Annotated in this window: 34 protein-coding genes (2 of these 34 running past the window's edge); 15 read left to right on the top strand and 19 right to left on the bottom strand. The window is 70.7% G+C overall.

Annotation, left to right across the window (positions count from 1 at the left end; translation table 11 throughout):
• The 10 genes from ACH4FH_RS06420 to ACH4FH_RS06375 form a co-directional block, all read right to left on the bottom strand.
• Window positions 1-263, bottom strand: partial view of an FAD-dependent monooxygenase gene (locus tag ACH4FH_RS06420; protein ID WP_398554788.1) — the beginning only. The gene continues 2,134 nt to the left of window position 1, outside the view; the window shows 263 of its 2,397 coding nt (coding positions 1-263); the start codon lies at window positions 261-263; the stop codon falls past the left edge of the window.
• A 65-nt stretch (window positions 264-328) separates the two neighbouring features.
• A complete protein-coding gene (locus ACH4FH_RS06415; protein ID WP_398554590.1) occupies window positions 329-1,156 on the bottom strand; it encodes an enoyl-CoA hydratase family protein in 828 nt (275 codons plus the stop codon).
• Window positions 1,157-1,979: 823 nt separating this feature from the next.
• Window positions 1,980-3,467 (bottom strand): amino acid permease, encoded by a 1,488-nt coding sequence (locus ACH4FH_RS06410; protein ID WP_398554589.1) that lies wholly within the window; start codon window positions 3,465-3,467, stop codon window positions 1,980-1,982.
• 350 nt (window positions 3,468-3,817) lie between these two features.
• Window positions 3,818-4,822 carry an ornithine carbamoyltransferase gene (gene argF, locus ACH4FH_RS06405; RefSeq protein ID WP_398554588.1) on the bottom strand — a complete coding sequence of 335 codons (1,005 nt, stop codon included), beginning with the start codon at window positions 4,820-4,822 and terminating at the stop codon, window positions 3,818-3,820.
• Window positions 4,823-5,311: 489 nt separating this feature from the next.
• On the bottom strand, window positions 5,312-6,565 hold the full coding sequence (locus ACH4FH_RS06400; protein ID WP_398554587.1) for an arginine deiminase: 1,254 nt from the start codon (window positions 6,563-6,565) through the stop codon (window positions 5,312-5,314).
• A gap of 778 nt (window positions 6,566-7,343) precedes the next feature.
• Window positions 7,344-8,267, bottom strand: a complete 924-nt coding sequence (locus ACH4FH_RS06395; RefSeq protein WP_398554586.1) for an LLM class F420-dependent oxidoreductase — start codon at window positions 8,265-8,267, stop codon at window positions 7,344-7,346.
• A 611-nt stretch (window positions 8,268-8,878) separates the two neighbouring features.
• Entirely contained in the window at window positions 8,879-9,334 is a 456-nt protein-coding gene (locus ACH4FH_RS06390) for a DUF6099 family protein (RefSeq protein WP_398554585.1), read from the bottom strand.
• 670 nt (window positions 9,335-10,004) lie between these two features.
• A complete protein-coding gene (locus ACH4FH_RS06385) occupies window positions 10,005-10,376 on the bottom strand; it encodes a nucleotide pyrophosphohydrolase (RefSeq protein ID WP_398554584.1) in 372 nt (123 codons plus the stop codon).
• Window positions 10,373-12,073, bottom strand: a complete 1,701-nt coding sequence (locus ACH4FH_RS06380; RefSeq protein ID WP_398554583.1) for a biotin transporter BioY — start codon at window positions 12,071-12,073, stop codon at window positions 10,373-10,375. Before ACH4FH_RS06380 ends, ACH4FH_RS06385 begins: the two co-directional genes overlap by 4 nt.
• 55 nt (window positions 12,074-12,128) lie before the next feature.
• Entirely contained in the window at window positions 12,129-12,521 is a 393-nt protein-coding gene (locus ACH4FH_RS06375; protein WP_398554582.1) for a cell division protein SepF, read from the bottom strand.
• 221 nt (window positions 12,522-12,742) lie between these two features.
• Between ACH4FH_RS06375 and ACH4FH_RS06370 the strand changes: the two genes are divergently transcribed.
• Window positions 12,743-13,900: a magnesium and cobalt transport protein CorA gene (locus ACH4FH_RS06370; protein ID WP_398554581.1), complete on the top strand. Its 1,158-nt coding sequence runs from the start codon at window positions 12,743-12,745 to the stop codon at window positions 13,898-13,900.
• 960 nt (window positions 13,901-14,860) lie between these two features.
• Here ACH4FH_RS06370 and ACH4FH_RS06365 read toward each other — a convergent pair.
• On the bottom strand, window positions 14,861-15,856 hold the full coding sequence (locus ACH4FH_RS06365; RefSeq protein WP_398554580.1) for a LuxR C-terminal-related transcriptional regulator: 996 nt from the start codon (window positions 15,854-15,856) through the stop codon (window positions 14,861-14,863).
• Window positions 15,857-15,992: 136 nt separating this feature from the next.
• Here ACH4FH_RS06365 and ACH4FH_RS06360 point away from each other — a divergent pair, with 136 nt between their 5' ends.
• The 3 genes from ACH4FH_RS06360 to ACH4FH_RS06350 all read left to right on the top strand — a co-directional run bounded on the left by ACH4FH_RS06360 (window position 15,993) and on the right by ACH4FH_RS06350 (window position 18,816).
• Window positions 15,993-16,391, top strand: a complete 399-nt coding sequence (locus ACH4FH_RS06360; RefSeq protein ID WP_398554579.1) for a hypothetical protein — start codon at window positions 15,993-15,995, stop codon at window positions 16,389-16,391.
• Window positions 16,392-16,429: 38 nt separating this feature from the next.
• A complete protein-coding gene (locus tag ACH4FH_RS06355) occupies window positions 16,430-16,654 on the top strand; it encodes a hypothetical protein (protein WP_398554578.1) in 225 nt (74 codons plus the stop codon).
• A gap of 113 nt (window positions 16,655-16,767) precedes the next feature.
• Window positions 16,768-18,816, top strand: coding sequence for a BTAD domain-containing putative transcriptional regulator (locus ACH4FH_RS06350; protein WP_398554577.1), 2,049 nt, complete (start codon window positions 16,768-16,770; stop codon window positions 18,814-18,816).
• 17 nt (window positions 18,817-18,833) lie between these two features.
• On the opposite strand, the gene ACH4FH_RS06345 is transcribed toward ACH4FH_RS06350, so the two are convergent.
• On the bottom strand, window positions 18,834-19,883 hold the full coding sequence (locus ACH4FH_RS06345) for an LLM class F420-dependent oxidoreductase (RefSeq protein WP_398554576.1): 1,050 nt from the start codon (window positions 19,881-19,883) through the stop codon (window positions 18,834-18,836).
• A 14-nt stretch (window positions 19,884-19,897) separates the two neighbouring features.
• On the bottom strand, window positions 19,898-21,541 hold the full coding sequence (locus ACH4FH_RS06340; RefSeq protein ID WP_398554575.1) for an AMP-binding protein: 1,644 nt from the start codon (window positions 21,539-21,541) through the stop codon (window positions 19,898-19,900).
• Window positions 21,542-21,705: 164 nt separating this feature from the next.
• On the opposite strand from ACH4FH_RS06340, the gene ACH4FH_RS06335 reads away from it, so the two are divergent.
• The gene (locus tag ACH4FH_RS06335) at window positions 21,706-22,851 is read left to right on the top strand and encodes a CaiB/BaiF CoA transferase family protein (RefSeq protein WP_398554574.1); all 1,146 of its coding nucleotides are present in this window, start codon (window positions 21,706-21,708) and stop codon (window positions 22,849-22,851) included.
• A 72-nt stretch (window positions 22,852-22,923) separates the two neighbouring features.
• Here the strand turns inward: ACH4FH_RS06335 and ACH4FH_RS06330 are convergent, their stop codons facing one another.
• The 5 genes from ACH4FH_RS06330 to ACH4FH_RS06310 form a co-directional block, all read right to left on the bottom strand.
• Window positions 22,924-23,955 carry an ornithine cyclodeaminase gene (locus ACH4FH_RS06330; protein WP_398554573.1) on the bottom strand — a complete coding sequence of 344 codons (1,032 nt, stop codon included), beginning with the start codon at window positions 23,953-23,955 and terminating at the stop codon, window positions 22,924-22,926.
• Window positions 23,952-25,001 (bottom strand): cysteine synthase family protein, encoded by a 1,050-nt coding sequence (locus tag ACH4FH_RS06325; RefSeq protein WP_398554572.1) that lies wholly within the window; start codon window positions 24,999-25,001, stop codon window positions 23,952-23,954. The genes ACH4FH_RS06330 and ACH4FH_RS06325 overlap by 4 nt, the downstream gene beginning before the upstream one ends.
• A gap of 6 nt (window positions 25,002-25,007) precedes the next feature.
• On the bottom strand, window positions 25,008-25,910 hold the full coding sequence (locus tag ACH4FH_RS06320; protein WP_398554571.1) for an oxygenase MpaB family protein: 903 nt from the start codon (window positions 25,908-25,910) through the stop codon (window positions 25,008-25,010).
• A 46-nt stretch (window positions 25,911-25,956) separates the two neighbouring features.
• Window positions 25,957-26,979: a hypothetical protein gene (locus ACH4FH_RS06315; RefSeq protein ID WP_398554570.1), complete on the bottom strand. Its 1,023-nt coding sequence runs from the start codon at window positions 26,977-26,979 to the stop codon at window positions 25,957-25,959.
• 88 nt (window positions 26,980-27,067) lie between these two features.
• The gene (locus ACH4FH_RS06310) at window positions 27,068-28,498 is read right to left on the bottom strand and encodes an aldehyde dehydrogenase family protein (RefSeq protein ID WP_398554569.1); all 1,431 of its coding nucleotides are present in this window, start codon (window positions 28,496-28,498) and stop codon (window positions 27,068-27,070) included.
• A gap of 266 nt (window positions 28,499-28,764) precedes the next feature.
• On the opposite strand from ACH4FH_RS06310, the gene ACH4FH_RS06305 reads away from it, so the two are divergent.
• From ACH4FH_RS06305 to ACH4FH_RS06270, 8 genes are read left to right on the top strand one after another with little or no spacing between them, the layout of a single operon-like run.
• Window positions 28,765-29,541, top strand: a complete 777-nt coding sequence (locus tag ACH4FH_RS06305; RefSeq protein ID WP_398554568.1) for a thioesterase II family protein — start codon at window positions 28,765-28,767, stop codon at window positions 29,539-29,541.
• Entirely contained in the window at window positions 29,538-29,825 is a 288-nt protein-coding gene (locus tag ACH4FH_RS06300; protein WP_398554567.1) for a phosphopantetheine-binding protein, read from the top strand. The genes ACH4FH_RS06305 and ACH4FH_RS06300 overlap by 4 nt, the downstream gene beginning before the upstream one ends.
• Window positions 29,822-31,207: a TrpB-like pyridoxal phosphate-dependent enzyme gene (locus ACH4FH_RS06295; protein WP_398554566.1), complete on the top strand. Its 1,386-nt coding sequence runs from the start codon at window positions 29,822-29,824 to the stop codon at window positions 31,205-31,207. Before ACH4FH_RS06300 ends, ACH4FH_RS06295 begins: the two co-directional genes overlap by 4 nt.
• Window positions 31,204-32,409 (top strand): acyl-CoA dehydrogenase family protein, encoded by a 1,206-nt coding sequence (locus ACH4FH_RS06290; RefSeq protein WP_398554565.1) that lies wholly within the window; start codon window positions 31,204-31,206, stop codon window positions 32,407-32,409. The genes ACH4FH_RS06295 and ACH4FH_RS06290 overlap by 4 nt, the downstream gene beginning before the upstream one ends.
• The gene (locus ACH4FH_RS06285) at window positions 32,393-34,015 is read left to right on the top strand and encodes an amino acid adenylation domain-containing protein (protein WP_398554564.1); all 1,623 of its coding nucleotides are present in this window, start codon (window positions 32,393-32,395) and stop codon (window positions 34,013-34,015) included. The genes ACH4FH_RS06290 and ACH4FH_RS06285 overlap by 17 nt, the downstream gene beginning before the upstream one ends.
• The gene (locus ACH4FH_RS06280; protein ID WP_398554563.1) at window positions 33,997-34,815 is read left to right on the top strand and encodes an alpha/beta hydrolase; all 819 of its coding nucleotides are present in this window, start codon (window positions 33,997-33,999) and stop codon (window positions 34,813-34,815) included. The genes ACH4FH_RS06285 and ACH4FH_RS06280 overlap by 19 nt, the downstream gene beginning before the upstream one ends.
• Window positions 34,816-34,823: 8 nt before the next feature.
• The gene (locus ACH4FH_RS06275; RefSeq protein ID WP_398554562.1) at window positions 34,824-35,678 is read left to right on the top strand and encodes an enoyl-CoA hydratase/isomerase family protein; all 855 of its coding nucleotides are present in this window, start codon (window positions 34,824-34,826) and stop codon (window positions 35,676-35,678) included.
• Complete coding sequence (locus ACH4FH_RS06270; RefSeq protein ID WP_398554561.1) at window positions 35,675-36,613, top strand: TauD/TfdA family dioxygenase; 939 nt, start codon at window positions 35,675-35,677, stop codon at window positions 36,611-36,613. The genes ACH4FH_RS06275 and ACH4FH_RS06270 overlap by 4 nt, the downstream gene beginning before the upstream one ends.
• 76 nt (window positions 36,614-36,689) lie before the next feature.
• Here ACH4FH_RS06270 and ACH4FH_RS06265 read toward each other — a convergent pair whose 3' ends face one another.
• Complete coding sequence (locus ACH4FH_RS06265; protein WP_398554560.1) at window positions 36,690-37,754, bottom strand: polyprenyl synthetase family protein; 1,065 nt, start codon at window positions 37,752-37,754, stop codon at window positions 36,690-36,692.
• A gap of 303 nt (window positions 37,755-38,057) precedes the next feature.
• On the opposite strand from ACH4FH_RS06265, the gene ACH4FH_RS06260 reads away from it, so the two are divergent.
• Both ACH4FH_RS06260 and ACH4FH_RS06255 read left to right on the top strand, forming a co-directional pair.
• Window positions 38,058-52,301: an amino acid adenylation domain-containing protein gene (locus tag ACH4FH_RS06260; protein WP_398554559.1), complete on the top strand. Its 14,244-nt coding sequence runs from the start codon at window positions 38,058-38,060 to the stop codon at window positions 52,299-52,301.
• Window position 52,302: 1 nt separating this feature from the next.
• Window positions 52,303-57,671 carry the beginning of a non-ribosomal peptide synthase/polyketide synthase gene (locus tag ACH4FH_RS06255; RefSeq protein WP_398554558.1) on the top strand. It continues 12,727 nt past the right edge of the window, so only the first 5,369 of its 18,096 coding nucleotides appear in the window; it begins with the start codon at window positions 52,303-52,305; the stop codon falls past the right edge of the window.

The following is a 57,671-nucleotide window of genomic DNA, read 5'->3' as shown; positions in this document are numbered from 1 at the left end:
CCGCCGGAGGTCAGGGTGCGGCCACGGTGCACGATGTCGATGTCGTCCCAGCGGACGAACTCCTCCTGCAGCGCACGGTAGATGACCGGGTCGGCGTGCTCGATACCGCCGAGGGTCTCGTCGGAGAGCACGACGCCGAAGCCGAAGGTGTCGTCGGGGGCGTTGCGCTCCCAGACCGTGATCTCGCGGGCCGGGTCGAGGCGCTTGAGCAGGGCTGCGGCGTAGAGCCCGCCGGGGCCGCCCCCCAGGATGGCGACCTTCAGCGCGGACCGGCCATGCTCGCCAGGCCCTGCGGGCGTCCGCCGCTCCTCGGTCGGCGCGGACACCCTTATTTCCCCTGCCACTTGGGCGCCCGCTTCTCAGTGAACGCGGCGTGGAACTCGGCGTAGTCGGCGCTGTTCATCAGCAGCGCCTGCGTGGCGGCGTCCATCTCCACCGCCGCGGCCAGCGGCATGTCGAGTTCGGCGGTGAGCAGCGCCTTGGTCTGGGCGTACGCGAGCGCGGGCCCGTCGGCGAGCCGCCGGGCGAGTGCCGCGGCCGCCTCGTCGGCCTGCCCCTCCTCCGCCAACTCGCTGATCAGACCGAGTCGTTCGGCTTCCGGTGCGCGCACGGCCTCGCCGAGCATCAGCAGCCGGGTGGCATGCCCGAGCCCGATGACGCGGGGCAGGAGATAGGCCGCACCCATGTCGCCGCCGGAGAGCCCCACCTTGGTGAAGAGGAAGGCGAACCGTGCCGAGGGGTCGGCCACCCGGAAGTCCGCGGCCAGCGCCAGCACCGCCCCCGCCCCGGCCGCCACACCGTGCACGGCCGCGATCACCGGAAAGGGGCACTCGCGGAGCGCGCGGACGACCTGGCCGGTCATCCGGTTGAAGTCGAGCAGCCGGTCCGTGTCCATCCCGAGCGTGGCGCCGATGATCTCCTCGACGTCACCGCCGGAGCAGAACCCGCGGCCCTCCCCGCCGAGGACAAGGGCACGGGCCGAGCGTTCCCTGGACAACTCCGCGAGCAGATCGCGGAGGTCGGCGTATGCCTCGAAGGTGAGCGCATTGAGCTTCTCCGGACGCGCCAGGGTGACGGTCACGATGCCGTCGTCCCTGGTCACACGGATGTGCTCCCATGCGCTTGTGCTGCGGGCGGATCCTGCGAACGGGCTCATTGGGCTGCCTGCCCCCTTCAGCCGGACGGCTGGTGCCTGTGTGTGGCTGCGATGCCTGGGCTTTCCCGTACGAGCCGGCGCGTGCCGTGCCACCGGCTCCTGCTGCCCTTCGAAGTTATCACTGGTTCGTGACTGTCGTCACGAGAGCGCGATATCGCGAGGGGTGAAGGGTCGCGGGTGGGAGTCGCGGGTGCGAGGTGGCGGGTGCGAGGTGGCGGGTGGGCGTGGGGCAGGCGGGCCGTGGGGGCTGAGGGGGGCGTGGGGCGCGTACGGGCACGCTCGGTGGGCCGGGTTGCGGTGATGGGGGCAGGGCCGGAGGCCCGGGGGCTCGGCGCACCCGGGTAGGGCGGAGGCGGGTGTGGCTGCCCTTGATGGTGGGCGGGAGCCCACCGGGCCCGCCACCTGCCCGTTGGTGCCTATGCACGGGGCCCTGCGCCGAGTGCGGCGGCGGGCGGCGGGCGGCGGGCGGCGGGCGGCGGGCGGCCCATCGTTTCCTGCAAGGAGAACGGCTACGCCCCGCCCGTGCGGTCCGGCTCCGTGTTCGGGGCGGTGACGCCGGGGGCGGTGCGGTCCGGGCGGTCAGGCAGGGGCACGGTGAGGGCCTGGGCGGCGCGGGTCAGGCGCTCGAATCGCTGCGGGCAGACGGTGCCGGACCGGCCCGCCCCCAACGTCCGATCCAACCCCGCCGATCGGCTGATCGGTCGGCCAACCGACCGACCGAGGGACCGAGGGACCGAGGGACCGACGGACCGACGGACCGACGGACCGTTCCCGCGCTCCCTCCCTCAGACCTCCCGGCCCGTCGAACCAGCTGCGGGTGCGGCTACAGCTGGGCCGGGACCGGGGCGACGCCACTTGGCTGGTCCACGGACTCATCGCCGTCTCCCACCGTTTCCGCGGGCTGAGCGCCCAGGCGCGAGTGGCGGCGTCCGTAGAGGGTGTAGACGAGTGCGCCGACGACCAGGAAGGCGGCGAACTGGAGCCAGGTCTCCAGGCCGGTGCCGTAGATCAGGTAGACGCAGAAGGCGATGCCGAGCACCGGGCTGAGCGGGTAGAGCGGGACCCGGAAGCGGCGCGGGAGAGCCGGGCGGGTACGGCGGAGCACCATCACGCTGACATTGACCACGGCCATGACCGCCAGCGTCCCGATCGTCGTCAGGTTCATCACGACGTCCAGGGGGACGACCGCGGCCGGGACCGCGAAGACGACCGCGACGATCCAGGTATTGGCGACGGGGGTGGAGGTCCGGGGCGAGATCCGCTCGAAGACCCGGGGGATCAGGCCGTCCCGGGACATCGACATCAGGATGCGGGTCTGGCCGTACATGACGGCCAGCACTACGGAGGCGATGGCGACCACCGCGCCGAAGGCGATCACGCCGCCGCCGAGGGCCGAGCCGGTGACCCTGTTGACGATCAGCGAGAGGGCGGCGGGCTGGTCGGCGACCTGGTCGGAGGAGAGCGCGCCGATGGCGGCGACCGCGACCAGGCTGTACAGAACGGTGACCACCCCGATGCAGATCATGATCGCGAGGGGGATATTGCGCCGCGGGTTCTTGACCTCTTCACCGGCCGTGGTGATCGCGTCGAAGCCGATGTAGGAGAAGAACGCGAGCGAGGCGCCGGAGGTGATGCCGGCGACGCTCTCCGGTGCGAACGGAGAGAGATTGCCGTCCCGGAAGGCGCTGAAGGCGATCACGCAGAACACCGCCAGGATCCCGATCTTGAGCACCGCCATCGCGGCTGTCGCGCGGGCGCTCTCCCGGATTCCGCGGACAAGGAGGAGCGCGGCGAGCAGCATCACGATGACCGCCGGGATGTTGACGATGCCGCCGTCACCGGGCGGGTTGGACAGCGCCGCCGGCAGCTCCCAGCCGATGAGGCTGCCCAGCAGCTCGTTCACGTACTGGCCCCAGCCGACGGCGACCGCCGAGACGGAGATGCCGTATTCGAGCAGCAGGCACCAGCCGACGAGGAAGGCGGTGCGCTCGCCGAGAGTCGCGTACGCGTAGGAGTAGGAACTGCCGGAAACCGGTATCGCGCCGCCCAGCTCCGCGAAGGAGAAGGCGGTGAAAACGCAGGTGATGGCCGCCAGTACGAAGGAGACGATGACGGCGGGACCGGCCTCGGCGACGGTGTCGGACAGTCCGACGAAGATGCCGGTGCCGACGATGGCGCCGACGCCGAAGCACACGAGCTGGAACAAGCCCATGCTGCGCTTGAGGCCGTTACCTTCGAGATCCGCGCCGGATTCGGCGACGAGGATGTCGGGGGACTTGATGCGCAGTCCGGACGGACCTGAAGAACGCATGGGGTGTTCGCTTTCTGGTGGCGCGGGGCGCGCACGGCCGGGGGTGGGGCCGCACACGGGTCGGGGCCCGGACCGGTGGGTCCGAACCCCGTGAGCGAATCGATGGTAGCCGCTTTGCCTGCATGATCGCCCATTTGTGCGTATGGGTATGCGGCGTGACGTCCCCTACGCCGGGTGGCGTGTACCGCTGGCCCCTCGCCCAGCTGCCATCACTCCCCGACCAGTGCCACTCCCCGACTGCCGCCGCACACCCCTCCGACCGAAGACTCCAGACACACGGCGGCCAGGGCGCACGGCGGGATACGTCAGCCCGACCCGACGCTCACCCGCCCGGCCAGACGGCAGGGCAGCTAGCCGGCCAACGTCGCGACGAGCACGGCCTTGATCGTGTGCATCCGGTTCTCCGCCTCGTCGAAGACGACGGAGTGCGCGGACTCGAAGACCTCGTCGGTGACCTCGAGCGACGACAGTCCGTACCGCTCGTGGATCTCGCGGCCGACCGCAGTACCCAGGTCGTGGTAGGCGGGCAGGCAGTGCAGGAACTTGACCTCCGGCTTGCCGGTGGCACGCAGCACGTCCATCGTCACCGCGTAGGGAACGAGCAGCGCGATCCGCTCGTCCCACACCTCCTTGGGCTCACCCATGGAGACCCAGACGTCGGTGGTGACGAAGTCCGCGCCACGCACACCCTCGGCGACATCGGCCGTGACGGTGATGCGGGCACCGCTCTTCTCGGCAAGCGCCCGCGCCTGCTCGACGACCGCTTCTTCGGGCCACAGCTGCTGCGGCGCCACGATCCGGACATCCATACCGAGCAGCGCGCCGGTGATCAGGTAGGAATTGCCCATGTTGTTGCGGGCGTCGCCGAGGTAGGCGAAGGCGGTCTCCTTCAGGGGCCGGCCCTGACCGTGCTCGACCATGGTCAGCACGTCGGCGAGCATCTGCGTCGGGTGCCACTCGTCGGTCAACCCGTTGAAGACGGGCACGCCGGCATGCGCCGCAAGCTCCTCCACGTCCGCCTGGCGACTCCCCCGGAACTCGATGCCGTCGAACATCCTGCCCAGCACCCGGGCAGTGTCCTTCACCGACTCCTTGTGCCCGATCTGCGAGCCGGACGGGTCGAGGTAGGTGGTGGATGCCCCCTGGTCCGCCGCCGCGACCTCGAAGGAGCAGCGGGTCCTGGTCGAGGTCTTCTCGAAGATCAGGGCGATGTTCTTGCCCTTCAGGCGGGCGACCTCGGTTCCGGCGCGCTTGGCCGCCTTCAGCTCGGCAGCCAGGTCGATGAGTCGGCGGAATTCCTCGGCGCTGAAGTCCAGCTCCTTGAGGAAGTGGCGGCCCGTGAGGTCTATCGCCATGAGGGGCTCCTGGTTCGCGGCTGTCGGGGGACGGTCCTTAACCCTGGAAGTATATACAAGCCAATGCATCTCTATACGGAGCAGCCCACCCGCAGCCTCTCCCCGGTCCCGGCAGCTCCGGGCTGACACGCCTCCGCATTCATCCTTGCCGCAACGCCCCAGAGCCCAAAACGCATCGGCCTCACCGCCACCCGGAAGGCAACCCGCAGGCCGGCTCCGTTCCGGTACGTCCTGCCGGAACGGATGACGTACCGGAACGGAGCGGCTGGCACCGCAAGGAGCCACGCCCCAGAAACAAGCCGGAACAGGCCCGGACGGCAGCCACCGACCACCCCGGGCCTGTTCCGTGCCGACCTAACGGCAGGTACCGGGTGCCGGGTCGGCTGTGAGCGTGCGCGTGAGCCGTCGACTGTGGGCTGTCGCATCTCGGGGACCAGGCAGTGCCGCTCCTGGACAGACCCCGCCCCTGCCCCTGCCCTGCCCCCGCTCCTATCCCCGCCCCGCTCCCGGTCCCGCTCCGGGCACCGCATCCCGCTCCACCGGGCAGCTCATACAGCGCGGCCCACCACGTCCCCGACCCAGCTCGCTCCCCGGAATCGTGATCACCTCGATGCCGCGCTTGCGCAGGAAGGTATTCGTGGTGACATTCCGCTCGTACGCCACCACCACGCCCGGCTCCACCGCCAGCACGTTGCAGCCGTCGTCCCACTGCTCACGCTCCGCGGAGTGCACATCCTGCGTCGCGGTCAGGACCCGGATGTCGGCCAGGCCGAGAGCTGCCGCTATGGCGCGGTGCATGTGCTCCGGCGGATGGTCGGTGACCTTCAGGTCCTGGTCGCCCGAGCCCGGCTCGATGGTGTACGAGCGCAACATCCCCAGCCCGGCGTACTGCGTGAAGGTATCTCCGTCGATCATGGTCATGACGGTGTCCAGGTGCATGAACGCACGGCGCTTAGGCATGTCCAGCGCCACGATGCACCGCGCGGACCCCGCCGCGAACAACCCGCGCGCCAGCAGTTCCACGGCCTGCGGAGTGGTCCGCTCGCTCATGCCGATCAACACCGCACCACTGCCGAGCACCAGGACGTCCCCGCCCTCGATCGTGGAGGGGAAGTCGGCCTGACCCTCCGACCAGACGTGGAAATCCTCGCCGAGGAACAACGGGTGGTGCCGGTAGATCGCCTCGTAATGCACCGTCTCACGCTGCCGAGCCGGCCAGCGCATCGGATTGATCGACACTCCGTCATAGATCCACGCCGAGGTGTCGCGGGTGAAGAGGTGGTTGGGCAACGGCCCCAGCAAAAAGTCGTCCAGGTCCATCACATGGAAGCGAACCGAGGTCGGCTCGGGGTAGCGCTCCAGGAATTCCCGCTTGGTCATCCCACCGACCAGCGCCTCGACGAGTTCGGGCACAGGCAGCTCGTCGAAGGCCGTCCGCAGATGGTCGGTGGCCAGCGGACCGTACTCCTTCTCGTCGAAGACCCGGTCCAGGACAAGGTTCCGCGCCTCCGGGATCTCCAGGCTCTCGGCCAGCAGATCCCCGAAGAGGTGCACTTCCACGCCCCGGTCCCGGAGCACGTCCGCGAACCCGTCGTGCTCGGCCCGCGCCCGGCGCACCCACAGCACGTCGTCGAAGAGCAACGCATCCTTGTTCGACGGCGTCAGCCGCTTCAGCTCCAGATCGGGGCGGTGCAGAATGACGCGGCGCAGCCGCCCGGCCTCGGAGTCGACTTGGAATCCCATCTCCCCATCTTGGCCGTTTCCACGCCCGCGCGAGCGTCGTCACGGGATGTCGAAAGATCTCGGCACAATCCGAGACCGGAAACCGGCACACCAGGTGCCCAGCCCCGGAAACCGACACAGGGCACAAGCGGCCACGGTCAGCCCCTACATCGCGCCAACCGCAACCAATGGCAGCCGCCGCCCACGCCCATTGCCATTGCCCCCGGCGTCCACGCCCCTCGCTCCGCCTCTCCCAGAGCACGAGCACGAGCACGAGACGCTAGGCCACCGCGAACAGCCCCCACCTGACTTTCAGCCCTGGCCCCCGCCCCGACCCACACCCGCCGCGCACCCGCCCGCACCAATCCACTCGCTGCCCGGCACCGCTCGTTCAGCCCGGCCCGCCCGCGTCCCCTCGTCTTCCGGCCCCGGGTGCCGGCCTGCGGTCCGCCACGCCCAATGGCACTGCGCCCGGGCAATGCTGCGCGGAGATCGCGATGCAGACCACATACACGCCGCACAGCGTCGAGCACCACTACGCATGATCGAGGTGCTTGTTCAGCAGGGCGCCGAGGCCGATCCGCGGAAGGGCGGCGCTGCCGCTTCCGGCCTCGGCGGCTACCCGTGCCCCCGAGCCCGTCCGATGCCGCCAGCCCGGAAAAAGAGCTTTCGGCAGCGTCGCCCATACGTCACCCGGCCCCGACCGAGACCCCAAGCCGGAGCCGGAGCCGGAGCAACTCATAGTCATGCTCATCAAAAGGAGGGGAGACGAACCCCTACTCCCTATTGGTCTCTGCCGTCAGCTCAGCTGGGACTGCACGCGCGAGGAGATCAGCTCCAAGTGGTCCAGGTCGTCGAGGTCGAGCACCTGGAGGTAGAAGCGGGACGCACCGACGGAGGCGTACCGTTCGATCTTGTCGACGACCTCGGCGGGAGAGCCCGCCAGACCGTTGGCCTTGAGTTCTTCCACCTCCCGTCCGATGGCTGCGGCCCGCCGCGCCACCTCGGCGTCGTCCTTACCGACGCAGACCACAAGGGCGTTGGAGTACACCAGGTCGTCACCCTTTCGCCCGGCGACTTCGGCAGCCGCACGCACCCGGCCGAACTGGCGCTCGGTGTCTTCCAGGGAGGCGAAGGGGATGTTGAACTCGTCGGCGTACTGCGCCGCCAGTCGTGGCGTACGCGTCGCGCCGTGGCCTCCGACCAGCACCGGCACCTTGCCCTGGGCAGGCTTGGGGAGCGCGGGCGACTGCTCAAGCTGGTAGTGGATGCCGTCGTAGCTGAACTCCTTTCCTGCCTCGGTCGCCCACAGGCCGGTGACGATCGCCAGCTGTTCTTCCAGCCGTGCGAACTTCTCCTTCGGGAACGGGATGCCGTACGCCCTGTGTTCGTCTTCGAACCAGCCCGCTCCGAGGCCCAGCTCCACCCGCCCACCGGACATCTGGTCGACCTGCGCGACCTGGATGGCCAGCACCCCCGGGAGACGGAAGGTCCCCGCCGTCATGAGGGTGCCGAGGCGGATGCGCTTGGTCTCTCGGGCGAGACCGGCAAGCGTGATCCAGGCATCCGTCGGGCCGGGCAAGCCGTCCGCGTTGCCCATCGGCAGATAGTGGTCGGAGCGGAAGAAAGCGTCGAAGCCGAGATCCTCGGTGGCTTTGGCGACGGTAAGAAGGGTGTCGTAGGAGGCCCCCTGCTGAGGCTCCGTGAAAATTCGTAGATCCATGCCTCCATCCTGCACGCTCAACGGCATACCAACCGTGAGGCCGCGTCGATCACTGGGTTGGGTCATTCAATAGGCCCTGGAAAGCGGCCAATTACTTGCGCCGCGCGGGGTGGGGTTGGGTGAAGCGGGGTGGAGTGGGGTGGGGTGGGGTGGATTGTGGTCGGCAGCTATTTGGGGAGGCGACTGTATGGACTGGGGGAGATAGCCCCAGCCTGTAGAGGTGGGTGACCACGGGGGGGGCTGCGCCTGCGCAGATCAGCGGTCCGGGGCGAGTGCGGGCGGAGAGTCCCGGCCGAGGGATCGATCTGCCGTGGATTCGAGCATCTCCGTGAGCTCTGTCGGCTCTGTGCGGGGGGGGCGGGGGCCGTCGCCGCCTCCGGAGTCCCTGCTCATCTCGTGAGCATTCGTGATGAGTTGGCGGTGGCGAGAGTTACCGCTCGCAAGTCGCAGCCGGGGCCTGAGGCCGTAATGGCGCCTGCCTGAACGTCGTGGTCACGCACCGCTCGGGTGGCCGGAGGGCGAGTAGCTTCGTGCCGGAGTGGACGGACTCCGAAGTGTCACCGCGCATGGCACCCCACACCTACGTGGCGGCTGCGAGATTGCGCATGGCGTCACGCGGGGTCCCGGTCTCGCAACTCCAGTTTTTCGAGTATTCCGGTCACCCGGTCTCTCGATTCATCGGCCGTATCCATGGCCTCGACGCAGGTCCAGTACATCCCCTCCTCGTCAGCCGAGCACACTACGTTCACCAGCGCTTCGCACACTTCTCTCAGCAGTAGGCACAGCCCCGTCAAAGCGGCCTTGACGTCCCGCACTTCGGACAGCTGAGCCGCCCTCAGCCCTCCGGTTGCCGACACCGGGCACAGCAGTCCCCCGCTGAACCGCCCGCCCGCGTCGCCCAACCCTCGCGCTCTGGACCGCACTTCGTACGGCCCGAATATCGCGATATGGCTGCCGATCGCCTCGGCTAAAGCTTGCGCCTGCCACGCCTCGACAATCACGTCCTGGACCGTGTTCGCCTGCGCCAGACCGCGCCGACTGGCCGCGATGATCCGCACCGCGTCCATCCGCGCCCCCTCCTTCCACCCTCACTCGCGTCCGCCCTACACCTTGTCATTACCCAGAGTGAGGGCTGGCAGCCGAAAACACCAGAGAATTTCGCAAATCTGTGGACAAGCAAGGCGATGTGGAAAGATCCATGACTCCGGAGCGTAACCAATGGCCTGCCGGAGAGCACTCCAAGCGCACAGGCCACTCTGGCTCCATGTGCCCCGCTACCACTCGACGGCACACACGCCCCGTAAGGCACTACCGGCGCGCCGATGACTGCTATCCCTCCGCGCAGCCCGATCCACAGCACCGAGAGAGGGGCCGGATACGGAAGCGAGCAAGAGGGCGACGAGGGTGATGAGGACGCGAAGACCGGGGGCACGCAGCGCAGGGGCGGATGCCGAGGGGGCGGATGCCGAGGGAGCCGCCGTCCCCCAGCGCCGGGCCGGCTACTGGGAAATGACCGAGGGAGGAGCTGGCAGAGAGGGGGCAGGGGCGGAACGCACGACGACGCGGACACGCGCCGAGAGGGAGGCGCAGGGCGGCGAGAGGAAAGGCGTCGGACGCCATCCCCCCTCCCCCCTCGCTCCCCTATCCCCCTACACCTCCGCTCCCCTGCCCCCACCTACCCCTACGCCCACTCCTCCGCTCCCCTGCCCCCACCTACCCCTACGCCTACTCCTCCGCCTACTCCTCCGCCTCGCCTTCGCTCCCCCGGGGCCGGTCCGGTCGCGCCTCGCGAACCGCAGGGAATCGGGACTCGTTGCGCTCGATCTTCGCGGCGAGTGCCGTCAGGGCGTCGATGCCGAGCGCCTCGCAGAACTGCAGCAGGTACGCCAGCACATCGGCGACCTCGTCCTCGACGCGGCCGGCCCGCCGCGGGTCGGACATCACCTTCGCCGATTCCTCCGGGGTCAACCACTGGAAGATCTCGACCAGTTCGGCCGCCTCGACACTGAGCGCCGCGGCCAGGTTCTTGGGCGTGTGGTACTGCTGCCAGTCCCGGGCCGCCGCGAATTCGGCCAGTCGCCGCTGCAGGGCATGAAGATCCTCACTCATGCCCCTAGGTGTAGCACCTGCACACCGGGCAGCCCTTCGGCGACCGACGGGTCCCTTACCGTCCCCAGCAGCCGGACGTGCCCGCGTTCAGCCATCCGTACGGCCAGCGACACCAGCTCGCGCGCCTGCCTGCGGTCCATGCAGCGGTCCATGCCGTCCGCCATGACCGTCAGCTGCTGCTGAGCGGACGGGATCTCGCCCGCCGGGTCCATTGCGAGCACCCCGGGCCCCGTGAGCAGTACCAGCGCCAGGGCGAGAAAGCGGAGTTCGCCGTCGCCGAGTTGTTCAACGGGCATCACGCCCAGCGCACCCCGGTCGACCACGGCTTGGACGCCGCCCGCCGCGCCCTCCCCCTTGTCGCTCACACGAGGTGTCTGACCTGCCTGGCCCGCCTTCCCCACCACCCGGTGGCCCGACCGGTCCGCCTGCCCCGCCGGAGCGGCCTGCCCCACCCGGCTTGTCACAGTGCCCCTCGACGCCTGCCCGACGCCTGACGAGAGTGTCGAAACCGGCGACCCCGGCGCGCCGGGCGAACCTGGCGACCCCTGCCACCCCGTGGCCTTCGGCGCTCCCGGCGCTACGCCACGGTCACCCGCGTCGAGGCCGGCCACGGCCCCGCCTGCCGTGCCCCGCGCGCCCGTCGCACCGGCCGCCGCACCGGGCACAGCCCCCTTGTCCGTGGCATCCGGCTGCCGAGGGATCGCTCGCAACCCGTCGACAGGGCCGTTACAGGCATCCCGTACGGCCGCGACCAGTACCGCATGCCGTCGCGCGCACTCGCGGCTCGTCCGATCGAGGACTGCGGGGAGGTTGTCGCAGGACGACCTCAGCCTGCCCTCGTCCGGTTCCGCGTCGGCGTCGCGGCCCCAGCCGCCGGCCTCGCCACCGCCCCGGCTCGCCGGCCTCCCCCGCTTGTTCGCGCTCCCCCGCGCGGAGTTCCCGCCCTTGCCACTACCGCGCGCCGCCCCGCCCCCTCGCCCGGCGCCACCCCCGCCACCCCCGTCACCACCGCGTGCCTCAACGGCCCGCCCCGCACCACCCGCAACGGCGCCCGCCCGCTCCTGCCCCGCGCCCCGCATGACCTCCGGACGCGGGTCGCACGCGAAGGCGGATCGGAGCGCGACCACGACCTGCTCGGCCGCGGCCAGCACCAGGCGCTGCCCCGCCGTCTTGCCCGCGACACGCAGCGGCAGCAGCGAGGTGCCCAGTCGGTCGTCGGGGAGCGGGGCGCGGGTCACGGGGGTGGCGCCCGCCGTGTGCCAGGCCGCCTGGACGGCGGGGCGGGCCGGGTCGGTGAGCGCCGTGGTGAGCAGCGTCTCACCGCCACCGGTCAACCGCTCCCCGACGATGCGCAGTTCAGGTTCTGCCTGTACGGCGAGATCGAGCATGACGGGGCCGGCCGGGCCGTCGACCGTGCAGCCGATGCGGAAGCCGCGCCGCCCCTGATCGTCGGGGCGCGCACCTGCCGGAACGCACGCCGACGCGCCGCCGGCCACCGCCTCGACCGCCCGCGCCAGCGACTCCCCGCTGCCGAGCCGGGAGAGGATCTCGTACGCCTGCAGGGCGCTGGACTTGCCGCTGCCGCTCTCCCCGCTCAGCAGTGTCAGGGGGCCCAGCGGCAGGGTGACCCCTCGGTGGGTTTTGAAGGCGGACAGCCGTAATTCGGTGACCGCAGGTCGTGCACTGTCGGTATCCATACGGGGACGCTATGCATCGGTCCGCACGGAGAACCGTTACGCCCAACAGCTCTTCCTACGAACGGGGGACGGTGCCGCCCGCAGGTTCCGCGACCTCCGTACCGACCGGCGCCAGCAGGAACACGTTGGTGTCGACGCGGTGCATTCCACTGCCCAGGCCGAACACGACGCCGCTGGAGAAGTCCAGGATGCGCTTGGCGACATCGGAGTCGGCGCTGCTGAGGTCCAGCAGGACGGGGATCTGCGCCATGAGGTACTCGGCGACCTCGCGGGCGTCCGCGAAGGTCTGTACGCGGATGACGATGAACCGCCGCATCTCCTCCGCGGGTTCCTCCTCGGGGAGGGCGCGGTGGTCGGGCCAGGAGGGCCATTCGCTGCTGCTGCGGAGCGGTACGACCTCGGCGAGCCCTTCCCACTGCTCGTCGGTGGCATCGGGTCGGCCGTTCACCGAATCACCTCACTCAGAGGAGCGCTGACTGTCTGCGGTATCTGCATCGCACAATTCTAGGGATAAACACACAAATATTGCCGGACGCGACACACGCGGCGTCAGGCCCCTCTCCCATCCTGCACCATGGCCCCTGACCAGTACCGACAGCCGGGGCAGATATCCTGCGTCGAGTTTCTGTGTGCCTGTTCATCCCCCCTTGTGAAGGAGGTCGGTTCTGCGTGAGCACTGAGCCTCCCGGTAGGCGTCTGCGCCGACTGCGCGGCCTGCGCAAACCCGCGAAGAAGCGGCCTGCCGCGCCCCCGGCCGACGAGGCGACGAGGCGTCCCGACTCGAACGAGCAGCCGACAGAGACGGCCAGCAGCGTTCTCCACGCGGCCCTCTACCGCGAGGGGCGGCGCGTCAGCACCCACGACACCCTGGCCGACACCTTTCAACAGCTGCGCAGCACCCCGGACACGCTGGCGTGGATCGGGCTGCACCGCCCCTCCTCCGACGAACTGGTCACTCTGGCTTCGGAGTTCGATCTCCACCCGCTCGCGGTCGAGGACGCGCTGGAGGCCCATCAGCGGCCAAAGCTGGAGCGGTACGGCGAGACCCTCTTCGTCGTTCTGCGCGCCGCCCGCTATCTGGACGATCCCGAGGAGGTCGATTTCGGGGAGCTGCATCTCTTCGTCGGCCGCGATTTCGTCATCACCGTGCGGCACGGCGGCGCCCCCGACCTCTCGGCCGTACGGCGCCGCATGGAGGAGACCCCCGAACTTCTCAAGCGTGGCCCCGAAGCGGTCCTCTACGCCATCCTCGACGCCGTCGTCGACGGCTACGTGCCGGTCGTCGCGGGGGTCCAGAACGACATCGACGAGATCGAGACCGAGGTCTTCGGCGGTGACCCACGGGTCTCCCGGCGTATCTATGAACTCTCCCGCGAGGTCGTGGAGTTCCAGCGCGCGACCCGCCCGCTGAACGGCATCCTGGAGAGCCTGACCGCCGGCTTCGAGAAGTACGCGATCGATGCGGAGCTCCGTCGCTATCTGCGCGATGTGGCCGACCACGTGCTGCACACGACGGAACGCGTGGACGGCTTCCGGCAGGCCCTGCAAGACATCCTCACCGTCAACGCGACGCTGGTGAACCAGCAGCAGAACGCCGAAATGCGCGCCCTGGCCGAGGCCGGCTTCGAACAGAACGAGGAGATCAAGAAGATTTCGAGCTGGGCGGCGATTCTCTTTGCCCCCACTCTCGTCGGCACCATCTACGGCATGAATTTCGCTCATATGCCGGAGCTGCACTGGGCGTTCGGGTACCCGTTCGCGATCATCCTCATGGCGGTCGTGTGCACCAGCTTGTACGTCATCTTCAAGCGGCGGGACTGGCTGTGAGAGCCCGATCCGCCGGCGCCTGCGAATGACGAAGGCCGGCTGCCGCAACCGGTCTCGGACCTCTGGCAGCCTGCCATCAGTGGTAGCGCCTCCGGATCGCACGTGCGCCCAGCGGCATCCGCGCCCTTCGACGCCGAAGGATGGCGGCAGCCGGGACGGGAAGTTCCGCGTGCAGATGCCGTACAGAGGGATGGGGCGGCTGCCTGGCATGCTCCTCAGACCCTCGTATTGAACCGATCAAGCAGTGGAGCGAGCATGCCGCGGTTCCGCAGCCTGTCGCGGGTGGCCGTACCGGCCCGGTTGTCGGAGGAGCTCCACAACGGGCCGCGAAAAGCAGCAATGGTGGTGCTTGGCTTCGGCGGAGGAAGAAACCTGACCGACCGGCCGGACTTTATCCCGGCGAAGGACCAAGCATTCGGTCCGGGGGCTGACTCGGGAATTCCTGGAGGATCACCGGGCGAGGGACTCAGTGCCCGCGTCACGGATGTGAAACTGCCCTTCGGAATCCTTGACCGCACTCCGGCGCCGCATTTCGTCACAGTGCCTTCGTTGGACGACCCACGTGAATGCCGGAAGCGTTTCCCGTTGTTCCCTCCCGAGGATTACGGAATGCTCCGGTCTGTCTTCCAGAGACTTTCCGGGACCGGCACGGGGAACGGTGTACGCGAGGGAGAACGTCTTTCGCTGCCGGCCTCCGGGCGAAGTCCGCACACCGTGCCGGGCAGCGGTATGCCCGTCGATGTTCGATGGCACGGCGCGCCGGCGCCGGGGAGCGCGATCGCGTCGGCCGGTGCTTCACGGCCGACGCGATCGCGGCGCCGCTCGCTGCGATCGCGGCTGTCGGTGGACCGGGACGATCTCGAACAGGGCGCTAGGCGGCCGAGCCCGATGGAGTGTGACAGCGATCCGCCCCCCGCAGGGGGACCGACGTCACGGCAGAGGGGGACATGGAGTGGCGTTTCATGGCTGGGAGGGAAGCCATTGACGCTGCACCGCCAGGGCCCCGGCCTGGAAACGGCTGCGGGAGCCCAGTCGCTCCATGAGGTTGTTGGCGATCCGGCGCGCGGTCCGGGCCGAGACGCCCAGCCGCTTCGCGACGGCCTCGTCGGTCAGGCCTCCGTAGAGGAACTCCAGGACCTCCCGTTCCTGGGCCGTGAGCCCCTGGTCGTCGGGCGTGGAGACGGCGCCCAGTGGGTTGGCCGAAGCCCACGTGCTCTCGAAGAGGGCGCACAGCGCGGCGAGGGTGCCCTGCCCGTGCAGAACAACGGCGCCTTCCTTGGTGTTGTCGGTGTTGGTGGGGATCACCGCGGCCTCACCGTCCATAATGATCATTCTGACCGGAAGCGACGGCGCGGTGCGCACCTCTCCTCCGTGGGTTGCCAGCCACTCGGCGTAGGCCGTGGTGTGCGGGCTGTTGCGCACGCTGTCCAGGTAGACGGTGCGCAGCCGGACCCCTCGATTCAGCAGTTGCTGGTCCAGCGGCTTGGCGGCCAGCAGACTCTCCTCGGAATGCCCCCCGTTCGGTGCGAAACACATCACCTCGCGGCGCACCTTCCGGGTCATCGCGGAGAGTTTTTTCCGGATCGCGTCGACGCCCACCAGGTAGGTACTGCTCGGCTCCGCCCACGGCGACTGCATCTCTGCGTACTGAGCGATGAGCTTCGCGGCGGCGGCTCTCGAGGCGTCAACTCTCGAAAGCTGAACTGCCAATTCCGCTTGCTGCTTCGCGAGGAGAATCTCCAGGCCGAACTCCGGCGACACCGCCTGGAACTGCGTTCCGCATTCCTCCTGGGTGCGGACCAGCGCAAGCTCGCTCAGGGAGTCGAGCGTCTCGGTGACCTCTTGTTCCGACAGGCCGGTGATACCGGCGATTGCGGGTATCCCGGCGCCAGGATGGGCAAGCATACATCGGTAGACTTCCTCCGATCGGGCGTCCAGACCCAGCAATTCCAGCATTGTCCGCCTCCCAAATTTCGAGTCGAGCCGATAATGACATATGACTCGAACTGGATGCCGAACGTTTTCTCGTTGGCCGGTTCCGGCCAACGGGGAACTCCTTGCCGTGCGCTCCTCAACCTCCCATCGTCGTCCCATGCACCTGATTCATGTCTGTTTGCGCGCTCTTCCCGAGAACGGCCCCCCGGACGGCATCGCCGCCTGGGTGAAGGCCGCGGCCGTACCCGGCGACGCACTCCAGCATGTGAGCGTGCACACAACCGGCCCCGGTCTGCTCACCATTGGGCTTTTCCACGCCCTGCGGCGGCTGCATGACGCCGAGAGCACGGCGCTGCGCCTCTCCCGACTGGCGGTCACTGCCGGCCCGCTCGGGGAGTACACCCTGCTCTCCTGCGGGGCCGTGATGGTGCCGGAGGTGCACAACCGGCTGCTCGCCGAGACGACCGGCGGGGCCGGAACGGAGGACGAAACGGGACGGGACCGATTTCGGCCAGACGGAAACACTTCAAGTCGGCCGGATCGGCCGCAAGACTGACGTCACACCAAGGGCCCTGGTGGACCACCGAGAAACCGATGCTGCTTCCCATTGACCGTCAGACCGGCGTGTGGGGGAGCGCATCAGCTTTCATGCTCTTCAGGGGGAAAAGCATGTTCCATCGCGCCTTCCGCGGTGCCCGGCCCGTCGTCACGACCGCCGCGATGCCGATCTTTATCGTGCAGAACTCCGCCGCGCTGCCATGCGGATTCACCGCCGCCGCTTCGGCCGACGACCCGGACCACTCCATGATCTGGGACTGACCACCCCAGCCGTATTCGATCCGACCGGGCCGCCGCGCACCGGACCTCGTCCGGCTGCCGGCGGCCCCCTTTTTTGTCCGCCTAGGGGGAACCGAACAGTGCTTGGTTCGCAGATGAAACCGATCGCACACCGAGACATCGCAAGCATCATCAGAGGCGCCCGCGCCCGCAGTGGCGTGAGCCAGCGGGTGGTCGCCGAGCAATCGGGCATCAGCCTTCGTGCCCTGCGTGAAATGGAGCAGGGGCGGGTCCGCTCACCACGGGCCAGCTCACTCAAGAGACTCGCCGAAACGCTCTGCGAGCCACGGCTGTTCACGCACCTGCCCGGCGCCGCCCCCCAGGGAGCGGCCGTCTACACGGACGACGACCCGCTCGTCCTGCGCGTCCTGGGGCGCCTCTCGGTGTCCCGGGGTCCGATCGAGCTGACCGCGGGGACGCCGAAGCAGCAGAGCCTGCTCGGACTGCTGGCCCTGCGCGTCAACCAGGTCGTGGACCGGGACGAGATCATCGACGTGCTGTGGGGAGACGACATCCCCGACTCCTTCGGCCAGTTGATCCACACCTACGTGTACCGCATACGTCAGCTGCTGGAGGTGCACGCGGCACCCGACGGCGGGCAGCCGCTCCTCGTACGCCGGGCCACCGGCTATGAGCTGCAGATGCCGGAGGGAGGCAGGCTGGACCTGCTCGAATTCCGCCGGCTGCTCCAGGAGACCTCGGGAGCGCGCGCCGAGGGTGACCCGGATGCGGAAGTGGCGCTGCTGGGTGAGGCGTTGTCGCTGTGGCGCGGACCGGTACTGGAGGGAATGGGGCCGATCCTCCTGAGCCATCCCGTCGCCGTCGAGTCCGTGCAGCAGCGGGTGGCGTCCGCGCTGCGACTGGCCGACCTCGTACTGCCGCGGGGGCGGTACGAGGACGTCATCGACCACCTCCGGCCGATCGCCCGCGGCAACCCGCTGCACGAAGGGGTGCACGCACGGCTCGGCACGGCGCTGGCCGGTTCCGGTCAGCGGGCCGCCGCCCTGGAGATGTTCGCCGCGGTCGATCGCCGGCTGCGCAACGAGAGCGGCATCGGCGCCGGCGAGGAGCTCCGCACCGCGCAGCTGGCCATTCTCCGTACCGATGAGGAACGCCTCGTCGCGCGCCCGGCCGTCCGGCCGGCCGGCGGGGAGCCGGTTCGCCCGTTCCAGCTGCCGGCCGGTATCCGTGACTATGTGGACCGCCCCGAACAACACCGCATCGTCCACCACTTGGCCGGCCGGGGCCCGCAGGTCTCCTTCGGTGCGGCACCGGTCGCCGCGCTGTACGGTCCGGCCGGTGTGGGAAAGTCCATTCTCGCCGCCCGTGTCGCGGCCTCCTCCCGGCCGAACTTCCGGGACGGGATCCTGCACGGCGAGCTGCGCACCGGCACTCCTGACGAAGTTCGCGCCCTGCTGGGCCGCTTCGTCATGGCGCTCGGAGTACCGGTCGACGCGGTACCCGACGGGTTGCCGGGCCGGATCGCCCTCTACCGCGGGCTGCTCGCAAAGCGTCAGGTGCTCGTGGTGATCGATGACGCGGCGGGCGAGCAGGCCGTGCGGTCGATGGTGCCGGGCGGTGTGACCAGCGCCCTTCTCATCAGCAGCCGGGCGCCGCTGTCCAGTCTCGAAGGCGCACGGCACTTCCGGGTCTCCCCTTTCGACACCGACCAGGCCGTGACGCTGCTCGCCCATATCGCGGGTGAGTCCCGGATCTCGGCCGAGCGGGACGCCGCCGAGCGGATCGCCCGGCTCTGTGGGCGGCTGCCGCTGGCCCTGCGGATCGCCGGCATGCGGCTGGCCGGCCGGCCGCACTGGGCGCCGTCCCGGCTGGCGGACCGTCTGGAGGACGAGTCCTGCCGGCTCGGGGAACTGGTGACGGGAGACCTCGACATCCGCGGACGGCTGGGCCGCGGTCTGCCTGCGCCCGGGACGGCACTGCGGGAGGCGGTACGTACCCTCGCCGCCGCCGCCGGTTCGTTCACCATCGCCTCGGCCGCCGCGGTCCTCGGCCGTCCCGTCCGGGAGGCCGAGGACCTCCTGGAGGTGCTGGTCGACCAGCAGGTGCTCGAAGGCCCGGCACGGTCCGGCGGCGAGTACGCGTTCCTGCCCCTCACCAGGCTGCACCTCCAGGAGCCCGCGTAGTCGGCGCACGAGGGGTCTCAGTCGCACAGCTCCTTCAGCCTGGCGATCAGGGACGCCTCCGTCGCGCCCTCGCCCGGCACCGGTTCGACCTGGAGATGCGTGACCCCGGCCTCCCGGTGGGCGGCGATCCGGTCCTTCACATAGCTCTCCGGACCGCAGAGCGTGGTGGCCTCCAGTAGTTCTTCCGGTACGGCCGCCGCGGCGGCCGCCCGGTCGCCCGCGAGGAAGAGCCGCTGGACGGCTTCGGCCTCGTGGGCGTAGCCGTAACGGCAGACCAGGTCGTAGTAGTAGTTCTGGCCCGGGGCGCCCATGCCGCCGATGAACAGGGCCAGTTGTCCGCGGGCGCGCTGCCGTACGCGGGCGGCGTCCGGGCCGATGGCGAGGAGACCGCCCGCCGATATACGGAGGGGCCCGAGCCGGGAGTCCCGGGCGGCGGCGCCCGCTTTGAGGCTCGGCCCCCAGACCTGGTCGCACCACTCGGGCACGAAGAACATCGGCAGCCAGCCGTCGGCCACCTCCGCGGCCATCCGCACGTTCTTCGGGCCGAGTGCCGCGACCCACACCGGTACCTCGGGACGTACGGGGGCGGACAGCAACCGCATCGGGACGCCCAGCCCGCAGGCCCCGCCCTCCCCCGCAGGAAGCGGCAGCCGGACGGTGTCGCCGCCATAGGTGACGGGCTTGTCCCGGCGCCAGAACGCACGCATGACGTCGATCGTCTCGCGGGTGCGGGCGACCGGCGCGCGGTAGGGAACGCCGTGCATGCCCTCCACGACCTGTGGTCCCGATGCGCCGAGTCCGATGTGGGCACGGCCCCCTGACAGGGCGTCGACTCCGGCGGCCGTCATGGCGAGCAGGGCCGGAGTCCTGGTGAAGGTCGGCAGGATGCCGGAACCGATCTCCACCCGGCTGGTGCGTGCGGCGATGTATCCCATGAAGCTGGGGGCGTCGAAGCCGTACGCTTCCGGAACCCAGATGTGGTCCAGTCCGGCGCTTTCGAGTGCGGTCACGTTTCGGGCGGCCTCGACGATGTCCGTGTCGTAGCGCAGCTGCATCGCGATCTTCATGTCGCTCCCGGTGGTCAGGCGTGGACGTGGTGGGAGGCGGGCGCACCGGAGTCGAGCCGGTGGAAGCCGTCCGCCGCGATGATTTCCCGGACCCGGAACTTCTGGATCTTTCCGGACGCGGTGAGCGGGAACTCATCGGCCAGGAACCACAGGGCGGGAATTTTGTGGGGGGACAGCCGTTCCGTGCACAGGGCGAGGACGGCGGCCGGGTCGGGGGACGCGGCGGCTGCGGGCTGGAGCACGGCGGCGACGATCTCACCCCACCGGTCGTCGGGGATCCCCAGGACCACCGCGTCGCGTACTCCCGGAACCTCGCAGAGCACCTCTTCGACGGAGGCGGGGGAGATGTTCTCGCCCCCTCGGATGATGATTTCGTTCAGGCGGCCGTCGATCCGAAGGGTGCCGGTGGCGTCCATCGAGCCGAGGTCGCCGGTGTGCAGCCAGCCGTCCGCGTCGACCTTGGCCGCGGTCGCCTCGGCGTCACCGTAGTAGGCGATCATCTGCTGGTAGCTCCGTGCGCAGATCTCCCCCTGGACACCGAGCGGTTGGACCTCCCCGGAGCGCGGATCGACGATCTTGACCTCGGCATGCGGCAGCGGCCGGCCCACCGTACTCGTCTTGAGTTCGGCGGAGTCGTCGGGACGGGTGAGCGTGAGTACGGAGGCCAGCTCGGTCTGACCGTAGAGATTGAAGACCGTGGTGGAGAAGAGCCGCTCGGTCTCGGCGATGAGCTGTGCGCGGACCGGAGCCGCGCCGGTGAGGACGGCGGAGAGCACGGGCGGCGCCGTGTCGCCCTTGGCCACATCGTTGAGTGCGGTGAGAACGGTGGGAACGCTGGTCAGTACGGCGCCCGGCGACTCACGCAGCACATCGAGCAGCCGCTTGGGGCTGAACCGTTCCACCAGGGTGAACGTACCGCCGCTCCACAGGGGCCCCAGGCAGGAGATGACACAGCCGGCCGTGTGGAACATGGGCAGCGGCGAGACGACGGTGGCGCCTTCCTCGACCCCGAGGCCCTCGAACGTGAGCCGGGAGACATTGACCACGGCCCGGTGGGAGAGCAGCACAGCCTTCGGGGCGCCGGTGGTCCCCGAGGTGAACTGCAGCTGTGCGGGGATCCCGGCTGCGGTGATCTCCTCGTCGGACGGGAGGGGGCACGCGCCCTTCAGGCTCTCCCAGTCGGCGACGGACACCACGTGGCGCAGCTGCGGAAGGCCGGCACCGACCTTGCCGGCCACTTCCGCCATGTCGTACGCACGGCTGTGGTCGGCGTACACCAGCATGGCGGCGTCGGAGGCGCGCAGCGCGTGCTCCAATTCGACGGCGCGGAGCGTCGGATTCAGCGTCACCAGGGTCACTCCGGCGAGTGCGGCGGCGTACTCGAATACCGGCCACTCGGGAATGTTGTGCGCCCAGATCGCGACCCGGCTGCCCAGGGGAACGCGTTCCAGGATGCCGGCCGCCACGCTTTCCGCCTCGGCGAGCAGTTCGTTGTACGTCCACAGTCGCCGGGGGCCGCCGTCGTCCGGGACACCGGCGAGTGCGATCGCCTCGCCGTGCGTGGCCGCCGTGCTGCGCAGCAGTGCGCCGACCGTGAGATCGGAGAGGGGGACCGAGTGGTCCGCTGGACGCAGCGAGGCGTCGGGTCCGGTGGGCATGACGGGCTCCTAGCGAGGAGGGATTCGGGCCGAAAAACGATTTTGAGGGCGGATTCTTCCGGCCGCGACAAGAAATAAAAAGAGGCAGCAATTCATTCAGGTGCGCTCCAGACTCCGCCCCCGGATTCCCGGTAACGTACGCTCAATTGATAGGGGGAGTATTCATGCCGGAGAATCCGATGGATGGCTGGAAGGGCCTTCGCGATATTCGCGTGCTGGACCTGTCCAGGCTGCTGCCCGGGGGGTTCGCCACGGTTTTGATGGCCGATCTCGGTGCCGATGTCATCAAGATCGAGGACCCCGGCAGCGGCGACTACGGCCGCCTGGTCGACCCGGATGCCTTCGCCGCGCTGAACCGCAACAAGCGCTCCGTGGTGCTCGATCTGCGTGACCCGGACGGACGCGAGACACTGCTGCGGCTGGTCGAGCGCTGTGACGCGGTGGTGGAGAGCTACCGCCCGGGTGTGCTGGAGGGCATGGGGCTCGGCTTTGAGCGGTTGCGTGCCGCCAACCCCCGGGTGGTGCTCTGTTCGATCAGCGGATTCGGCCAGAGCGGGCCGTACGCCTCCAGGCCCGGCCATGACCTCAACTTCCTCGCCCTGTCGGGCTTCTTCGCCGTGCCGCACCGCACCGAGGGGGCCGTCGACCGGGTGGGCGTGCGGGTGGCCGATCTGGCCGGTGCCATGTACGCGGCGTTCACCACCTCGGTGGCGGTCGCGGCGGCCGGAGCCACCGGGCAGGGGCAGCATCTGGATGTCTCGCTGCACGAGGCCGCCGCGGCCTGGTGCGGTCCGCTCGCCCTGCCGCTGCTGGAGCGCGCGGATCCGGTCGACAGCCCGCTGGTCACCGGGGACAACGACGTGTTCGTGGTGGCGGACGGTCGCCGGATCGCGTTCGCGACCTTCGAGGACAAGTTCTGGCTCACCTTCCGGCGCGCGTTCGCCGAGGAGTTCCCGGCGCTCGCCGACGAGGCGTACGACCGCAGGGCCGATCGCACCCGCGCCAAGAGGGAGGTGCGGGCGCTGCTGACGGATGTCTTCGCCCAGCGTGACCTCGCCTGGTGGACGGCGTCCCTGTCGGCGCTCGACCTGCCGTGGGCGCCCGTCTACGAATCGGCGGACGAGGTGCTGGACGATGCCCATGTCCAAGACCGGCAGCTGGTGGGCACCTTGCCCGCGTCGGCAACCGAGCGGTCCCGCCGGCAGGTGCGCTTCCCCGTGCTGTTCGGGGCGGGGCTCGACTCACTGCGCGGCGCCGCTCCCGGACACGGCGAGCACACCGCCGAGGTGCTGGCCGAACTGGACGGCTGACAGACCATTTCCTCCCCCGAAACCGTAAGGCCCCGTCAGTGACGGGGCCTTACGGCTGTGCAGGATGGTGGATCAGTGGGGCAGCGACAGGCCGAGTCCCAGTTCCAGCGCCTTGGCGTGCACCGCGGCGGCGACCGCTATGTCGTGCACGCCCATCCCGAACGGGTTGATCACCACCCGTTCCTCGGCGCCGACCGGCCGTCCGGGACCCCCGGAGAGCAGCGTCGGCAGATCGGCGTCCACCGCCCGGCCGTTCTCGGGAGCCGTCTCCCCCGGGCCGGTGACCCGGCCCGCCCGGGCGAGCACCCCGAGCAGCCGGTGGTCGTCCTCGGCCACCAGATCCCAGTTGTCGACGAAGAGACGGTCGCAGCCGAGGAGCAGGCTCTCCGTCGCGTCGTCGAGCGAGACGTTGACGAAGGTGGCGCCGGCGGGCACCCAGTCGAGTTCGACGTAGGGCTCGGTGGTCGTGGTCACGGCGATCGTGAGCCGGGCACGCTCGACAGCCTCCCTGGCACGGTCCACCACGGTGACCGCGACATCGGGACGGCCGGCGCCCCACTCGGCGGCGAACTCCCGGGCCCGGGCGCCGTCCTGGTCATGGAGGAGCACTTCGGCCAGGTCCGGGCAGGCCGCTTCCAGCAGTTCCAGATGGACCTCGGCCTGCCGGCCGCAGCCGAGCAGGGCCACGCTGGTGACACCGGCGGTGTCGCGCACAGCGCGCACCGCCGCGACCGAGACCCCGGCGGTGCGCAGGGCACTGATCCGGCCGCCCTCCATGACGCACACCGGGCGGGCGGTCTCGGGGTCGTTGAGCACGATCAGGCCGGCGGCGCGCGGCAGACCGAAGCGGTGATTGCCCAACGACGCGTTGATGATCTTGCAGCCGTAGCTGCTCCCGGACCAGCCGGGCAGGATGAGGCTCCGAGCCGAGGCGCCGGTCGGCGTGGTCCAGCGCAGGGCGGCCTCGGGTGTCAGCCCGGCCTCCTTGCGGGCGAACCCCAGCAGCGTGTCCTGGACGATGTCGACGAGCGGTAGATCCGCGCAGATCCGTGCCACGTCCTCACTGGGGAGGTAGGTGATCGAGGGCGGGGTGGAGGTGTTCATGCGCCTGCTTCTCCGGGAGGTGCGGTGTCGGGTGACGCGCGGCCCAGCAGTTCCAGAGCCGCGATGATCTCGCCGCCGGCCCGTCCGGGACCGGCCGGCGGTTCTGCGTTGAGCTGCGGATACTTCTCACCGCTGTCCGGGCAGAGGCAAGCCACCTCCCGGAGGGACGGGTCGCTGACGGCTCGTAGGACCGAGGCGAGTACGGCTGCCCCGGCGCTGCCGCCGAGGGACAGCCCGGTGCGCTCCCTGACCAGCGCGCAGGCGGCCACGGCGTCCTCGTCGCGGAGGCGAACGAGGTGGTCCCAGTCTCCGGGCCCGACGAAGCCGGACACCCGGCCGGAGCCGAAACCGGCGAGCTTGACGGGGCGTTCGGCCGGGGGCCCGCCCAGCGCCGCGGAACCGACGGCGTCCACGGCGATGATCCGCGCGTCGGGCAGATGGTCCCGGAAGTACCGGGCGACACCGGCGAGCGTCCCTCCGGTCGAGACGGCCACGGCCACCGCGTCGAAGGACCCGCCGGGGGCCGCCTTCACCAGTTCCGCCGCGGTCTGCGTCTCATGGACGGCCGGGTTGGCCGGACTCCGGTACTGATCGGTCCATACCGCGTCGGGATCACGGCGCAGGATGTCCTGGACCGCGGCGAGCCGGGCGTCGAGTGTTCTGCCGCCGGGCACCTCGGAAACGACCACGACGTCCGCGCCGTGGGCGGTCATCCGCTCGACGCTGCTACGAGGGGTGCTCGGCTCCACGACCAGGGTGCAGGCGTAGCCGCGGGCGGCGCACAGCCCGGCCAGCGCCGTGCCCAGGTTGCCGGAGGTGGACTCCACCACGCGCCGTCCCGGGCGCAGTTCACCGGTCGCCTCCAGGGCGGACAGCAACGCTTGTGCGGTACGGGCCTTGATGGAGCCGAACGGGTTGCCGGCCTCCAGCTTGAGCCAGAGCCGCAGGGTGCGCTCACCGAGCGGTACGCGGATGGGCTCCAGTGGTGTGCCGCCGATGCGGACGGTCGGGTCCGCGGTGACCGACGGCGGTGCGAAGGGGGTCATATGCGTTCAGTCCCTGAGGCTTTCTGCGGGTGCTGCCGGCGTGCCCGCGGCGGGCCGGGTGACGTGGCGGGGACCGATGTCGCTGATGCGGTAGCCATGCGGATATCCCGGATACGTCCGGGCGGTCGGCCTGGTCATCAGGCGTGCCATCAGGGCGGGCGCCATCCGCTCGGCACGCGCGTGCCCGCGCAGCCCGAGCACATTGAGGGCCTGGGCCCAGCGCGGCGGCCTGGCCACGCTCAGGGCGTGGCGGGCCTCCTCGTCGAGCCGGCACGGCAGCGTGGCTGCCACGAGGTCACTGACCGGGCGTGGGTACCAGGACGAGTAGAGCTTCATGATCTGGGTGCCGACGCGGTGGTTGCTCGGCACCTGGCGGAAATGCGTCCGCTCGTAGTCACGGTTGAACCGTTCGAACGCGTCGTAGTCGGTGGGCAGGTCCCGGATGTTCATCCGGCGCCCCACCTCCACGTAGAAGTAGAAGGCGGCGAGCCGCTCGGTCTCGCTGGTCCTGCGCCAGGCCCAGCGGTCTATCCAGCGGATCGGCTCATAGATGAACGTCGACAGCACATAGAGCATGTCGTCGTTGGCTATGGTGAATCTGCGGTGGGCCTGGTTGATCTGGCGCAGCGCCTGGCGGCCGCGCTCGGAGTCGTATCCGCCGCGGACCAGCTCGCCCAGCAGGATCCGGGTGTCGTCGTAGCGTTTCTGGGCGTGCAGCGCGAACTCTCCGCTGCCGTCCAGTACTTGGGAGATGCTGGGCACACAGCAGGTGCGCCAGATCGCCACTTCGAGCCCTCTGCCGTAGTCCCAGGGGAACTCGCTGTCGGAGGATCTTCGGTGGATCCGCTCGTGATCCGTTTTCGGATCGAGCGTCTGGAGTTGTCTCAGGGTCGCGTACCGGTCTCGCATTCCGTACCTCGATCGCAATCGCAAGGGAGGGGCGTGACAGGGCCTCTCAGAGGGGGGTGGATCCGGTGGCGCTGGTGACCTCGGGCCGCGTCGGATCGAAGCGGAGGGTCTCCGCACGCCACTGCAGTTGGCCGCTCAGCCAGCTGCGCATGCCGTCGATGTGGCGGCGCAGCATGTCGAGTCCGGCCGGCGGGAGTTCCCCCGCCAGGGCCGGTCCGGGGAATGTCCTGCTGAGTTCCGTGAAGCGGTCGAAACGGTCCTGGACCATCTCGCCCACCGCGTCCGCGGCGGTCTGCAGATCCGTGCCGTGCTCGTGCTGGTGGACGAGGACGAGATTGTGCGGGTCGCCGAGCAGGGCCTCTTTCTCACAGGAGAAGAGGTCGTTGGTCCACAGGTCGGCGTCCGAGAGCGCCTGGTTCATCTCGGTGAACTCCGGGAGCCGGTAGATCTCCTGGGGGATCTCGGCGTGCGTGGTCACCTCGATGAGGTCGAGGTAGGGCATGAGTGCCCGGCCGCGGTACCCGATGTATTCGTCCAGGCCGGGCGTCCGGCCGGTGAGCCGGTTCTCCGCCTCCCAGACGCAGGTCTCGAAGAAGGCGCCGATGTGCCCGGCGAGCCGCGTCCGCCAGGTGTCGGAGGTGTACGGAGCGGTGCGCCGCCACAGATCGGCGTAGGCGGGCCGGAACGCCCGGGTGATCGAGCGGTCCACGGAGGCGGACGGTCCCTCGGTGACGACTCCGTCGGGCGTGAGCCAGCCGAGCACCTCGTCGCACACCTTGCGCAGCCGTTCGGGCTCCTGCCCGAGCCGGGTCTCGTCGAACTGGTCGTCCAGGACCAGCATGCAGCTGATCCAGTCGGTCACCAGGGCGAGTTCGACCGGGCCGGAGTGCGGATAGGCCCGGGACATCAGGGTGCCGAGCAGTGAGCGCTCGTGGTGGCGCCGGGCGCCGTCGTCGGGGACCAGGCCGAAGCTGCGGACGAAGGCCCGGGTGCTCTCCTCGACCTGGTCGGTGTAGGGGCTGATCCGAGGGGGGAATTCGGCATGGATGTGCGGCATTCGCAGGGACACGCTGTTACCCGTCGTAGAAGCTGTGCAGGGGCGTCGAAGGACGTGGAGATGACGGCTGGGAAGCCGGCGAGAAGCGAAGGAGCGGGCGTCAGGAGGGAAGCTGGAGAGACTTGATCTCCTGGAACTCCTCGATGCCGTGGCGCCCGAGTTCGCGCCCGACGCCCGACTGTCGGTAACCACCGAACGGGGCGGCGGGGTTGAATCGGGCGTCGTTGATGTCGACCTGCCCGACGCGCAGCCGGCGCGCCACGTTCGTCGCCCGTTCGGTGTCTTCGGACCAGACGGTCGCCGCGAGGCCGTAGCGCGTCTCGTTGGCCTGAGCCACGGCGTCGGCGTCGTCGTCGAAGGGGAGGACGGCGAGCACCGGCCCGAAGATCTCCTCCTGGGCGAGCGGCGACGTGGGGTCCACCCGGGTCCACACGCTCGGTGCCACATAGTGGCCGATGTCCGGTACGTCGCCCCGCTCCGGACCCGCCACCTGCTGTGCGCCGTCGTGCGCGGCCCGCCGCAGATGCTCCAGAACCCGGTCGCGCTGGGCTCGGGATACCAGCGGGCCCAGGCGGCAGCCGGGGTCCGTGGGATCGCCGGGTACGTACTCGGTGAGTACGGAACGTGCCACGTCCACCGCTTCGTCGAGCCGAGCCCGCGGCACGAGCAGCCTGCTGCGTGCCGTGCACGTCTGGCCCGCGTTGTGCAGCGCACCGCGGACGCCGTCCTCGACCGCGGTGGCCAGGTCCGCGTCGGACAGCACCAGCGTCGCCGATTTTCCGCCCAGTTCCAGGCAGACCTTCTTGACGCCGAGGCCCGCGGCCGAGCCGACCTCCCGGCCCGCGGCGAGCGAGCCGGTGAACGACACCACGTCCACTCCAGGGTCGGCGGCCAGGGCCCGCCCCGCTACCGCGCCCTGGCCCGGGAGGAGGTTGAAGACTCCGGCCGGCAGACCTGTGCCTTCGATGAGCGTGGTGAGGAAGTAGGCGGACAGCGGGGCGATTTCGCTCGGCTTGAGGACGATGGTGCAGCCTGCCGCGAGGGCCGCGCCGACCTTCGCGACCATCTGGTGCAGCGGATAGTTCCAGGGCGTGATCGCGGCGACCACACCGGCCGCTTCCCTGACCACGACGGAATGCCCGATCCGCTCCTCACCCGCCTCGTTCCCGGTCAGTTCGCGGGCGTACGCCTCCAGCACCTTGACCGGCAGCCCCACCTGGACGCGCTGCGAGAAGGCGCGGGGGGAGCCCATCTCCCGGGTGATCAGATCGGCCATCTCCGCCTGGTTCTCCACCAGTGCGTCGCGCAGCGCCGTGAGGTACCCGGCACGCGTCGCGGTGCCGGTCGCCGACCAGGCGGGGAAGGCGGCCCGCGCGGCGTCGACCGCGCGCCGGGCATCGTTCGCCCCGCAGGCGGGGATCCGCCCGACGATCTCTTCCGTCGCCGGGTTTTCGACGGCGATGGTCTCATCGGTGCCGGGACTGATCCAGCGACCGCCGACATGAAGAGAGTGAAGTGGCAGGGATTCCATGTCCTGGGAAATTCTCCTTCAGGATTCGAAAGCCACACTGGCCGGCCCTCGGAGGACGGGTATACCTCGCCGATTGCCGAGGTGGTGAGCATGAAGTCCGAGTCGAGCAAGTCAAAAGATTACGTACGCCGCGCCGCGGTGACTGGAGGCAACCTGAATGGGGAACTGCCTCTCGGGAGGTAGTGGCGAACCCTCCCGGAAATTACGACTACGGTGTCGATTTGGAATTGGCCGGTCGTGTTCGTCTTCCGATGGAGAGGCCATCAGTGTCCCCAGCTCTTACCCGTCCCCGACGTTTCGGCAGTGCCTGGCTCAAGTGGTACCGGCCGGTCCTGGCCCCGCGTCTGCGGCTGATCTGCCTGCCGTACGCGGGTGGCACCGCGGGGGCCTTCCACAGCTGGGCGGACAGACTGCCCGCGAACGTGGAGCTGGTCGCGGTGCAGTATCCGGGCCGGCAGGACCGTTTCCAGGAGCCGTGCGTGGAGGAGATGGCACCGCTCGCCGACCACATCGCGCAGGAGCTGGCGCCGTACTGCGACCGGCCGTTCGCCCTGTTCGGGCACAGCATGGGAGCGGCGGTCGGCTACGAGGTGGCGCTGCGCCTCGAGGCTCGGTACGGGGCGCGGCCCCAGCATCTGTTCGTCTCCGGCCACGCGTCGCCACTCCTGCCACGGGGGCACCGGGATGTGCATCTGCGGGACGAGGAATCGATGCTGGAGTGGTTCGGTGAACTCGGTGCGATGGACCCGGCGGTGCTCGCGGACAAGGAACTCCGCCCGCTGGTCGTCCCTTCGCTCCGTGCGGACCTGCGCCTCATCGAGACCTACCGCCCCGCACCGCACCGTCCGGTGAGCGCGCCGCTGACCTCCTACGTGGGTGACGCGGATCCGGGTGTCGATCCCGACGACGCCGCCGCGTGGAGCGAACTCACCTCCGGGGAGTTCTCCTTCCGTGTTTTCCCGGGAGGCCATTTCTATCTGTCGGACCAGGAAACAGAACTGCTGGCCGACATCACGGAGCGTCTGGAAGGAGCCCCCGCATGAACGGCAACGACGACGAAATCACCCACCGGGTCCGCACCATCATGGTCGATGTCCTGGACCTCAGGCTGAAGCCGGACGAGATCGATGACAGTGCCTCGCTCTACTCGCCGGCGATCCAGCTCGATTCCCTCAATCTGCTGCAGCTGCTTCTCGCGGTGGAGGAGGAGTTCGGTGGACACATCGAGGACGAGGACGTCATGGAAGCCGATCTGGAGAATGTCGGCGACCTCATCGGCCTGATACGGCAGCACGCGCAGACGCATGAGGTGGAGGGGGCCGCATGAAATCGACCCGTAATCAATTCCTGATGGACGAGGATGACGTCCCCACGCACTGGTACAACATCCTCGCCGACCTCGACGTACCGTCGGCGGATGTGCGCCGCGCCCGCCCGGCGACGGACGAGCCCAGGGCGGGCAAACTCGCGCCCAACATCCCGCTGTCCATGTACCGGGGCAGCGTCGGACGCCGGCGCTTCGTGGAGATCCCCGCCGAGGTGCGCGAGCAGTACCAGACCTGGCGACCCACCCCGCTGATCCGCGCCCACCGGCTGGAAGCGGCGCTGGAGACTCCGGCCCATATCTACTACAAGTACGAGGGCGCCAACGCCTCCGGCAGTCACAAGCTCAACTCCGCGCTGGCGCAGGCGCATTACTACAAGAAATCGGGCGTCGAGCATGTGACGACCGGCACCGGTGCCGGTCAATGGGGCAGTGCCCTGTCGATGGCCTGCCACGCCGTCGGCCTCGACTGCACCGTCTTCATGGTCCGCGTCAGCCATGCGCAGAAGCCGTACCGCCGGGTGCTGATGGAACTCAACGGCGCCCGCGTCATCGCCAGCCCCAGCGGCACCACCCAGGCCGGCCGGGAACTGCTCGCCGCGTCCCCGGACAACGCCGGCAGCGTGTCGATCGCCAACGCGGAAGCCCTGGAGTACGCCCAGACCGTCCGCAACGGCCGCTTCGCCGTCGGCAGCGGCGAGAACCATGTCCTGCTGCACCAGACCGTCATCGGCGAAGAGGCGCTCCAGCAGATGGCGGCGGCCGGCGAATTCCCCGACGTCGTCATCGCCTCCATGGGCGCGGGCAGCAACTTCGCCGGGCTGGCCTTCCCGTTTTACCGGGAGAAGCTGCGCTCCGGCGCCGCCACCCGACTGGTGGCCGTCGAACCCGAAGCCTGCCCCAAGCTCACCAAGGGCCGCTACGCCTGGGACTACAACGACATCTCCGGCACCACCCCCATGACGAAGATGTACACCCTGGGGCACACCTTCGTCGCGCCCGGCGTCCACGCGGGCGGTCTGCGCTACCACGGCGCCGCGCCCCTGGTGAGCTCGCTGTACGACCAGGGCCTGATGGAGGCCGTCGCCTACGGCCAGAAGGCCGTCTTCGAGGCGGGCGCCTTCTTCGCCCGTACCGAGAACCTCGTGCCCGCGCCCGAGTCGGCGCACGCCGTCAAGGCCGCCATCGACGAAGCCGTCAAGGCCCGCGAGGAGCGCTCGCCCAAGGTGATCCTCTTCAACGTCAGCGGGCACGGGATGCTCGACCTGTCCGCCTACGACCAGTACCTGGCCGGCAACTTGGAGGACCACGCCGTCTCCGACGAGCAGATCGCCGCCTCGCTGGCGGCGCTGCCGGACCCCGACCCGGTCGGCGCGGCGTCATGAACCTGAGCCCCACCGGCGAACAGCAGGCGCTCGCCGAGAGGTTGTGCGCCTTCGGCGCCGCCGAACTGGGCGGGGACCTGGAGGAGCGCGAGAAGACCCAGACCCTCCAGCCCGGCGACTGGCAGCGGTGCGCCGACGCCGGAGTGTTCTCCCTCGCCGTGCCCACGGAGTACGGCGGACAGGGCCTGGACCCGCTCAGCTGCGCCCTGGCCCTGGAGGGGCTCGGGCGTGGCTGCCGGGACAACGGTCTGCTGATCTCCGTTGGCGCGCACATCTGGGCGATGCAGCTGCCGCTCCTGCACTTCGGCACGGAGGAACAGAAGCGGCGCTACCTGCCCGCCCTGATGGACGGCCGGTCGGTCGGCGCGCACGCCATCACCGAGAGCGAGGCGGGATCGGACGCCCTCTCGCTGACCGCCCGCGCCCGGCGCGAAGGTGACCGCTACATCCTCGACGGCACCAAGCGCTTCGTCACCAACGCGCCCCTCGCCGATGTCTTCCTCGTCTACGCCACCGTCAATCCGGACCTCGGCTTCACCGGTGTCACCGCGTTCCTCGTCGACCGTGACCAGGAAGGGGTCACCGTGGAGACCCGGTTCGAGAAGGCCGGACTGCGCACCGCGCCCTGGGGCGAGATCACCCTCAGCGGCTGCGCGGTTCCCCTGACGCGGCGACTCGGCGCCGAGAAGCAGGGGTCGAAGATCCTCGCCAGGGCGATGGCCTGGGAACGCTCCCTGATCCTGGCTCCCCTGCTGGGCACCATGCAGCGCCAGATCGACGAGTGCGTCCAACATGCCCGCAGCCGGGTGCAGTTCGGTACCCACATCGGCCGCTTCCAGTCGGTGGCGAACAGCATCGTCGACATGCAGGTCCGGCTGGAGGCGGCAAAGCTGCTGAGCTACCGGGCCGCGTGGGGCCTCTCCCAGGGCACCTCCTCGGTGTTCCCCGAGGCGGCGCAGCTGAGCACCAGCGAATCGGCCGTACAGACCTTCCTCGACGCCCTGCAGGTCTTCGGCGGGCTCGGTTACACCACCGAAAGCGACGTCGAACGCAACCTCAGGGACGCCCTCGGCACCCGTATCTCCTCCGGCACCTCGGACATGCAGCGCAAAGTGATGGCCGAGAAGCTGGGCATCACCGTCGCGGCCCGCCGCCCGTCTCCGCGGCAGACAGGAGGCACGCGCCATGGCGACGCTCGTTGACCATCTGGTGCGGGCCGCCGCCGAGCGGCCCACCGCTGAGGCGGTCCGTCATCGTGGCGACTGCCTGGACTACGCCGAGCTGGACCGCGCCAGCAGCGCCCTCGCCGCCACGCTGCGGGAAGCCGGAGTGGTCCGCGGGGACCGGGTCGGCCTGTGGCTGGCCAAGTCGCCCGAGACCGTGGTCGCGTTGCACGCGGTGCTCAAGTGCGGTGCGGCGTATGTGCCGGTCGACCCGGCGGCGCCGGTGGCGCGCGCTGCGTACATCCTCGGCGATTGCACGGTGAGTGCCCTGGTCACCGACGCGGGCCGGCTCGCCATGCTGGACGAGCGCGGGGACGTGGAGCGGATCGGGCCCCGGCTCGTCGTGGTCACCGGCGACGAGGACCCGGCGCCCGGCCCCGGGCCCGCTCCTGTGCGCACGGCGGGCCGGACCCACTGGCCCGCGGCGGTGCATCGGCCGGTCCCCGACGGGTTCGCTGCTGTCCCCGTGGCACCGGACGACCTCGCCTACGTGCTGTACACCTCCGGCTCGACCGGGGTGCCCAAGGGCGTGATGCTCTCCCACCGCAACGCGCTCGCCTTCGTCGACTGGACCGTCGCCGAGTTCGGCCTCACCGCCGAGGACCGGCTGGCCTCGCACGCCCCCGTCCACTTCGACCTGTCGGTCTTCGACCTCTTCGCCGCCGTGGCCGTCGGGGCGTGCCTGGTGCTGGTCCCCGAGAACCACAAGGCCCTCGGGGTGGCGCTCAACCGGCTGGTCGCCGAGGAGAGGATCACCGTCTGGTACTCGGTGCCGGGCGCCCTGATCCGGATGCTCGACGCCAAGAACCGTGCGGTGCTGGCGGCTTCCGGACTGCGGACCGTCCTCTTCGCGGGCGAGCCCTTCGGTCTCAAGCACCTCAGGCGGCTGCGCGCGACGCTGCCCGAAGCGTCGCTGTACAACCTCTACGGGCCCACCGAGACGAACGTCTGCACCTTCCACCGGGTCGCCGAGGAGGACCTGGCACCCGCCAGGACGGGCGCGCCGCCGATCGGCCGCCCCTGCCCGTATGCCGGGGCGTATCTGCTCGACACGGACGGCCGTCCGGTCGCCGACGCCCCGGGTGCCGAGGGCGAACTGTGCGTCACCGGCGACTCGGTGATGCTGGGCTACTGGGGTGCCGCCCCGGGTACGTCCGGCGCCGCGCCCCTGCACCGCACCGGAGACCTCGTCAGATCCGACGGCTCCCGGCGCTATACGTTCCTCGGCCGCCGCGACCACATGGTGAAGGTCCGCGGCTACCGGGTCGAACTGGGAGAGATCGAGGCCAGGCTGCTGGAGCTGCCCACGGTGCACGAGGCCGCCTGTGTCGCTGTCCAGGACGACTCCGCCGACGCACGGCTGGAGGCGTATCTGGTCCCCGCGGCAGGTGACACCCGGCCCGACGCGGCCGCGCTGCGCCGCCACTGCCTGGAGGGACTCCCCCGCTATATGGTCCCGGCCGCCTTTCACCTCGTCGACGCCTTCCCCCGCACCTCGACGGGCAAGGTGGACCGCCGCGCCCTGACCGCGGCGGAGCGGGCGGACGCACCGGACGGAGGGGCACTGTGCGCGCCCAGGTCCTGACCCCGCGGTGGCCGAGCCCGGCCCTCGGCCGGGACAAGCGTGCCAATGTCCTGCTCCCCGGCGGCTACGACGAGAACGGCCCCGGCCACCCGGTGCTGTACCTGCTCCACGGCTACGGGGGTGGCCGGAACACCTGGCTGGAACACACCGGGCTGCTCTCGGCGATCGAGGACAGCCGGCTGATCGTCGTCCTGCCGGAGAGCGGCCGCCGCTGGTTCGTCAACGACCACGCGGGGCTTCGGTACGAGGACTACCTTGTCCAGGACCTCGTGCCGTGCGTCGACGAGCGGTTCCATACCCTCCCCGACCGGGCGGCGCGGGCGGTCGGCGGCTTCTCCATGGGTGGCGCGGCCGCGCTGTTCCTCGGGCTGCGGCACCGGGACCTCTTCGGTGCCGTCGTCTCCCACGCGGGCGCCTTCGAGGCGCCCCTACGGATCGGCGACCCGTACACCGCGCACCGCCTCGACCCCGGCTTCCTCATGCCCACCGTCGAGAGCCACGAACGGGTCTGGGGCCCGCCCGGCAGCGGGACCCGGCACCGCTACGACCCCTACCGGCTGATAGCGGCCGACAGTCCGCTCCCGCCGCCGTCCCTCTACCTGGACGTCGGCACCGGCGACTACGACCGCATGGTCCGGATGAACCGCGAGGTGCGGGACGCCCTGCACCGCAGTGGCCGGCAGGTGGACTACCACGAGCGGGAAGGCGGCCACGACTGGGAGTTCGTGAACCGCGCCCTGCCCTCGTCGCTGGAATTCGTGAGCCGCCGGCTCACCGGTACGACCCTGATCGGAGTGTGAATCCGCCCATGACGGACGCGGCGAGCGAACCCGTCGTCCTGGTGACCCGGCCGCGCCGCGGCATCGTGGTCGCCACCCTGAACCGCCCGCACCGGATGAACGCCCTGACCGAGGAGGTCTTCCACGTCCTGGGGGACCTGTGCGCCGAGCTGCGGCTGGACAGCGCCGCCCGGGTGCTCCTGCTGAGGGGCGCGGGGGAAAACTTCTGCTCCGGATACGACATCGACGAGGTGGGCCGGGTCGCGTCGCTGGAGCCGCTGGACCTGATGGCTCTGCTGGACCGGCAGGCGCGGGTCGTCTCGGCACTGCGCGACCTGCCCCAGGCGGTCGTCGCCGCGGTGGACGGCGTCGCGGCCGGCGCGGGCCTGTCCCTGGCCCTCGCGGCGGATGTCCGGGTGCTCACGTCGCGGGCCAGGCTGCAAGCCGCCTTCGTCCGCATGGGTCTGTCCGGGGGTGACATGGGCGCGTCCTGGTTGCTGCCCCGGATCGCCGGATTCGGATTCGCCTCCGACATGCTGCTCAGCGGCCGCTTCGTGGACGCCGAGGAGGCTCTCCGGCACGGCGTCGCGAACCGCGTGACCGCCCTCCAGGACCTGATGGCCGCGGCCATGGACACGGCCGGGCAGATCGCCGGGAACAGCCCCGTCTCCCTGCGGCTGACCAAGCACATCCTGCAGGCCAATGCCGACGCCCCGTCGCTGGAGGTCGCCCTGGCGCGGGAGGCGCCGGTGCAGGTGGCCGCCGCCAAGTCCGCCGACGTCCGGGAGGCGGTGGCCGCCTTCCAGGAGCGCCGCGCCCCCCGCTTCGGCGTCGGTCCGAACATCACGGAAGACATGTCCGCGCACAAGGAGGAACAGGAATGAAGACGGACCCGACCTGGCAGCCTGCCCTGCTGGAACCCGCGTCCACGGGTACCGACGCGAGCGCGGACGGCCTGCTGGAGTATCTGCGCGGCACCGACCTGGACGGGCTGCTCGTACGGGAGAAGGCGGTGATCTTCCGTGGTTTCGGGATCGACGTCGACACCTCCTACGAGGGCGTGGCCGATGTCCTGCTGCCCAACCGGCTGGCCTACGTCCACGGCAACTCGCCGCGCACCAAGGTCGGCCGGAACCTCTACACGTCCACCGAGTACCCGGCCGAGTACGAGATCTCCATGCACAACGAAATGTCGTACGCCAGGGCCTGGCCGTCCCGCATCCTGTTCCACTGCGATGTGCAGCCGGGCACCGGCGGGGCCACCCCGGTCGTGGACGGGCAGTTGTGGCTGGAGTCTCTCGACGCCGAGGTCCGCGACGCGTTCGCCGCCGGTATCCGCTACACGCAGAACCTGCACGACGGCATCGGATTCGGCAAGAGCTGGCAGGCGACCTTCGAGACGGACGACCGCGACGAGGTCGACGTCTTCCTCGCCACCGCCGATGCCGAGTGGGAGTGGCGCGGAGACGGTTCCCTGTGGGTGAGCCAGCTACGGCAGAGCACGCTGAAGCACCCGGCCGGCAACACCGAGGTGTGGTTCAACCAGGCGGACCAGTGGCACCCCGCGGGGCTCGGCGAGGACGCGGCCGCCCTCGCCGATGTGGTGCCCGAGGACGAACTGCCCCAGAACGCCACCTTCAGCGACGGCTCGCCGATCCCGGCCGAGTACATCCGTCACGTCCGGGAGACCGGCATGCGACTGGCCGTCGACGTGGCCTGGCAGACCGGTGACCTGCTGCTGGTCGACAACGTCGCCGCCGCCCACGGCCGCCGCTCCTACACGGGCGAGCGGCGCATCCTGGTGGCCATGTCCGACTGAGCCGGCGCGCCGGAAGCACAAAGGAGGGGGAGGCCCGGTGGCGATCGCCGCCGGGCCTCCCCCCTTGTGTGCCGCGTTACGTGTCGCGGTGCACGGCCTGCTCGGCCATCCGGTACAGCCCGGCGGACCACACGGGCGGTACGGCATCCCGGACGGCCTCACCAGCCGTCGCGAGCCGCTCAAGGATGATCGTTTCGACCTGGGCGCGCATGCCCGTCCTGAGCAACAGGTCGTGCAGCACATCCGGTTCGGTGTCCGCCAGGCTGTCCCCGACCAGCTCCCTGACTTCCGGCTCGCGGCGCAGGGCGATCGACATCAGCAGCGTCATCTTGTGCTGCTTGAAGTCCAGCCTGGCCGGCTTGCCGGTGATCTCCGAGGAGCCGAAGGCGTCCAGCAGGTCGTCACGGAGCTGGAACGCCTCCCCGACGGCAAGACCATAGGTCTCGAACGGAGCCAGCAGCTCGTCGGCGCCCGCCAGCTGTGCGCCCATGGCCAGCGGCCGGTACACGGTGTAGCGGCCGGACTTGAACAGAGCGATCCAGCTGGACAGTTCCGGGTCCGGCACGAACTGGGCGGCGGCTCGCACATCCAGGAACTGACCAACCATCAGCTCGGTGGACAGCTCCCCCCAGATACGCCGCACCCGCGGCGGGCAGCCGGCGAGCAGCCGCTCGGCGTAGACCAGCGCGAGGTCGCCCGCCAGGACGGCGACGCTCTCGCCGTACCGCCGGGCCTCCCCGCGCCAGCCGCGCCGCTCGTGCGCCTGGGCATGGATCATGTGCGCGGTGGGGGTGCCCCTGCGCAGCTCCGAGTCGTCCATGACGTCGTCATGGAGCAGGGCGAAGGTGTGCAGCAGTTCCAGGGCCGCCGCGACATCGACGATGTCCTGGGTATCCGGGTCACCGCCGCCGGCCAGATATCCGGCGATGCAGAAGGCAGGGCGAAGACGCTTTCCGCCACTGCCGACCATACGGACCACGCAGTCGATGAGTTCGGTCGAATCCGGGTTGAGTGCGGCCCACGAGCGGCGCTCCTGGGCGAGGAAATCTTCGAGGCGCCGCTCGACCCGAGCCAGCACGCGATTGCGGTCCTCGAGGGCGACTCCGGTGTATTCATGGCTCACCGGCAGGGCGGTCGACATGGCTGTTTCTCCTGATGCCGGGGCAGCGGTCTGACGGACTGACGGGGTGTGAATAGTGCTGCTGCCGCGTGGGGGTCCACCATGGTTCTCGCACATCGGCAGGCCCGCGAAAAGAGGCAGCTGCCCGTCCAGCGGCTGTACAGGTGGCCTGTTCGGGTCGTGGTTAGTCTGCCGAAGAGCAAGCGGGTTGTCTCAGTGCGAATTTGATCCCGGAAATTTTTCAGTGGGTGAATTCAATTCAGGGGAAGAGCTCTCTCTTCTGCTGATCTGCCCGCGCATCCTTAGGTGAGTTGGCGAGGAATCATGGACCGATCTCAGTCTTTCGCTGACGGCGAGCAGATTCTCCCTTTGACCGGCGCGCAGGCGGGAGTCTGGTACGCCCAGCAGGTGGCACCGGACAGTCCCATCTTCCGGGCCGCCGAATACCTGGAGATCCACGGCGCCGTCGATCCTGCCCTGTTCGAGCAGGCTCTGCGGCAGGTGGTCGCGGAGGCGGACGCCCTGCACATCCGCTTCCGGGACACCGACGAGGGCCCCCGGCAGGAAGTCGGACCGCTGCCCGAGTGGCGGCTGGAGACCATCGATGTGTCCGACGCCGCCGACCCACGGCAGGCCGCCGAGCGGTGGATGGACCGCGATCTGCGCCGTCGCATCGATCTGACGGGCTCCCCGCTGTTCACCTACGCCCTGTTCCGGGTGTCGCAGGACCACTGGTTCTGGTATCACGCGTACCACCACATTCTTCTCGACGGCGTCGGCGCTTCCCTCCTCGTCCGCCGGGTCGCGCACGTCTACAGCGCGCTGGCCGAGGGCACCGCGCCCGAGCCGGCCACCTTTGAATCCGTACGCACCCTGCTCCATGAGGACTTCGACTACCGCGCGTCCGACGCGTTCCAGGAGGACCGCGCGTTCTGGCGGGAGCAGTTCGCCGACCGGCCGGAGCCGGTCGCCCTCGCGCCCCGCCCGCTGCGGCCCACCGCCGACTTCATCCGGCACAGCGGCCGGCTGCCGCGGAATGTGCAGCAGGATCTGACGCGGGCAGCCGAACGGATCGGCGTCGCCCGGTCCCGGATCATCATCGCCGCAGGGATGGCGTACACGCACCGCATGACCGGGCTCACCGACGTCGTACTGGGGCTGCCGGTCACCGCACGCACCGGCGAGAAGGCGCGCAAGGCGCCCGGCATGGTGGCGAACGTGCTGCCGCTGCGAGTGGCCGTCGACTCCGGCACCACGGTCGGCGAACTCCTGGAGCGCACCCGAACCGCACTCCGCGAACTCGTGCCCCACCAGCGCTACCGGGGTGAGGAGCTGCGCCGCGACCTCGGTCTGGGCAACGACCACCGGCGGTTCTTCGGCCCGCTGCTCAACGTCGTCCCGTTCGACTACGACCTGCGCTTCGCCGGCCGCCGCGCCGACGCGCACAACATGTCGCTGCGCCTCATCGAGGACCTGGCGATCTCCGTGTACGACCGGGCCGACGGCAGCGAGATCCGCGTCGACTTCGACGCCCACCCCGACCTGTACAACATCGCCGAACTCGCCGCCCACCAGGGACGGTTCGTCCAGTTCATCGGGAAGGTGGCCCGCGCCCTCGACGAGCCCGGCACCTTCGTCGGACGTCTCGGCCCGCTCGACGACACAGGGCTCGCGGCGGTCGGCGCCGAGCCCGTGCCCGACGCCCGCCCGGAGCCCTCCTCGCCGACCCTGCCCGCGCTCTTCGAGCAGCAGGCGCGCCTCTCACCGGACGCCCCGGCCGTCGAGTTCGAGGGGGCCTGCCTCAGCTACGCGGAGCTCGACCGGCGCGCCAACCGGCTCGCCCGGCTGCTCGTCGAGCGCGGCGTCGGCCCCGAGGACCGGGTCGCACTTCTGCTGCCCCGCTCCCTCGACTTCGTGGTTGCCGTGCTTGCCGTGGTGAAGGCCGGTGCGGCCTATCTCCCCCTCGACCCGGCCTACCCCGCGGCCCGTATCGACCATGTCCTCGGCGACGCCGCCCCTGCCTATGTGCTCGTGGAGTCCGGCACCGCCGCCCTCGCCGAGTCCGCCGGCAGCCCCCTGCTAGTGCTGGACAGCGCCCGCGTACGGAGCGACCTGGCCGGCCACGCCGACACGGCGCTCACCGACGCCGACCGCACCGCCGCCCTCACCCCCGACCACCCCGCCTACGTCATCTACACCTCCGGCTCCACCGGCCGGCCCAAGGGCGTGCTGGTCACCCACACGGGCATCCCGGACCTCGCCGAGAGCTTCGTCGGACGCCTGGGCGTACAACCCGGGGACCGCATACTGCAGTTCGCGTCCATGGGATTCGACGCCATGGTCCCGGAACTGTGCATGGGACTGCTGGCCGGAGCCACCTTCGTACTGGCTCCCGGCGAGCGGCTGATGCCCGGCGACCCGCTGGCCGCGTTCACCCGCGAGGCGGGCATCACCCACGCGATCCTGCCGCCGTCCTCCCTCGCCGTCATGGCCCCCGAGGGAGACCTCCCGGCGGACATGACCATCCTGGTCGCCGGTGAGGCCAGCTCCGCCGACCTGGTCTCCCGCTGGTCGGCCGGACGGCGGTTCGTCAACGGCTACGGGCCGACCGAGACCACCGTGTGCGCCACGATGAGCGCCCCGCTCTCCGGTGGCGGCGAACCGCCGATCGGCGGGCCCATCGGCGGCACCCGGGTGTATGTGCTCGACGCCGGACTGCTCCCGGTACCGCGGGGCGTGACCGGCGAACTGTACGTGGCAGGACCCGCCCTTGCCCGCGGCTACCTCGGCCGGGCCGCGCTGACCTCCGAACGGTTCATCGCCAACCCCTACGGACACCGCGGCGAGCGCATGTACCGCACCGGCGACCTGGTGCGCCAACGCCTCGACGGAGAGCTGGAGTTCGTCGGCCGGGCCGACGAGCAGGTCAAGATCCGCGGCTACCGTGTGGAGCCCGGCGAGGCCGAGGCCGCGCTGCTGGAGCTGAACGCCGTCGGCCGGGCCGCCGTCACCATCCGCCGCGACGCCTCCGGCGAACCCGCCCTCGCCGCCTACCTCGTACCCGCAGCCGACGGGCAGATCGACCTGGCCGCGGTGCGTGCCGAGCTGGCCGCCCAGTTGCCCGGCTACCTCGTTCCCGCCACCTTCACCGTCCTCGACGCCATTCCGGTCACCCCCAACGGCAAGACCGACCGCAAGGCGCTGCCCGCCCCGGCCGCCGACGCCGGCCACCGCACCTTCACTCCCCCGCGCACCCCCCGCGAAGAGGCCCTGTGCGCGCTCTTCGCCCAGGCGCTCGATACCGAGAGCGTCGGCATCGACGACGACTTCTTCGCGCTCGGCGGGCACTCCCTGCTGGCCGCCCGGCTGGCCCGACGCGTCCGCGCCGACCTGGGAGTCGAATGCGGCGTCGAGGCCGTCTTCGCCGCGCCCACCGTGCGGCGGCTGGCAGAGCGCCTCGCCACGGCGCGCACCGCACGCCCCGCCCTTCTTCCCGTGGCGCACGACGGCGAGCCCGCGCTCTCGTTCGCCCAGCAGCGGCTGTGGTTCCTGCACCACCTGGAAGGCCCCAGCGCCGCGTACAACATCCCGCTCGTCCTCACCCTCGACGGCGCCCTCGACCGGGACGCCCTGGAGTCGGCGCTCGGCGACCTCACCGACCGGCACGAAGTGCTGCGCACGGTCTACCGCGACAGTGGCGGCCGCCCCGCCCAGCACATCCTCGCCCCCGGCACGGCCTTCGGCACCGGCTCCGGCCTCGCCGTCGAGACCGCCGAGGAAGCCGCACTGCCCGGCCTGCTCGCCGAGGCCGTGACCCGCCCCTTCGACCTGGGCTCGGACATCCCGCTGCGCGCCACGCTGTTCGGCATCGCCCCGCAGCGGCACGTACTCCTGCTGCTGTTGCACCACATCGCCGCCGACGCCGAGTCGTTCGCCCCGCTGCTGCACGACCTCACCTCCGCCTACGAGGCCCGTCTCTCCGGGCGCACACCGCACCCGGCGCCACTTCCCGTCCAGTACACCGACTACGCCGCGTGGCAGCGCGAGCTGCTCGGCGACGAGGGTGACCCGACGAGTGCCGCCGCGCGCCAACTCGACTTCTGGCGGCAGGAACTGTCCGGTCTGCCCGACCACTTCGACCTGCCCTTCGACCACCCCCACCCGGCGAGCGTCGCCGCACCGCCCGCCGGCACGGTGATTGTCGACCTCGAACCGGCCGTCCACACCCTGGTCACCGATCTGGCCAGGTCCAGCGGCAGCAGCGCGTTCATGGTGCTCCAGGCCGCACTCGCCGCGCTGCTCAGCCGCCTGGGCGCGGGCGATGACATCGCGCTGGGCGCCCCGGTCGCCGGCCGCGAGGACGACGCCCTGGAGCGGCTGGTCGGCTTCTTCAACAACACGCTGGTCCTGCGCACGGACACCGGTGGCAACCCCGCCTTCCGAGAACTGCTCGCCCGGGTCCGCAACGGCAACCTGGCCGCCTACGCCCACCAGGACCTGCCCTTCGAGCGGCTCGTCGAGGCGCTCAACCCGGTGCGGTCGATGTCCCGGCACCCGCTGTTCCAGGTGATGCTCGCGATGGACAGCTCACGGCGCACCATGCCGTCCGTCACCGGGCTGGAACTGGGCCTGCTGGACGTGCCCACCGGTACGGCCAAGTTCGACCTGTCGCTGAACGTCCGGGAGGACTTCACCTCCGACGGTGCGGCCGCCGGGATGATGGTGGCGCTCGAATACCGCGCCGACGTCTTCGAACCGTCCACGGCCCGGGACTTGCTGGACCGCTTTGCCCGGCTGCTGGCGGCGGTCGTGTCCGACCCGGACCTCCCCATCGGTGTCGCCCCCGTCCTCACCGACGACGAGCTGCGGCAGCAGTTGGAGGAATGGAACGCGACCGCGGCGGCCGAGTCCTCGGTGGACGTGGTCGCGCGGGTGCGCGCGGTGGCGACCGATCGACCGTCGGCCGTCGCCGTCACCGACAGCGGCGGAGACGTCACCTATGCCGAGCTGATGGCGCTGGTCGACGCGATCGCGGGACGGCTCCGGTCGGCCGGTGCGACGCCCGAGTCCGTGGTGGCGGCCCTGGCCGACCGGGGCCGGTGGGCGGTGGCCGGGTTCCTGGGGATTCTGGCGGCCGGTGCCGCGTATCTGCCGCTGGACACCAGGGCACCCGTGGCCCGTTCCGCGGATCTGCTGGCGGACGCGGACGCCCGCTGGGTGCTGACCGGTCCTGGATACCCGGAGCCGGCCGCGCAGGCCGCCGACGGTCTGGCCGAGGTCATCGCCCTGGACACGGTCGAGGCCGTGGCGGGGGCTGCCGAGCCGGTCCCCCCGGCCGCCGATCAGCTGGCGTATGTCATCTTCACCTCGGGTTCCACGGGCCGCCCGAAGGGCGCCATGGTCCATCACCGCGGCATGAACAACCACCTTTTCGCGAAGGTGGCGGACCTGGGCCTGACGTCCGGTGACGTCGTGGTGCAGAACGCCCCGTTGACCTTCGACGTCTCCGTGTGGCAGATGATCTGCCCGCTGGTGACGGGCGGCCGGGCGGTCGCTGTCGGCCAGGAGGAGGCCGCGGACGCCGTGGGCCTGTTCCGGCTGGTGGCGGCGGACGGTGTCACGATCCTGGAGGTGGTGCCCTCCCTGCTGAGGGCGGCCCTGGACAGCTGGGACGAGGGCGCGACGGTGCCCGAACTGCCGTCGCTGCGCCGGCTGGTCGTCACCGGTGAGGAGCTGCCGGGCGAGCTGTGCCGCCGCTGGTTCGCCCGTTTCCCGGCGATCCCGCTCGTCAATGCCTACGGTCCGACCGAATGCTCGGACGACGTGACGCACGCGGTGATCACCGAGGCGCCGGACGGTGTGTCCACCTCGCCGATCGGACGGGCGATCCGCAACACGCGGCTCTACGTCCTCAGCGACGAGCTGCAGCCCGTACCGGTCGGTGTGGCCGGTGATCTGTACGTGGCGGGCGTCGGTGTGGGCCGCGGCTATCTGGCCGACCCGGGCAAGACGGCCGGCACGTTCGTCGCCGATCCGTTCGCCGCCGACGGCTCCCGGCTCTACCGCACCGGCGACCGGGTGCGCTACCGCCCCGACGGCCAACTGGAGTTCCTGGGGCGCCGCGACGCCCAGGTGAAGATCCGCGGCCAGCGGATCGAGCTGGGCGAGATCGAGGCCCGGCTGCGCACCGCGCCCGGGGTGAGTGACGCGGTCGCGGCCGTGGTGCCGGGTCCGGGCGGTCACGCCCAGTTGGTCGGCTACCTGGTGGGCACCCACGACACGCGTGCCGTGCGGGACGCGGTGGCGGCCGTGCTGCCGGACCACATGGTTCCCATGGCGTGGGTGGTGCTGGAGGCTGTGCCGCTGACCGCGAACGGCAAGGTGGACCGCAAGGCCCTGCCGGCGCCCGACTTCACCGCCGCGCCGAGCCGGGCGCCGCGCACCCCCCAGGAAGAGATCCTGTGCGGGTTGTTCGCCGACCTGCTGGGCCGCGACACGGTCGGCATCGACGACGACTTCTTCGGCCTGGGCGGACACTCCCTCCTCGCCACCCGCCTCATCTCCCGTGCCCGTGCCGCGCTCGGCGTGGACGTGTCGGTCGCCGCGCTGTTCCAGGCGCCGACCGTCGCCGGGCTCGCCGAGCAGCTGCCGTCCGCGGGCGCCGCCCGCCGCGGTCTCACCCGGCGGGAACGTCCCGAGGCGCTGCCGCTGTCCTACGCCCAGCGCGGGCTGTGGTTCATCAACCGCCTCGCCCCGGGGGACGGCACCTACAACATCCCGCTCGTCCTGCGGCTCACCGGCACGCTCGACACGGAGGCGCTGGAGACCGCGCTCGCCTCCGTCGCCGCCCGGCACGAGAGCCTGCGCACCCTGTTCCCGGAGACCGACGGGGTCCCCCACCAGGTCGTTCTCGACCCGGAAGAGGCCCGCCCCGAGCTGGAGACCGTCCAGGTCGCGGGACAGGACGAGACCGCGCTGATCGCCGCGGCGGCCGGACGCGGCTTCGACCTGACCGTCGAGCCGCCGCTGCGCGCGACACTGCTGACCGCAGGACCGCGCGAGCACGTCCTGGTGGTCGTGGTGCACCACATCGCCGGTGACGGCTGGTCCACCGCTCCGCTCACCCGCGATCTGTCCATGGCGTACGCGGCCGCCCTGCGCGGCCGGGCTCCGGCCTGGTCGCCGCTGCCCGTGCAGTACGCCGACTACGCCCTGTGGCAGCGCGAGCTGCTGGGCGACGAGAGTGACCCGGACAGCCTGATCAGCCGCCAGCTCGGCTACTGGACGAAGACGCTGCGGGATCTGCCGGAGGAACTGGCCCTGCCTGCGGACCACCCGCGGCCCGCTGTGCCCAGCCACAAGGGCGGACTCGTCCCCTTCGAGATGAGCCCGCGGACACACGCCGCGCTGCTGCGGGTGGCCCGCGCGCACGGCGTCACCTCGTTCATGGTGCTGCACGCGGCGCTCGCCGCCCTCCTCACCCGGCTCGGCGCCGGCGAGGACGTCCCCATCGGCGGCTCCGTCTTCGGCCGCACCGACGAGGCACTGGACGAACTGGTCGGCTTCTTCATCAACTCCTTGGTGCTGCGCGTCAACACCGGCGGCGAGCCCACGTTCGGCGAGCTGCTGGAGCGCACCCGGCGCACCGACATCGACGCGTTCGCCCACCAGGACCTGCCCTTCGAGCGGCTCGTCGAGGCGCTCAACCCGTCGCGCTCGACGGACCGTCACCCGCTGTTCCAGGTCAAGCTGGTGCTCCAGAACCTGGCCCGCGCCGAGGCCGAATTCCCCGGCCTGACAGCCGAGTTCCGGCAGCACGACCCGGACATGGCCAAGTTCGACCTGCTGTTCAGCGTCGCCGAGCGGTTCGACGAGAGCGGTGAGCCTGCCGGCATCACGGCCGCCGCCGGCTACTCGGCCGACCTGTTCGACCGGGCCACCGTGGAGTCGCTCACCGCCCGCTTCGTCAGACTGCTGGAAGCCGCTCTGGCCCGCCCCGAACTGCCGTTCACTCAGCTGGAGTTGCTGGCAGACGACGAACGGCACGAGCTGCTGGTGGCCCGCAACGACACCGGCCGGTGCCTGCGGGGCACACCCGGCCGTACGCTGCCGCAGCTGTTCGAGGAACAGGCCGCGCGCACTCCGCAGGCGCCCGCCGTGGCGTCGGATGCCGGGGAGCTGACCTACGAGGAGCTGGACGCTCGCGCCAATCAGCTGGCCCGGCTGCTGCTGGCGCGCGGCGCCGGCTCCGGGACGCTGGTGGCGCTGGCCGTGCCGCGCTCGGCCGACGCCGTCGTGGCGATGCTCGCGACCGGCAAGGCCGGGGCCGCGTATCTGCCGCTGGACCCCGACCAGCCCGGCGACCGCGTCGCCGTCCTGCTCAAGGACGCGCGGCCGGCGCTGCTGCTGACCAGTGCGGCCGCGCTCGCCGAGGCCCCGCACCTCGCGGCGGGCGCCACCGAGTTCCTCGTCCTCGACGGCGAGGACACGGTGGCCGCACTCGCCGGGCAGGCCCGCGACGGGCTCACCGACAGCGAGCGTGCCACGCCTGTGTCACCCGCCGACGCCGCGTATGTCGTCTACACCTCCGGGTCCACCGGCACGCCGAAGGGCGTGGTCGTCGAGCAGCGTGCGCTGGTGGACTATGTGACCCGCTGCGTGGCGAGCTACCCCGGCCTGGCCAGGCGCACCCTGCTGCACTCTCCGCTCTCCTTCGACCTGGGCCTGACCGGCCTGTACGGCACGCTGCTCGCCGGTGGCTGCCTGTATGCCGCCGACCTGGACGAGAACCTCCGGGTTCCCGGCGGTCTGACTTTCATCAAGGTGACGCCGAGCCATCTGCCGATCCTGGAGTCCCTGCCGGAAGCCTGCTCGCCCACCGGCCAACTGGTCGTCGGCGGCGAGGCGTTGCACGGCGAACAGCTCGCCGCGTGGCGTGCCCGCCACCCCAGGACCGAGGTGGTCAACCACTACGGCCCGACCGAGACCACCGTGGGCTGCCTGGACCACCAGGTCCCGGCCGGCTCGGAACTTCCCCCGGGGCCGGTCCCGCTGGGCCGCCCGATGCACAACACCCGCTGCTACGTGCTGGACGCCGGGCTGCGCCCCGTCCCCGACGGGGTGGCCGGCGAGCTCTATGTCGCCGGTACCGGGGTGGCCCGTGGCTACCTCGGCCGTCCCGCTGTCACCGCGGAGCGTTTCGTCGCCGACCCCTACGGTCCCGCCGGAACGCGGATGTACCGCACCGGCGACCGGGTGCGCTGGACCCGCGCCGGAGCCCTGGAATACCTCGGCCGCACCGACCACCAGGTCAAGGTGCGCGGCTATCGCATCGAACCGGGCGAGATCGAGACGCTGTTGCTGGCGGTCCCGGGTGTCCGTCAGGCCGTCTGCCTGGTACGCGAGGACCGGCCCGGCGACAAGCGCCTGATCGCCTATGTGGGCGCCGAGGCCACCGCGCTCGGCTCCGAGGCGCTGCGCACCCACGTCGCCTCGGCCCTTCCCGAGTACATGGTGCCGTCCGCGGTCGTCGTCCTGGACCGGTTGCCGCTCACCGCCAACGGCAAGATCGACCGCGCCGCCCTGCCCGACCCGGAGTTCGCGGCCGGGCCGCCGGCCCGGGCTCCGCGCACCCCTGAGGAGGAGATCCTCTGCGGTCAGTTCGCCGACATCCTCGGCCTGGACCGCGTCGGCGTCGACGACGACTTCTTCGCACTCGGCGGCCACTCCCTGCTGGCCATGCGGCTGCTCAGCCGGATCGCCTCGACCTTCGGCGCACGCATCGGCATCAAGGCGCTGTTCGACGCGCCGACCGTCGCCGGCATCGCCGACCGCCTGGGCTCCGCCGACGACACCCGGCCCCCGCTGCTCCCGGCCGACCGTGAGGGGGGCGCCTCCCATGCCCTCAAGGCACAGGGGAGGATCCCGCTGTCCTTCGCCCAGCGCCGGCTGTGGTTCCTCAACCGCCTCGAAGGCCCCAACGCCACCTACAACGTGCCGCTGGTCCTGCGCCTGACCGGGGAGATCGACCGCCCCGCGCTGCGCGCCGCCCTCCGCGACGTCGTCACCCGCCACGAGAGCCTGCGCACCGTGTTCCCCGAGTCCGACGGCGTGCCCCGACAGCATGTCCTCGGCCCGGTCGAGGGAACGCCGGTGCTGGAGGAGGCCGAGGTCGGCGGGGACGAACTGGCCGCCGCGGTCGACGAGACCGTGATGCGCGGCTTCGACCTGATCGCCCAGCCGCCGCTGCGGGCCCGCCTGCTCACCACGGCCGGCACCGGCACCGCGGTGCTCGTGCTGGTGACGCACCACATCGCCGGCGACGGCTGGTCCCTCACCCCGCTGCTGCGGGATCTGGGTCAGGCATACGCCTCCCGCACCCGGGGCACCGCCCCGGCCTGGCAGCCGCTGCCCGTCCAGTACGCCGACTACGCCCTCTGGCAGCGCGAGGTGATGGGCGACGAGAACGACCCGGAGAGCCGCCTCTCACGGCAACTGGAGCACTGGACCACCGTCCTCGACGGTCTCCCCGAGGAACTGGAGCTGCCCACCGACCGGCCGCGTCCGGATGCCGCGAGCTACCGCGGCGACAACGTCCCCTTCACGCTCGACGCCAACGGGCACGCCGGACTCCTCGCGCTGGCCAGGGCGAACGGTGTCAGCGTCTTCATGGCGCTGCAGGCCGGTCTCGCCGCGCTCCTGACCCGGCTCGGCGCGGGAACCGACATCCCGCTCGGCACCCCCATCGCGGGCCGCACCGACGACGCGCTGGACGAGCTGGTCGGCTTCTTCGTCAACTCGCTGGTGCTGCGCACCGACACCTCCGGCGACCCGACGTTCCGCGAACTGCTCGCCCGGGTCCGGGAGACCGACCTGGCCGCCTACACACACCAGGACCTGCCGTTCGAACGGCTCGTGGAGGAACTGAACCCGACCCGGTCGCTCGCCCGCCACCCGCTGTTCCAGATCATGCTCATCCTGCACAACATCGGCCGGCCCGAGGCTGCCCTCGAAGGACTGGAGGTGCGGGTCGAGGGCGCCGAGGCACCCGTGGCCAAGTTCGACCTCTCCGTCAGCCTCTGGGAGCAGTACGCCGACGACGGCGGCGCGGAGGGCATCCTCGGCCAGATCGAGTACGCCACCGATCTGTTCGACCGGTCCACCGCCGAGACCGTCGCCGACCGCTTCCAGCGCCTGCTGACCGCGGCCGTCGCGGCTCCGGACCAGCCGATCGGCGCGCTCGGCGTCCTCACCGACGAGGAGCGGCACACGCTGCTAGTCGCGCGCAACGACACCGCCCATGAGCTGCCCGAGGCGTCTTTGCCCGAGCTGTTCGCCGCCCAGGTTGCCCGGACCCCGCAGGCCACCGCCCTGGTCAGCGGCACACTGCGGCTCACCTACGCGGAGTTGGACGACCGTGCCGAGCGGCTCGGCGCCGCACTGCTCGAACGGGGTGTGCGGCCCGAGGACCGGGTGGCGCTGCTGCTCGCCGCACGGGCCGACCACGTGGTGGCGGCCCTGGCCGTCGCCAAGGCCGGCGGTGTCTATGTGCCGCTGGACCGGCGCAGCCCCGAGGCGCGGCTGGCGCACATCCTGGAGAGCACCGGAGCCACAGCCGTCGTCACGGACGCCGCGAGCGCCGCACTGCTCCCGAACGGCCCGGCCGCCGTCGTGCGCGCCGACAGCCTGCCGGGCGGTGACGGTACGGGCCTGCCCACGAAGCCTGTGGCCGTGGCCATCCGGCCCGACCGGCTGGCGTACCTCATGTACACCTCCGGCTCCACCGGTGAGCCGAAGGGTGTCGCGGTCACGCACCGCAATGTCGCCGGGCTGGCCCGCGACCGCTACTGGGGTCACGGCCCGGACGACCGGGTGCTGCTGCACTCGCCGGTGACGTTCGACGCCTCGACGTACGAGATGTGGGGACCGCTGCTGTGCGGCGCCCGGATCGTGGCCTCGGACGCCGACGCCACCGACATCGCCTCGCTCGCCGGCACCATGACCGAACACCGGGTGACCGTCGGCCTGTTCAGCGAGGGCGTGTTCCGGCTGCTCGCCGAGAACCACCCGGAGAGCTTCCGCGACCTGCGCGACATCTACGTCGGCGGCGACACCATGTCCGCGACCGCCGTACGCAGAGTCCTGGAGCACGCCCGTGGAGCGCGGCTGACCAACAGCTACGGGCCCACCGAGTCCACGCTGGCCGTCGTCCACCACGCGCTGACCGCCCAGGACATCGACCGGAACGCCTTCCCCATCGGACGCCCGCTCGACAACACCCTGGTCTACGTCCTGGACGAGCACCTGCGACCGGTGCCCACCGGTGTCACCGGCGAGCTGTACGTCGCGGGAGAGGGACTGGCCCGCGGCTACGCCGGCCGGGCCGGGCTGACCGCCGAGCGGTTCGTCGCCGACCCGTACGGCCCGGCCGCGACCCGCATGTACCGCACCGGAGACCGGGTCAGGTGGCGGGCCGACGGCACGCTGGAGTTCGCCGGGCGTACCGACGACCAGGTCAAGGTCCGCGGCTTCCGTATCGAGCCGGGCGAGGTCGAGACCGCCGTCGCGTCCTTCCCGGGCACCGCCCAGGCCGTCGTGGTGGTGCGCGAGGACCGTCCCGGCGACAAGCGTCTGGTCGCCTATACGGTGTCCGCCGCCGGGGCCACCGTGGACCCGGCGGCCCTCAGGGCCCATGTGGCCGCGCTGCTGCCCGACTACATGGTGCCCGCGGCGTTCGTCCCGCTGGACGAGCTGCCGCTGACCCGTACCGGGAAGCTGGATCGCAAGGCACTGCCCGCGCCCGACTACTCGGGTGACGGCGGACGCGGCCCGCGCAACGAGGTCGAGGAGGTGCTGTGCCGGCTGTTCGGTGAGCTGCTCGGCGCCCCGGACATCACCATCGATGACAACTTCTTCGCCAGGGGCGGCGACAGCATCGTCTCCATCCAGTTGGTCAGCCGCGCCCGGCAGGCCGGGCTGGTCCTCACCCCCCGGGACGTCTTCCAGCACCAGACCGTGGCGGGGCTCGCACTGGCCGCGGCCGAGGCGGCCGAAGACGACCCGGCGGCGCAGGACGACGGGACCGGCTCCGTACCGCTCACCCCGATCATGGAGTGGCTGCGGGAACTGGGCGGCCCGCTGGCAGGGTTCAACCAGTCGGTGCTGCTCCGCGTGCCCGCCGGGCTGACCGGGGAAGCGCTCGACGCCGCCGTGGCGGCACTGCTCGTCCGGCACGACGCCCTGCGCGCCCGCCTGGAGCGCACCGATCCCGACCGGTGGAGCCTGGAGATCGGGCCGGCGGACGAGACCGGAGCGGCCCGGCACATCCGCCGGGTGGACATCTCCGCCCGGCCTGACGCCGACCTGGCGGGCGTGCTCACCGAGCACGCCGAGGCCGCGCGTCGCGAACTGGACCCGGACGCGGGCGACATGCTTCGCGTGGTGTGGTTCGACGGCGGTGACGAACGGGACGGCCGCCTGCTGATGCTGGCCCACCACCTGGTGGTGGACGGTGTGTCCTGGCGCATTCTGGTCCCGGACCTGATGTCCGCCTGGCTCGCCCAAACCGCCGGCCGCGAGATCGCCCTGGAACCGGTCCGCACCTCGTTCCGCACCTGGGCCAAGGGCCTCGTCGAGCGGGCCCAGGGAAGCGCGGCGGAAGCCGAACTTCCCCTGTGGGAGCGCATGACGGGAGCCCCCGACACGCAGCTCACCGACCGGCCGCTTGACCCCGCCACACACACCAAGGGCACCGCCAGGCACCGGACGGCCGTTCTGTCGGCCGAGCGCACCCGGCCGCTGCTCGGCGGCGTCCCCGCCGCCCTCGACGCGGGCGTGGACGAAGTGCTGCTGACCGGCTTCGTCCTGGCCCTCGCCGAATGGCGACGGCGGCGCGGAACCGGCGGCGGCAGCCCGGCGCTGATCGACCTGGAGAGCCATGGCCGGGACGATTCGGGCGCGGCCGATCTGTCCCGCACCGTCGGCTGGTTCACCGCCATGCACCCGATACGGCTCGACCCGGTCGTGCGCTGGCACGAGATCAGGGACGGCGGCCCGGCCCTCGGCACCGCACTGAGGCGGATCAAGGAACAGCTGCGCGCCGTGCCCGACAAGGGGGTCGGATACGGCCTGCTGCGGTACGTGAATCCCCGCACCGCCGCCGCGCTGGCCGGCACGGCCGGCCCGCAGATCGGCTTCAACTATCTGGGCCGGGTCCGCGCCGACCGGAACGGACCCGCCGACTGGGGGCCGGCGCCCGAGGACATACGGACCGCGCCCACGGACCCGGACCTGCCGTTCGCCCACGCGCTGGAACTGAACGCGATCACGCACGATCGCGCCGACGGCCCGCAGCTGAAGGTCACCTGGTCATGGCCGGACGCACTGTTCGAGGAGCACGAGGTCGAGGCGTTGACCGAGCTGTGGTTCACGGCCCTGGACGCGCTGGTACAGCACGCCGCCGACCCGGTCGCCGGTGCCCACACCGGTGACCCCGCGCCGGCCGACGTTTCCCTGGTGGGCCTCCTCCAGGACGAGATCGATGAGCTTGAGTCCGAGTGGAGCATCTGACATGACGCAGAACCGGCCTGTGGAGCCCAAGCGTTCCGGCATCGAGGACGTACTGCCCCTGTCGCCGTTGCAGGAGGGGCTGCTGTTCCACTCGCTGCTCAGCGGGGACGGCGCGGACGTCTACACCGTCCAGTTGATGGTGGACCTGGCCGGCCCCCTGGACGGGGCCCGGCTGAGGACCGCGATGGAGACCGTGCTGCGCAGGCACCCGAACCTGCGGGCCGGCTTCCGGTCCGTACGGTCCGGCAAGCCGGTCCAGTTCGTGCCGCGCGCGCTGGAACTCCCCTGGCGGGAGGCCGACCTCAGCGGTCTCCCCGAGGACGAGCGCGCCACCGAACTGGACCGGCTGGCCGACCGGGACCGCGCCGAGCGCTTCGACCTGGCCGCACCGCCGCTGATCCGCTGCCTGCTGGTGGCCCGCGAGGCGGAGCTGCACAGGCTGATCATCACCAACCACCACATCCTGCTCGACGGCTGGTCGATCCCCGTCCTGCTGCGCGAGCTGTTCACCGTCTACGAGCGGGGCGAGACGGCCCTCGCCCCCGCGACCCCCTACCGGCGCTACCTGGAGTGGCTGTCCCGGCAGGACCGCTCGGCGACCGACCGTGCCTGGAGCCGCGCCCTGGACGGCGTGACCGAGCCCACCCGCCTGGCCGCGGCCGCCCCCAGCCGTGAGCCGCGGATGCCCGAGCGCGTGGAGACCCTGCTGTCCGCCGAGGTCGGCGCGGGTATCCAACGGCTCGCCACGGAACACTCGATCACCCTCAACACGGCCGTCCAGGTCGCCTGGGCCGCCCTGCTCGGCCGGCTGACCGGGCGCGACGACGTGGTGTTCGGCACCACCGTGACAGGCCGACCTGCCGAAGTACCCGGGGTCGAGGACATGGTCGGCCTGTTCATCAACACCGTCCCGGTGCGGGTCCGGCTCCAGGACGAACGGCCCTGGACCGAGACCCTCGCCGCGGTGCAGGACGAGCAGTCCGCCCTCGGTGCCCATCAGCACCTGGGCCTCGCGGACATCCAGGCACAGGCCGGGGTCGGTGAACTCTTCGACACCACCGTCCTGGTGGAGAACTATCCGGTTGACCCGGCGACCACGGCCCGCCTCGATTCCGGGCTGCGCCTCGTCGGCGCCAAGGGCCGCGACGCGACCCACTACCCGCTCACCCTGGTCGTCTCCAAGGGCGCGGAGGGTCTGCACGCGCGCCTCGACTACCGCTCCGACCTCCATGACCGTACGACGGCGCAGGCGCTGCTCGCCCGCTTCGAGCGGGTGTTGGGGGCCGTGGTCACCGATCCGGACAGCCGGGCGAGTGAGATGGAGATTCTTTCCGCTGACGAGCGTGGGTTGGTGTTGTCGGGGTGGAACGACTCAGCGTGTGAGGTCCCGGTGGGCTTGCTGCCGGAGTGGTTCGCAGAACAGGTCACACGAACACCTGATGCCCAGGCCATGGTGTGCGGCGAGACGTCACTGACCTACGCCGAGCTGGACGCACGAGCCAACGGAGTGGCCAACGAACTGATCCGGCGAGGAGTAGGCGCAGGGTCGGTAGTAGCACTGGCACTGCCGCGATCGGCGGAATCCGTCATCGCAATGCTGGCGGCCGGGAAGACCGGGGCCGCTTTCTTGCCCCTGGACATGGACTTCCCCGCCGACCGCATCGCCTACATGCTCACCGACGCCGCACCGGCAGCCGTCCTGACCACCAAAGCAACACTGGCGAAACTGCCCGACACCCTGCCCGTGGTGCCCATGGACGGCCTCCCGCCCGCCACCGCCCTCACCGAAGCCCGGCAACTGTCCGCAGACGATCCCGCCTACGTCCTCTACACCTCAGGCTCCACAGGACACCCCAAGGGCGTGGTCATCCCACACGGCGCACTCCGCAACTTCCTGTGGTCCCTGCAGACACAAACCCAGCTCTCCCCCTCGGACCGCTGGCTCGCAGTAACCACCTTCGGATTCGACATCTCCCTCCTCGAAGTGTTCCTCCCCCTGGTAACAGGCGCCACGGTGGTCGTCGCCGACCGCGACGTGGTGCGCGACCCAGCGCAGTTGAGCCGCCTCGTGCGCGCGCAACACGTATCGGTGATGCAGGCGACCCCGAGCCTGTGGCGTGCCGTACTCGAAGCCGCACCGGAGGCCATCGACGGCCTCCGGATTCTCGTCGGCGGCGAGGCACTGGACGCTTCCCTCGCCACAGCACTGGCCGACCGCGCCAAGTCCGTACGCAACATGTACGGACCGACCGAAACCACCATCTGGTCCACCAGCACACCCATCACCAACCACCACGTGACCATCGGCGGCCCGATCGCCAACACCCAGATCTACGTACTCGACAGCCGACTCCGCCCAGTCGCCCCCGGCACCGCCGGAGAGCTGTACATCGCCGGCCACGGCCTGGCACACGGCTACCTCAACCGTCCCAGCCTCACAGCAGGCCGATTCATCGCCGACCCCTTCGGCCCCACCGGCACCCGGATGTACCGCACCGGCGACCTCGCCACATGGTCCACACACGGCACACTGCAATACCTCGGCCGCACCGACGACCAAATCAAACTCCGCGGCCACCGCATCGAACTCGGCGAAATCGAGGACACGCTCGGCTCGGCCGAAGGCGTCGCCCAGGCAGTCGCCGCGGTCCGTGAGGACTCCCCCGGCGACAAGCGGCTGGTCGGCTATGCGGTCCCGGTCTCCCCCGGCGCTCCGCTCGATGTCGACGCCATACGCCGTCACGCTGCCGGTCTGCTTCCCTCGTACATGGTTCCTTCGGTGGTCATGGCGCTGGACTCGGTGCCGCTGACGCCGAACGGCAAGACCGACCGCAAAGCACTGCCCGCCCCGGACACCACGAGCGGCACCACCCGCGAACCGCGCACCCCACAGGAAGAAATCCTGTGCGGACTGTTCGCCGAAGTCCTCGGCATCACCCAGGTCGGCATCGACGACAGCTTCTTCGACCTCGGCGGCCACTCACTCCTCGCCACCCGACTCGTCTCACGAATCCGCACCGCCCTCGGAACCGAACTCCCCATCCGCGCCCTCTTCGAGACCCCCACCATCGCCCAACTCGCACCCCACCTGAACCACGCCGCCACCGCACGCACCCCGCTCGTCCGCCAAGAACGCCCCGAAACCATCCCGCTCTCCTACGGACAGCGCCGACTGTGGTTCATCAACCGCATGGACCCCGGTGGCTCGCACTACAACATGTCCATGGCGCTGCGGCTGCGCGGTGCCCTCGACCAGGACGCGCTGCGCTCCGCGCTCGCCGACGTGGTGACCCGCCACGAGAGCCTGCGCACCGTCTTCCCGGAGAGTGCGGGAGAGCCGCACCAGCTGGTCCTCGATGCCGCCGACGCCACGGGCACCGTCCTGCGCCGCGACCGGACGACCGAGGCCGGGCTGACGGAGAAGGTCGCCGCGGCCGTCCGGCAAGGCTTCGACCTGACCACCGAGATCCCGCTGCGAGCAACGCTGTTGGCCCTGGGGCCGGACCAGCACGTGCTGGTGATCGTGCTGCACCACATCGCCGGCGACGGCTGGTCGATGCGGCCGCTCGGCCGGGATCTCGGCGAGGCGTACACCGCCCGCTGCGCCGGCAACGCCCCCCGGTGGGCGCCACTCCCCGTCCAGTACGCCGACTACGCCCTGTGGCAGCGGGAGACGTTCGGCGACGAGAACGACCAGGACAGCCCCGCTGCCCGGCAACTGGCCCACTGGAAGAGCGAACTCGACGGCCTTCCTGAGGAATTGGACCTGCCCTACGACAGGCAGCGGCCGTCCACCGGCACCCACCGCGGCGACCACATCGGCTTCGAGCTGGATGCCCAGCTGCACCGCAGGCTGCTCGCGCTCGGCCGGCAGAGCGGCACCAGCCTCTTCATGGTGTTCCAGGCGGCCCTGGCCACCCTGCTCACCCGCCTCGGCGCCGGTGGCGACATCCCCATCGGCACTCCGGTCGCGGGGCGCACCGACGACGCCACCGAGGAACTGGTGGGTGTCTTCATCAATGAGCTGGTGCTGCGCACCGACACATCGGGCGCGCCCACCTTCCGTCAGCTGCTCGCCCGCGTCCGGGAGACCGACCTCGCCGCCTACGCCCACCAGGACGTGCCGTTCGAGCGGCTCGTGGAGGAGCTGAACCCGGAGCGGTCGCTCGCCCGCCACCCGCTGTTCCAGGTGTCCCTCTCCCTGCAGAACGCCGCGCAGGCCGTACTGAACCTGCCTGGCCTGGAGATCAGCCCGGTGGAGCGCGACAGCGATGTGGCGCGCTTCGACCTGTCGTTCACCCTCGGGGAGCGGCGCGCCGAGGACGGCACTCCCGACGGGATGCGCGCACAGGCCGCGTACTCCACCGACTTGTTCGAGCGGTCGACGGTCGAGTCGATGGTGACCCGGTTCGTGCGGCTGCTGAATGCCGCTGCCGCCGAACCCGACCGCTCCATAGGCGACTTCGAGATCCTGGCCGCCGACGAGCGGCGCGATCTGCTCGTGCGCCGCAACGACACGGTGCACGAGGTGCCGTCGGACACCCTGCCGCGGCTCTTCGAGCAGCAGGTGGCGCGTGCCCAGGACGCTCCCGCGGTGGTCCACGGCCCGGAAGAGCTGAGCTACGCGCAGCTCAATGCCCGCGCCAACCGGCTGGCCAGACTGCTGATCCGGCACGGTGCGGGCCCCGAGTCGCTCGTCGCCCTCGCCCTGCCGCGTTCGCTCGACGCGGTGGTCGCGATGCTGGCGGCCGGCAAGTCCGGTGCCGGGTATCTCCCGCTGGACATCGAAGCGCCCGACGGCCGACTGGACTTCATCCGTGAGGACGCCGCCCCGGCCCTGCTGGTGACCACCGAAGGGGTCCTCGCCCAGGTACCGCGCCTGGCAGAGGGGCCCGAGCGGCTCCTCGTCCTGGATGCGCAGGATGTCAGGGCCGCCCTGCGGGGCATGTCCCCCGAAGACCTGTCCGACGGTGACCGGGCGGCCCCCGCCTCACCCGCACACACGGCCTACGTCATCTACACCTCCGGTTCCACCGGAGCCCCCAAGGGTGTGCTGATCGAGCAACGCGCGATCGCCGGCTACGCGGTGCGCGCCGCCGCTGTTTACCCGGGACTGTCCGGCCGTACGCTGCTGCACTCGTCCCTCTCCTTCGACCTCGGCCTGACCACGCTGTACGGCACCCTGCTGGCCGGCGGCTGTGTGCACGTCGCCGAGTTGGACGAGCGGCTCGCCGTTCCGGGCGGACTCACCTTCCTCAAGGTGACCCCCAGCCATCTGCCGGTCCTGGAGCTGCTGCCGGACGTCCTGGCCCGGGACGCCGCTCTGATGACCGGGGGCGAGGCACTGCGCGGCGAACAGCTCGCCCCCTG

It is taken from the genome of Streptomyces sp. NPDC017993 (assembly GCF_044328065.1).
Taxonomy (GTDB): Bacteria; Actinomycetota; Actinomycetes; order Streptomycetales; family Streptomycetaceae; genus Streptomyces.
Note: the sequence above shows the minus strand (reverse complement) of the source record. Positions and strands in the feature narration are given on the sequence as shown.

What these genes read in the sequence shown, in the direction of transcription:
- ACH4FH_RS06415 (WP_398554590.1), bottom strand. Translation starts at nt 1,156, where the DNA reads ATGAGCCCGTTCGCAGGATCCGCCCGCAGCACAAGCGCATGGGAGCAC.
- ACH4FH_RS06410 (WP_398554589.1), bottom strand. Translation starts at nt 3,467, where the DNA reads ATGCGTTCTTCAGGTCCGTCCGGACTGCGCATCAAGTCCCCCGACATC.
- argF (WP_398554588.1), bottom strand. Translation starts at nt 4,822, where the DNA reads ATGGCGATAGACCTCACGGGCCGCCACTTCCTCAAGGAGCTGGACTTC.
- ACH4FH_RS06400 (WP_398554587.1), bottom strand. Translation starts at nt 6,565, where the DNA reads ATGGGATTCCAAGTCGACTCCGAGGCCGGGCGGCTGCGCCGCGTCATT.
- ACH4FH_RS06395 (WP_398554586.1), bottom strand. Translation starts at nt 8,267, where the DNA reads ATGGATCTACGAATTTTCACGGAGCCTCAGCAGGGGGCCTCCTACGAC.
- ACH4FH_RS06390 (WP_398554585.1), bottom strand. Translation starts at nt 9,334, where the DNA reads ATGGACGCGGTGCGGATCATCGCGGCCAGTCGGCGCGGTCTGGCGCAG.
- ACH4FH_RS06385 (WP_398554584.1), bottom strand. Translation starts at nt 10,376, where the DNA reads ATGAGTGAGGATCTTCATGCCCTGCAGCGGCGACTGGCCGAATTCGCG.
- ACH4FH_RS06380 (WP_398554583.1), bottom strand. Translation starts at nt 12,073, where the DNA reads ATGGATACCGACAGTGCACGACCTGCGGTCACCGAATTACGGCTGTCC.
- ACH4FH_RS06365 (WP_398554580.1), bottom strand. Translation starts at nt 15,856, where the DNA reads ATGCTGGAATTGCTGGGTCTGGACGCCCGATCGGAGGAAGTCTACCGA.
- ACH4FH_RS06360 (WP_398554579.1), top strand. Translation starts at nt 15,993, where the DNA reads ATGCACCTGATTCATGTCTGTTTGCGCGCTCTTCCCGAGAACGGCCCC.
- ACH4FH_RS06355 (WP_398554578.1), top strand. Translation starts at nt 16,430, where the DNA reads ATGCTGCTTCCCATTGACCGTCAGACCGGCGTGTGGGGGAGCGCATCA.
- ACH4FH_RS06350 (WP_398554577.1), top strand. Translation starts at nt 16,768, where the DNA reads ATGAAACCGATCGCACACCGAGACATCGCAAGCATCATCAGAGGCGCC.
- ACH4FH_RS06345 (WP_398554576.1), bottom strand. Translation starts at nt 19,883, where the DNA reads ATGAAGATCGCGATGCAGCTGCGCTACGACACGGACATCGTCGAGGCC.
- ACH4FH_RS06340 (WP_398554575.1), bottom strand. Translation starts at nt 21,541, where the DNA reads ATGCCCACCGGACCCGACGCCTCGCTGCGTCCAGCGGACCACTCGGTC.
- ACH4FH_RS06335 (WP_398554574.1), top strand. Translation starts at nt 21,706, where the DNA reads ATGCCGGAGAATCCGATGGATGGCTGGAAGGGCCTTCGCGATATTCGC.
- ACH4FH_RS06330 (WP_398554573.1), bottom strand. Translation starts at nt 23,955, where the DNA reads ATGAACACCTCCACCCCGCCCTCGATCACCTACCTCCCCAGTGAGGAC.
- ACH4FH_RS06325 (WP_398554572.1), bottom strand. Translation starts at nt 25,001, where the DNA reads ATGACCCCCTTCGCACCGCCGTCGGTCACCGCGGACCCGACCGTCCGC.
- ACH4FH_RS06320 (WP_398554571.1), bottom strand. Translation starts at nt 25,910, where the DNA reads ATGCGAGACCGGTACGCGACCCTGAGACAACTCCAGACGCTCGATCCG.
- ACH4FH_RS06310 (WP_398554569.1), bottom strand. Translation starts at nt 28,498, where the DNA reads ATGGAATCCCTGCCACTTCACTCTCTTCATGTCGGCGGTCGCTGGATC.
- ACH4FH_RS06300 (WP_398554567.1), top strand. Translation starts at nt 29,538, where the DNA reads ATGAACGGCAACGACGACGAAATCACCCACCGGGTCCGCACCATCATG.
- ACH4FH_RS06295 (WP_398554566.1), top strand. Translation starts at nt 29,822, where the DNA reads ATGAAATCGACCCGTAATCAATTCCTGATGGACGAGGATGACGTCCCC.
- ACH4FH_RS06290 (WP_398554565.1), top strand. Translation starts at nt 31,204, where the DNA reads ATGAACCTGAGCCCCACCGGCGAACAGCAGGCGCTCGCCGAGAGGTTG.
- ACH4FH_RS06285 (WP_398554564.1), top strand. Translation starts at nt 32,393, where the DNA reads ATGGCGACGCTCGTTGACCATCTGGTGCGGGCCGCCGCCGAGCGGCCC.
- ACH4FH_RS06275 (WP_398554562.1), top strand. Translation starts at nt 34,824, where the DNA reads ATGACGGACGCGGCGAGCGAACCCGTCGTCCTGGTGACCCGGCCGCGC.
- ACH4FH_RS06270 (WP_398554561.1), top strand. Translation starts at nt 35,675, where the DNA reads ATGAAGACGGACCCGACCTGGCAGCCTGCCCTGCTGGAACCCGCGTCC.
- ACH4FH_RS06265 (WP_398554560.1), bottom strand. Translation starts at nt 37,754, where the DNA reads ATGTCGACCGCCCTGCCGGTGAGCCATGAATACACCGGAGTCGCCCTC.
- ACH4FH_RS06260 (WP_398554559.1), top strand. Translation starts at nt 38,058, where the DNA reads ATGGACCGATCTCAGTCTTTCGCTGACGGCGAGCAGATTCTCCCTTTG.